The sequence below is a fragment of the Pseudophaeobacter sp. 1A16562 genome, from assembly GCF_041008785.1.
GTDB classification, from domain to species: domain Bacteria; phylum Pseudomonadota; class Alphaproteobacteria; order Rhodobacterales; family Rhodobacteraceae; genus Phycobacter; species Phycobacter gallaeciensis_A.
Window position 1 is genome coordinate 1 of the sequence record NZ_JAXGFT010000021.1, and the last position, 51798, is coordinate 51798.

General features: G+C 60.8%; 55 protein-coding genes and 2 tRNA genes. 42 read left to right on the forward strand and 15 right to left on the reverse strand.

Annotated features, from left to right (window positions below; translation table 11 throughout):
* Positions 1-170 precede the first annotated feature (170 nt).
* Positions 171-2339: a methyl-accepting chemotaxis protein gene (locus SM764_RS20695; RefSeq protein ID WP_369002647.1), complete on the reverse strand. Its 2169-nt coding sequence runs from the start codon at positions 2337-2339 to the stop codon at positions 171-173.
* 256 nt (positions 2340-2595) lie between these two features.
* On the opposite strand from SM764_RS20695, the gene SM764_RS20700 reads away from it, so the two are divergent.
* From SM764_RS20700 to rpmD, 12 genes are all read left to right on the forward strand, one after another.
* Positions 2596-3216, forward strand: coding sequence for a TIGR02466 family protein (locus SM764_RS20700; RefSeq protein ID WP_368948750.1), 621 nt, complete (start codon positions 2596-2598; stop codon positions 3214-3216).
* 423 nt (positions 3217-3639) lie between these two features.
* The gene (gene rpmC, locus SM764_RS20705) at positions 3640-3840 is read left to right on the forward strand and encodes a 50S ribosomal protein L29 (RefSeq protein WP_065271464.1); all 201 of its coding nucleotides are present in this window, start codon (positions 3640-3642) and stop codon (positions 3838-3840) included.
* 12 nt (positions 3841-3852) lie between these two features.
* On the forward strand, positions 3853-4083 hold the full coding sequence (gene rpsQ / locus SM764_RS20710; protein WP_008555996.1) for a 30S ribosomal protein S17: 231 nt from the start codon (positions 3853-3855) through the stop codon (positions 4081-4083).
* Positions 4084-4183: 100 nt separating this feature from the next.
* On the forward strand, positions 4184-4552 hold the full coding sequence (gene rplN / locus SM764_RS20715) for a 50S ribosomal protein L14 (protein WP_005621870.1): 369 nt from the start codon (positions 4184-4186) through the stop codon (positions 4550-4552).
* Between the two features lie 2 nt (positions 4553-4554).
* On the forward strand, positions 4555-4866 hold the full coding sequence (rplX, locus tag SM764_RS20720) for a 50S ribosomal protein L24 (protein ID WP_065271463.1): 312 nt from the start codon (positions 4555-4557) through the stop codon (positions 4864-4866).
* Positions 4859-5422 (forward strand): 50S ribosomal protein L5, encoded by a 564-nt coding sequence (gene rplE, locus SM764_RS20725; protein WP_369002648.1) that lies wholly within the window; start codon positions 4859-4861, stop codon positions 5420-5422. Before rplX ends, rplE begins: the two co-directional genes overlap by 8 nt.
* 18 nt (positions 5423-5440) lie before the next feature.
* Positions 5441-5746: a 30S ribosomal protein S14 gene (rpsN, locus tag SM764_RS20730; protein WP_065271461.1), complete on the forward strand. Its 306-nt coding sequence runs from the start codon at positions 5441-5443 to the stop codon at positions 5744-5746.
* Positions 5747-5759: 13 nt separating this feature from the next.
* Positions 5760-6152 (forward strand): 30S ribosomal protein S8, encoded by a 393-nt coding sequence (gene rpsH, locus SM764_RS20735; RefSeq protein WP_065271460.1) that lies wholly within the window; start codon positions 5760-5762, stop codon positions 6150-6152.
* 12 nt (positions 6153-6164) lie between these two features.
* Positions 6165-6698, forward strand: a complete 534-nt coding sequence (gene rplF / locus SM764_RS20740; RefSeq protein ID WP_065271459.1) for a 50S ribosomal protein L6 — start codon at positions 6165-6167, stop codon at positions 6696-6698.
* An 11-nt stretch (positions 6699-6709) separates the two neighbouring features.
* On the forward strand, positions 6710-7069 hold the full coding sequence (rplR, locus tag SM764_RS20745; protein ID WP_065271458.1) for a 50S ribosomal protein L18: 360 nt from the start codon (positions 6710-6712) through the stop codon (positions 7067-7069).
* A gap of 123 nt (positions 7070-7192) precedes the next feature.
* Positions 7193-7762 carry a 30S ribosomal protein S5 gene (gene rpsE, locus SM764_RS20750; RefSeq protein ID WP_065271457.1) on the forward strand — a complete coding sequence of 190 codons (570 nt, stop codon included), beginning with the start codon at positions 7193-7195 and terminating at the stop codon, positions 7760-7762.
* Between the two features lie 12 nt (positions 7763-7774).
* On the forward strand, positions 7775-7963 hold the full coding sequence (rpmD, locus tag SM764_RS20755) for a 50S ribosomal protein L30 (protein ID WP_065271456.1): 189 nt from the start codon (positions 7775-7777) through the stop codon (positions 7961-7963).
* 108 nt (positions 7964-8071) lie between these two features.
* Here rpmD and SM764_RS20760 read toward each other — a convergent pair whose 3' ends face one another.
* Complete coding sequence (locus tag SM764_RS20760; RefSeq protein ID WP_369002649.1) at positions 8072-9811, reverse strand: tetratricopeptide repeat-containing sulfotransferase family protein; 1740 nt, start codon at positions 9809-9811, stop codon at positions 8072-8074.
* 305 nt (positions 9812-10116) lie between these two features.
* On the opposite strand from SM764_RS20760, the gene SM764_RS20765 reads away from it, so the two are divergent.
* From SM764_RS20765 to SM764_RS20815, 11 genes are all read left to right on the forward strand, one after another.
* A complete protein-coding gene (locus SM764_RS20765; RefSeq protein ID WP_369002650.1) occupies positions 10117-10329 on the forward strand; it encodes a DUF1127 domain-containing protein in 213 nt (70 codons plus the stop codon).
* Between the two features lie 283 nt (positions 10330-10612).
* Positions 10613-11083, forward strand: a complete 471-nt coding sequence (gene rplO, locus SM764_RS20770) for a 50S ribosomal protein L15 (protein WP_065271453.1) — start codon at positions 10613-10615, stop codon at positions 11081-11083.
* Between the two features lie 109 nt (positions 11084-11192).
* Entirely contained in the window at positions 11193-12557 is a 1365-nt protein-coding gene (gene secY, locus SM764_RS20775) for a preprotein translocase subunit SecY (RefSeq protein ID WP_065271452.1), read from the forward strand.
* A complete protein-coding gene (locus tag SM764_RS20780) occupies positions 12554-13195 on the forward strand; it encodes an adenylate kinase (RefSeq protein ID WP_274830250.1) in 642 nt (213 codons plus the stop codon). The genes secY and SM764_RS20780 overlap by 4 nt, the downstream gene beginning before the upstream one ends.
* A gap of 109 nt (positions 13196-13304) precedes the next feature.
* Entirely contained in the window at positions 13305-13703 is a 399-nt protein-coding gene (locus SM764_RS20785) for a hypothetical protein (protein WP_369002651.1), read from the forward strand.
* Between the two features lie 266 nt (positions 13704-13969).
* A complete protein-coding gene (rpsM, locus tag SM764_RS20790; RefSeq protein ID WP_065271449.1) occupies positions 13970-14338 on the forward strand; it encodes a 30S ribosomal protein S13 in 369 nt (122 codons plus the stop codon).
* A gap of 15 nt (positions 14339-14353) precedes the next feature.
* On the forward strand, positions 14354-14743 hold the full coding sequence (gene rpsK, locus SM764_RS20795) for a 30S ribosomal protein S11 (protein WP_065271448.1): 390 nt from the start codon (positions 14354-14356) through the stop codon (positions 14741-14743).
* A 115-nt stretch (positions 14744-14858) separates the two neighbouring features.
* Positions 14859-15875: a DNA-directed RNA polymerase subunit alpha gene (locus SM764_RS20800; RefSeq protein WP_369002652.1), complete on the forward strand. Its 1017-nt coding sequence runs from the start codon at positions 14859-14861 to the stop codon at positions 15873-15875.
* A 139-nt stretch (positions 15876-16014) separates the two neighbouring features.
* Positions 16015-16440 carry a 50S ribosomal protein L17 gene (gene rplQ, locus SM764_RS20805; RefSeq protein WP_065271446.1) on the forward strand — a complete coding sequence of 142 codons (426 nt, stop codon included), beginning with the start codon at positions 16015-16017 and terminating at the stop codon, positions 16438-16440.
* Positions 16441-16617: 177 nt separating this feature from the next.
* Entirely contained in the window at positions 16618-18009 is a 1392-nt protein-coding gene (locus SM764_RS20810; RefSeq protein WP_369002653.1) for a trypsin-like peptidase domain-containing protein, read from the forward strand.
* Positions 18010-18012: 3 nt separating this feature from the next.
* Entirely contained in the window at positions 18013-19329 is a 1317-nt protein-coding gene (locus tag SM764_RS20815) for a replication-associated recombination protein A (RefSeq protein WP_274830246.1), read from the forward strand.
* Between the two features lie 21 nt (positions 19330-19350).
* Here the strand turns inward: SM764_RS20815 and SM764_RS20820 are convergent, their stop codons facing one another.
* The gene (locus SM764_RS20820) at positions 19351-20721 is read right to left on the reverse strand and encodes a multicopper oxidase family protein (protein ID WP_369002654.1); all 1371 of its coding nucleotides are present in this window, start codon (positions 20719-20721) and stop codon (positions 19351-19353) included.
* A gap of 153 nt (positions 20722-20874) precedes the next feature.
* Between SM764_RS20820 and crcB the strand changes: the two genes are divergently transcribed.
* The 8 genes from crcB (at position 20875) to SM764_RS20860 (ending at position 28383) form a co-directional block, all read left to right on the forward strand.
* A complete protein-coding gene (gene crcB / locus SM764_RS20825) occupies positions 20875-21255 on the forward strand; it encodes a fluoride efflux transporter CrcB (protein WP_065271442.1) in 381 nt (126 codons plus the stop codon).
* The gene (locus SM764_RS20830) at positions 21252-22298 is read left to right on the forward strand and encodes an RluA family pseudouridine synthase (protein WP_369002655.1); all 1047 of its coding nucleotides are present in this window, start codon (positions 21252-21254) and stop codon (positions 22296-22298) included. Before crcB ends, SM764_RS20830 begins: the two co-directional genes overlap by 4 nt.
* Positions 22295-22963 carry an HAD-IA family hydrolase gene (locus SM764_RS20835; RefSeq protein ID WP_369002656.1) on the forward strand — a complete coding sequence of 223 codons (669 nt, stop codon included), beginning with the start codon at positions 22295-22297 and terminating at the stop codon, positions 22961-22963. The genes SM764_RS20830 and SM764_RS20835 overlap by 4 nt, the downstream gene beginning before the upstream one ends.
* Before the next feature lie 4 nt (positions 22964-22967).
* The gene (locus SM764_RS20840; RefSeq protein WP_274834279.1) at positions 22968-23675 is read left to right on the forward strand and encodes an ATP12 family chaperone protein; all 708 of its coding nucleotides are present in this window, start codon (positions 22968-22970) and stop codon (positions 23673-23675) included.
* A 247-nt stretch (positions 23676-23922) separates the two neighbouring features.
* A complete protein-coding gene (locus SM764_RS20845) occupies positions 23923-24939 on the forward strand; it encodes an amino acid ABC transporter substrate-binding protein (protein ID WP_065273588.1) in 1017 nt (338 codons plus the stop codon).
* A 129-nt stretch (positions 24940-25068) separates the two neighbouring features.
* Positions 25069-26301, forward strand: coding sequence for an amino acid ABC transporter permease (locus tag SM764_RS20850; RefSeq protein ID WP_369002657.1), 1233 nt, complete (start codon positions 25069-25071; stop codon positions 26299-26301).
* Between the two features lie 3 nt (positions 26302-26304).
* A complete protein-coding gene (locus tag SM764_RS20855; protein ID WP_274834283.1) occupies positions 26305-27603 on the forward strand; it encodes an amino acid ABC transporter permease in 1299 nt (432 codons plus the stop codon).
* A 30-nt stretch (positions 27604-27633) separates the two neighbouring features.
* The gene (locus SM764_RS20860) at positions 27634-28383 is read left to right on the forward strand and encodes an amino acid ABC transporter ATP-binding protein (RefSeq protein ID WP_082996035.1); all 750 of its coding nucleotides are present in this window, start codon (positions 27634-27636) and stop codon (positions 28381-28383) included.
* A gap of 68 nt (positions 28384-28451) precedes the next feature.
* Here the strand turns inward: SM764_RS20860 and SM764_RS20865 are convergent, their stop codons facing one another.
* The 3 genes from SM764_RS20865 to argB form a co-directional block, all read right to left on the reverse strand.
* A complete protein-coding gene (locus SM764_RS20865; protein ID WP_369002658.1) occupies positions 28452-28949 on the reverse strand; it encodes a SixA phosphatase family protein in 498 nt (165 codons plus the stop codon).
* A complete protein-coding gene (locus SM764_RS20870) occupies positions 28946-29620 on the reverse strand; it encodes a ferredoxin (RefSeq protein WP_369002659.1) in 675 nt (224 codons plus the stop codon). The genes SM764_RS20865 and SM764_RS20870 overlap by 4 nt, the downstream gene beginning before the upstream one ends.
* A 111-nt stretch (positions 29621-29731) precedes the next feature.
* The gene (argB, locus tag SM764_RS20875; protein WP_065271433.1) at positions 29732-30592 is read right to left on the reverse strand and encodes an acetylglutamate kinase; all 861 of its coding nucleotides are present in this window, start codon (positions 30590-30592) and stop codon (positions 29732-29734) included.
* Positions 30593-30713: 121 nt separating this feature from the next.
* On the opposite strand from argB, the gene SM764_RS20880 reads away from it, so the two are divergent.
* Positions 30714-31442 (forward strand): SDR family NAD(P)-dependent oxidoreductase, encoded by a 729-nt coding sequence (locus SM764_RS20880; protein ID WP_065271432.1) that lies wholly within the window; start codon positions 30714-30716, stop codon positions 31440-31442.
* Between the two features lie 15 nt (positions 31443-31457).
* Here SM764_RS20880 and yihA read toward each other — a convergent pair whose 3' ends face one another.
* The 8 genes from yihA to rpmH all read right to left on the reverse strand — a co-directional run bounded on the left by yihA (position 31458) and on the right by rpmH (position 38310).
* A complete protein-coding gene (yihA, locus tag SM764_RS20885) occupies positions 31458-32108 on the reverse strand; it encodes a ribosome biogenesis GTP-binding protein YihA/YsxC (RefSeq protein ID WP_065271431.1) in 651 nt (216 codons plus the stop codon).
* Entirely contained in the window at positions 32108-32860 is a 753-nt protein-coding gene (locus tag SM764_RS20890; protein WP_369002660.1) for an MOSC domain-containing protein, read from the reverse strand. Before SM764_RS20890 ends, yihA begins: the two co-directional genes overlap by 1 nt.
* On the reverse strand, positions 32857-34668 hold the full coding sequence (yidC, locus tag SM764_RS20895) for a membrane protein insertase YidC (protein WP_368948764.1): 1812 nt from the start codon (positions 34666-34668) through the stop codon (positions 32857-32859). The genes SM764_RS20890 and yidC overlap by 4 nt, the downstream gene beginning before the upstream one ends.
* A 125-nt stretch (positions 34669-34793) precedes the next feature.
* Positions 34794-36338: a putative bifunctional diguanylate cyclase/phosphodiesterase gene (locus SM764_RS20900; protein ID WP_065273587.1), complete on the reverse strand. Its 1545-nt coding sequence runs from the start codon at positions 36336-36338 to the stop codon at positions 34794-34796.
* Positions 36339-36404: 66 nt separating this feature from the next.
* The gene (gene ttcA / locus SM764_RS20905) at positions 36405-37292 is read right to left on the reverse strand and encodes a tRNA 2-thiocytidine(32) synthetase TtcA (RefSeq protein ID WP_369002661.1); all 888 of its coding nucleotides are present in this window, start codon (positions 37290-37292) and stop codon (positions 36405-36407) included.
* A gap of 106 nt (positions 37293-37398) precedes the next feature.
* Entirely contained in the window at positions 37399-37665 is a 267-nt protein-coding gene (gene yidD / locus SM764_RS20910; RefSeq protein WP_368948770.1) for a membrane protein insertion efficiency factor YidD, read from the reverse strand.
* Positions 37666-37717: 52 nt separating this feature from the next.
* Positions 37718-38143, reverse strand: coding sequence for a ribonuclease P protein component (rnpA, locus tag SM764_RS20915; protein ID WP_065271426.1), 426 nt, complete (start codon positions 38141-38143; stop codon positions 37718-37720).
* 32 nt (positions 38144-38175) lie between these two features.
* Positions 38176-38310, reverse strand: coding sequence for a 50S ribosomal protein L34 (gene rpmH / locus SM764_RS20920; protein ID WP_008554144.1), 135 nt, complete (start codon positions 38308-38310; stop codon positions 38176-38178).
* 422 nt (positions 38311-38732) lie between these two features.
* Between rpmH and SM764_RS20925 the strand changes: the two genes are divergently transcribed.
* The 10 genes from SM764_RS20925 to SM764_RS20970 all read left to right on the forward strand — a co-directional run bounded on the left by SM764_RS20925 (position 38733) and on the right by SM764_RS20970 (position 50406).
* On the forward strand, positions 38733-39470 hold the full coding sequence (locus tag SM764_RS20925) for a TVP38/TMEM64 family protein (RefSeq protein WP_335645307.1): 738 nt from the start codon (positions 38733-38735) through the stop codon (positions 39468-39470).
* 2 nt (positions 39471-39472) lie between these two features.
* Positions 39473-40891, forward strand: coding sequence for a dihydrolipoyl dehydrogenase family protein (locus SM764_RS20930; RefSeq protein WP_369002662.1), 1419 nt, complete (start codon positions 39473-39475; stop codon positions 40889-40891).
* Positions 40892-40906: 15 nt separating this feature from the next.
* Positions 40907-42292 (forward strand): sensor histidine kinase, encoded by a 1386-nt coding sequence (locus SM764_RS20935; RefSeq protein ID WP_274836227.1) that lies wholly within the window; start codon positions 40907-40909, stop codon positions 42290-42292.
* A gap of 90 nt (positions 42293-42382) precedes the next feature.
* Positions 42383-42459 (forward strand) — tRNA-Arg (locus SM764_RS20940).
* Between the two features lie 90 nt (positions 42460-42549).
* Positions 42550-42626 (forward strand) — tRNA-Arg (locus tag SM764_RS20945).
* A gap of 219 nt (positions 42627-42845) precedes the next feature.
* Positions 42846-44285: a methyl-accepting chemotaxis protein gene (locus SM764_RS20950; RefSeq protein WP_420480635.1), complete on the forward strand. Its 1440-nt coding sequence runs from the start codon at positions 42846-42848 to the stop codon at positions 44283-44285.
* A gap of 167 nt (positions 44286-44452) precedes the next feature.
* Positions 44453-45205 carry a 5-oxoprolinase subunit B family protein gene (locus SM764_RS20955; RefSeq protein WP_274869320.1) on the forward strand — a complete coding sequence of 251 codons (753 nt, stop codon included), beginning with the start codon at positions 44453-44455 and terminating at the stop codon, positions 45203-45205.
* Positions 45202-46233, forward strand: coding sequence for a 5-oxoprolinase subunit C family protein (locus SM764_RS20960; RefSeq protein WP_368948766.1), 1032 nt, complete (start codon positions 45202-45204; stop codon positions 46231-46233). Before SM764_RS20955 ends, SM764_RS20960 begins: the two co-directional genes overlap by 4 nt.
* Entirely contained in the window at positions 46230-47003 is a 774-nt protein-coding gene (locus SM764_RS20965) for a LamB/YcsF family protein (RefSeq protein WP_369002663.1), read from the forward strand. The genes SM764_RS20960 and SM764_RS20965 overlap by 4 nt, the downstream gene beginning before the upstream one ends.
* A 190-nt stretch (positions 47004-47193) precedes the next feature.
* Positions 47194-50406: a 2Fe-2S iron-sulfur cluster-binding protein gene (locus tag SM764_RS20970; RefSeq protein ID WP_369002664.1), complete on the forward strand. Its 3213-nt coding sequence runs from the start codon at positions 47194-47196 to the stop codon at positions 50404-50406.
* A 35-nt stretch (positions 50407-50441) separates the two neighbouring features.
* Here the strand turns inward: SM764_RS20970 and SM764_RS20975 are convergent, their stop codons facing one another.
* Positions 50442-51287, reverse strand: coding sequence for a glycosyltransferase family 2 protein (locus SM764_RS20975; RefSeq protein ID WP_369002665.1), 846 nt, complete (start codon positions 51285-51287; stop codon positions 50442-50444).
* Between the last annotated feature and the right edge of the window lie 511 nt (positions 51288-51798).

The following is a 51798-nucleotide window of genomic DNA, read 5'->3' on the forward strand; positions in this document are numbered from 1 at the left end:
TTCTTTGATCATTCCGATGATCTGTGCTTCTGTAAAACGGCTCTTTCGCATCTGTTTGCTCCATCAAGAGGTTGAGCAAACTCTACATTAAAGTGCGGGAGATTTCGGGGGGCAGGTCACGTTTTGCGCGTCAAGGCGTCAAGCCGCAGGGCAGGACCAGAGCGTCCGGCCTATGCGGCCCAATCGTCTTGCTGCTGGGCGGCTGGGGCAGAGCCATGGTGCGCGGGGCTGCCTTTCAGGCGGAAGCCCGAGATCGCCTCGAACAGGCGGTGGGCCTCCTGTTGCAGCAGCTGACCTGCAGCGGATGTTTGCTCCAGCATTGCCGCGCTTTTTTGTGAATCCTTGTCGAGCGAGTCGACAGCGACATTGACTTCAGTCAGCCCGTTGGACTGTTCCACCGTATTGTCGGCAATCGTATTCATGCGCTCCACGACCTGGATGATGGTCTGCACGATCTTTGCAAGAGACTCGCCAGTCTCGTCGACCAGCTTCACGCCGACGGTGACCTCGCCCCGGCTGGTGTTGATCAGGTTGTTGATTTCCTGAGCGGCATCCGATGAGCGCTGTGCCAGCGCGCGGACTTCAGAGGCAACCACGGCAAAGCCGCGTCCGGCTTCTCCGGCGCGGGCGGCCTCGACCCCGGCGTTCAGCGCCAGCAGGTTGGTCTGGAAGGCGACATCGTCGATCATGTCGGTGATTTTGGAAATCGCATCCGAGGAGTCCTTGATCCGTTGCATGGCCGTGACGGTCTGCTCAGCGATCGAGCGGGTGCCCTCTGCATTGTTTTGCGCATTGTCGACCAAAGATTTGGCGTCCTGCGCGCTGGAGGCCGTGTCACGCACCGTGTCGCTGACGGTCTGCAGCGCGGCGGCGGTTTCTTCCAGCGCGGCGGCTGAGGTTTCGCCGCGCCGCGAGGCATCGTTCATGGCTGACGAAATCTCGTTGGCGGTGTTGTTCAGCATTTCACTGCTGCCGGTCAGTTGCCGGATCATGCCATCAAGGCTGTTGGTCAGGTGGTCAATCGCACCAGAGATTTCCCGGAACACGCCTTTTTGCCCCGGTTGCATCGCCTGGTTCAAGTCACCGGTTGCCAGACCGCCGATCACCTCTTGAACGTCCTTCAATCCCTTTTCGGCGACGGTGCCAATGGCGTTCACTCCGTTGCCCAGTTCTGCGAACATGCCGCTGCTACCAGCGGTATCGACCCGTTTGGAAAAGTCACCTTCGGCGCAGGCGTCGATGACGCCGGCGATGTCCTTGGTCATACGGTGCTTGATCTCTTCGTCCTTACGGAAGTCACCAACCGCCTCGGCGATTGCCGAGATTTCTCGGATAGGGGTCACGGGGAGTGCAGGGGTGAAATCGTTTTCCCGCATCTTTTTCAGAACCCTGTCAGTGCGTTTCAGGGGCCGGGAAATCCCGCGGGCCAGAAGCAGCGCGAGCACAATGAAAACAGCTGCGCCGCCCAGACCTGCGCGGGTCGAGTTACTGGCGGCCTGTTCGCTGATCGCGGCAGTGTCGGCAAGGATCTGACTCATGACGATACGGGACTCTTTGTGCAGGGCTTCGACCAAAGGTTCTGCAGCTGCATAGGTCTCTGACATCTGTTTCCGGAGATCCTGTTCTTTCAGGGTCTCATCAACATAGGCCGCAAAAGACGTCTGATAGGTGTCCATCAGATCCGATATCAACTGAAACTGCGCGCGATCCGCGTAATAGCTTTCGGGAAAGGCGTGGAGCTCATCGACACGTGCATTCAACCGATCCAGGTATTTCGGATCCTTGCGCATGATGAAGTCCTTCTCGTGGCGGCGCATCATCAGCATCTTGACCTGCATCTCGGGCTGTTCGAGGCCCTGCAACTCGGTCTCGACGTTCTTCACCGCAGTCCGCAGATTGCCCTGCAGTCCGTCGTTTTCATCAAGCCCCAGGCGCCGGTTGCTGTCCGCGAGACTTAGAAAGGCTGCCCCATAAGCGGCGATCGCGGTTTCCAGTTCAGGCAGCGTGACGGCAGTAGACCGCAGTTCGGGAACCTGCGCGATATTTTGCTTCAGGCCGTCAAAGGTCGACGCCAGTTGATCCATGATCGCGGCATGGCGCTCAGTGTACTTTTCGTCCTTCCGCAGTAGGAAATCCTTTTCAGCACGGCGGGCCGAAAGAAACTGCTGCTCCAGATCGACAAGAGACATGTCGACCGCTTCGATCTGCGCGGCCCGGACTTGCATGTCGTCGCGAACCTGATGGGTATAAAGAGAAATGCCCGCCAGGGTGAACATGATGCCGGCGGCCAGCACGATGATCGACAGGATGGCGAGATTGATGGATACTTTGAACTTCATGGTGGGGCACTCGGTAGATAGGGATGCTAGGTGACAACCGGAACTCAGGTCATACTGGGGCAGGGTAGCAGTGCCGCGCTAATATTGTGTTGCGCCCCAGTGGCGGTCTGGGCATGGCAGGCTTGCCAGAGTGTCATGGCTGGCCGTGCTGATATATGTCCCGATGTGGCGGACGTTGTCCGGAGTGGGTTCCATTGCGCGGGGTGCAGCCAATTGGGACTCGCAATAGTGCGCCGGGCGAGGATAAAAGGCAGCTATGGCACAGATCGACTCTCTCTTCGTTACCCGTCTCTACCGCGCTGCATTGTCCGAACACGAACCGAGCATCGACGCAGGCGAACTTGAAAACTCCTGCCTTGTCATCGCTGGTGATGATGAAGCCGGACAGGACTGGTGCGAGGAGAACGGCTATCCCGGCTATACCTCCTATGCCTCGCTGACGGATCTGCCCTGGCGGTTCCCGATCTTCGCCGATTTGGTGAGATCGCTGGATGCCCATGTGGCGGCTTTTGCTGAGGACCTGGAACTGGATCTGGATGATCGCGCGTTGGTGCTGGAGGATCTCTGGATCAACATTCTGCCCGAGGGCGGTACACACGCCAGCCATATCCACCCGCATTCGGTGATCTCCGGCACCACATATGTGTCGATGCCCGAAGGCGCTAGCGCCCTAAAGCTGGAAGACCCGCGCCACGCGATGATGATGGCCCACCCGCCACGCCGCAAGGACTGCCGCCAGGAGCTGAAGACCTTCGTCTACCAGTCCCCCAAGGTGGGCGATGTGCTGCTCTGGGAGAGCTTCATCCGCCACGAGGTGCCGCTGAACATGGCCGAGGAAGAGCGGATTTCGGTGAGCTTCAACTATAAGTGGGAGTGAGCGCCGTCTTGGAAATGATCTGGGGGATCATTTCAGGCGCGAACGGACGGAGTCCATTGCTTGCTTGGGATTTGCGCAACATGAGTGCAGTGCCTGACCCTGGGCGGGCGTGAAGCACCTCCCTGTCGGGAGGGTTGGGCGCGGCCCGGGCATCAGCCCGTTCCAGGCTGACTTTAAACGGCGTACTGAGTTGTGCGCATAGACTTGTGTGGTTCTCTGCCGCCCGTTTGGCACAAGCTGCATCTTTCCCTTGCCCCCAACCACCAACTCTCCTATATGAACCCATCACCGCGCTCAGTGATGAGTCGCGGTGATCCATTTTCTGTGCCCTGAACTCTTCGGGCGCGGGCTACATAACCCACCAGACGTAAGGGTGACCCATCAAAAGGGGCCCTCTGGTGCCAAGGAAAAGGAACAAAGGCGATGAACGCCAATGATCTGCGCGAAAAGACCGTGGATGAACTCCGCGATCTGCTTGCATCCATGAAAAAAGAGAGCTTCAACCTGCGCTTTCAGCAGGCAACCGGTCAGCTGGAGAACACCGCTGCAGTGCGCAACGCGCGCCGTAACGCAGCCCGTGTTAAAACCATCCTGAATGAAAAAGCCGCTGCGGCAGCTGAATAAGGAGCCTCTGAGATGCCCAAACGTATCCTGCAAGGCGTTGTGACCAGCGACGCAAACGCACAAACCGTTACCGTTTCCGTCGAGCGCCGCTTTACGCATCCGGTTCTGAAGAAAACCATCCGTAAGTCCAAGAAGTATCGGGCTCACGATGAAAAGAACGCTTTCAAGGTCGGCGACACCGTACGCATCATCGAATGCGCGCCGAAATCGAAAACGAAACGCTGGGAAGTTCTGGAAGCCTAAGAGCCTCACTTGAGGCTCCTGGCGACTAGGCTTTTTAGCACAGTCGAAACCCTGGGGGATCACAGCACGCATCGCTGCCCCAAAGGTCGGGAGAAACCACATGATCCAGATGCAAACAAATCTGGATGTTGCTGACAACTCCGGCGCTCGCCGAGTTCAGTGCATCAAGGTTCTGGGTGGTTCCAAGCGTAAATACGCATCCGTTGGCGACATCATCGTCGTCTCGGTCAAGGAAGCCATCCCGCGCGGTCGCGTAAAGAAAGGTGACGTCCGTAAGGCCGTCGTCGTACGTACCGCCAAAGAAGTCCGCCGCGAAGACGGTACCGCGATCCGTTTCGATCGCAACGCTGCCGTTATCCTGAACAACAACAACGAGCCGGTCGGTACCCGTATCTTTGGCCCGGTTGTTCGTGAGCTGCGCGCGAAGAACTTCATGAAAATCATCTCGCTTGCTCCGGAGGTGCTGTAATCATGGCTGCTAAACTCCGCAAAGGCGACAAGGTCGTCGTGCTGGCCGGTAAGGACAAGGGCAAAGAAGGCACCATCGCCTCCGTTGACCCCAAAGCCGGTAAAGCCGTTGTTGACGGCGTGAACATGGCGATCCGTCACACCCGTCAGTCCCAGACTGCACAGGGCGGCCGCCTGCCCAAGGCACTGCCGATCGACCTGTCGAACCTGGCTCTGCTGGACGCAAACGGCAAAGCAACCCGCGTTGGCTTCCGCATGGAAGGCGACAAGAAAGTGCGTTTTGCCAAGACCACGGGGGACGTGATCGATGCTTGATTCCGCTAACTACACCCCGCGTCTGAAGAATCTCTACAAGGACACCATCCGTGGCGCCCTGAAAGAGGAATTCGGCTACAAGAACGAGATGATGATCCCCAAGCTGGACAAGATCGTTCTGAACATCGGCTGTGGTCGTGCTGCCGTCAAAGACAGCAAGAAAGCCAAGTCGGCCCAGGCTGACCTGACCGCAATCGCGGGCCAGAAAGCTCTGACCACTGTGGCCAAGAACTCCATCGCCGGTTTCCGCGTTCGCGAAGGCATGCCGATGGGCGCCAAGGTGACCCTGCGCGGCGAACGGATGTACGAATTCCTGGACCGCCTGATCACCATCGCAATGCCTCGTATCCGTGACTTCCGCGGCGTATCGGGTAACTCGTTCGACGGTCGTGGCAACTACGCCATGGGCCTGAAAGAGCACATGGTGTTCCCGGAAATCGATTTCGATAAGATCGATGAGCCCTGGGGCATGGACATTGTGATTGCCACCACCGCGAAAACCGACGCGGAAGCAAAGGCGCTGTTGAAAGCTTTCAACATGCCCTTCAACAGCTAAGCGCGGGAAGGAAGAGACATGGCTAAGAAAAGCATGATCGAACGCGAAAAGAAGCGCGAGCGCCTGGTGGCACAATATGCCGCAAAGCGCGCCGAGCTGAAAGAAATCGCGAATGACGAAAACCGCCCGATGGAAGAGCGTTTCAAAGCGCGTCTGAAACTGGCGAAACTGCCGCGCAACTCGTCGGCAACTCGTCTGCACAATCGCTGCCAGCTGACCGGCCGTCCGCACGCTTACTATCGTAAGCTGAAGATCAGCCGTATCGCTCTGCGGGAACTGGGCTCGAACGGCCAGATCCCCGGCATGGTGAAATCGAGCTGGTAAGGGAGAGACAGATATGAACGATCCTATCGGCGATATGCTCACCCGTATCCGTAACTCTCAGCTGCGCGGTAAATCCACCGTCCTGACCCCGGCTTCCAAGCTGCGGGCATGGGTTCTGGATGTGCTGGCGGACGAGGGCTACATCCGCGGCTATGAGAAGACCACTGGTGAAAATGGCCACCCGGCTATTGAAATCAGCCTGAAATACTTCGATGGCGAACCTGTCATTCGTGAACTGAAGCGGGTTTCCAAACCCGGTCGTCGCGTTTACATGGGCGTCAATGACATCCCGTCGGTCCGTCAGGGCTTGGGCGTGTCGATTGTCTCCACCCCCAAGGGTGTGATGTCGGACGCAAACGCACGCGCAGCCAACGTCGGCGGCGAAGTGCTCTGCACCGTCTTCTAAGGAGGCTTACAGATGTCCCGTATTGGTAAAAAACCGGTCGCACTGCCCAGCGGCGTTTCCGCTTCGGTATCCGGCCAGACCGTAGAAGTGAAAGGCCCGAAAGGGACCCGTAGCTTCACCGCCACCGACGACGTCACCCTGTCCGTTGACGACAACGTTGTAATGGTCGAGCCGCGCGGCAAGTCCAAACGTGCCCGTCAGCAGTGGGGCATGTCCCGCACCATGGTCGCGAACCTCGTGACCGGCGTGACCACCGGCTTCAAAAAAGAGCTGGAGATCCAGGGTGTGGGTTACCGGGCGCAGGTTCAGGGCAACACCCTGAAACTGAACCTCGGCTACAGCCACGACGTCGACTTCGTTGCTCCGGAAGGTATCACCATTACCGCACCGAAGCAGACCGAAATCGTTGTGGAAGGTAACGACCAGCAGCAGGTGGGCGAAGTCGCGGCGAAAATCCGCGAATGGCGCCGTCCCGAGCCCTACAAAGGCAAAGGCATCCGCTACAAGGGTGAGTTTATCTTCCGCAAGGAAGGCAAGAAGAAGTAAGGACAAGCAAAATGGCAAACAGCAAACGTACCCTGTTTCTGAAGCGTCGCCTGCGCGTCCGGAACAAACTTCGCAAGGTCAACGCAGGCCGTGTACGCCTGTCCGTGCACCGCTCGAACAAGAACATCTCGGTTCAGCTGATCGACGATGTGCAGGGCAAGACCCTGGCAGCGGCCTCGACCCTGGAAAAAGATCTCGGCTTCGTTGGCAAGAACAACGTCGAAGCAGCCACCAAAGTGGGTTCGGTTATCGCCGAGCGCGCCAAGGCGGCAGGCGTCTCCGAGGCCTATTTCGATCGTGGCGGCTTCCTGTTCCACGGCAAGGTGAAGGCTCTGGCCGACGCTGCGCGTGAAGGTGGTCTGAAGATCTAAGACTTGCGGGCGGCGATTTCGCCGCCCCGATGATCCGGGAGGGAGCCTGCTTGGGGTCCCTCACCAGGATTGAGATAACCGGCGCCCCGCCTGTTGGACGCGCCAGTCAGAAAGGAATGCCTCATGGCAGAACGTGAAAACCGCCGTGGCCGTGGCCGCCGCGAAGAAGAAACACCGGAATTTGCAGATCGCCTGGTTGCGATCAACCGCGTGTCGAAAACCGTTAAAGGCGGTAAGCGCTTCGGCTTTGCCGCGCTCGTCGTCGTAGGCGATCAGAAAGGCCGCGTCGGCTTTGGCAAGGGTAAGGCGAAAGAAGTGCCCGAGGCCATCCGCAAGGCGACCGAGCAGGCCAAGCGTCAGATGATCCGTGTGCCGCTGAAAGAAGGTCGCACCCTGCACCACGACATGAACGGTCGTCACGGTGCTGGCAAGGTCGTCATGCGCACCGCTCCGGAAGGTACCGGTATCATCGCCGGTGGTCCGATGCGTGCCGTGTTCGAAATGCTGGGCGTCAAGGACGTTGTGTCCAAGTCGATCGGCTCGCAGAACCCCTACAACATGATCCGCGCAACCATCAACGGCCTGACCAAAGAGCAGAGCCCGCGTGCCGTTGCACAGCGTCGTGGCAAAAAGGTCGCCGACATCCTGCCCAAGCGGGACGAAGCACCGGCTGCCGAAGCCGCTGAAGCGTAAGGAGACGGACACATGGCTAAAACCATCGTTGTAAAGCAGATCGGCTCCCCGATCCGTCGCCCCGCCAAACAGCGTCAGACGCTGATCGGTCTGGGCCTCAACAAGATGCATAAAACCCGCGAGCTGGAAGATACCCCGGCCGTGCGTGGCATGATCAACAAGATTTCGCACATGGTCGAGATCGTTGAAGAAAAAGGCTAAGCCTTACCCGGCATAGTCTGACAAACGCCTCCGCATTGCGGGGGCGTTTTTCGTTTGAACGGTCGCTGCTGGGCTTTGCGAAAAGTGAAATGGCGCGGAGGCGTCAGGTCAGTCCGCGAGATCCGGCCACAGGCTCGTGTCTAGGGCCTCAAGGAATTCAGCCAGTTCATCGGCCTGCGCACGCCAACCGCCAATGGATCTTTGGTGTACCGGCTGGCGGATCTGAGAGGCGCTCATCGTTAGGGTCGGTGCGCTGCTACCTTCCGGCGCGGCCATTTCCGGTAACCATTCCAGCCTACAATAATCTGCAAGTGCGCGGCTGCCCGCCACCGGGTCTGCAACAAGATCTTCGTAGTCGACCGTCAGGATCTGATCCGGGAATACGGTTTGCCAGTGATGCATGAGGCGCGCATATAGGCCGACGCGCCACGCCAAGGCCGTCTGGTCGTAGGTGTAGGACAGGGCTGTCCCGGTGAAGTGCGATTTCCACATCGATAAGGCCACGTCGCGTGGGTCACGCCGTACGTGCACGATCTTGCAATGCGGATAGGCCGTTTTGAGAAACCCGATATAGCGGTAGTTTTCCGGCATCTTGTCGACATAGGCGCGCGTATCGTCAGGGCAGGGGGGCAGCCGCGCTGCATCTTTATTGGTAAAGATACGCGCCGCCTCGGCATCAAACGGAATGTCGCTGCTCACGAAATCCTGAACCAGAAACCCGGTTGCCGCGCGTTCGCCCAACGTTTCCACATTTGGCAGGCGGCTCAGCATTGCCTCGACCAGCGAGGTGCCGGAGCGGGGTAGGCCGAGGACATAGATGGGATATGGTCCGTCGGGTTTGTCGGTCGGAGAGGGAGTGATGTCCGGAAAGCGGCTCAGAATGCGCTCAGTCTGCCGGGTGTCCTCCTCTGCGTTATAGGGCATTTGTTTTGCAAGGATACCGTTTGCACGCTCGCGCGCCTTGGCGGCGGCCTGCCGATCGCCCATGGCATCTTCGATCCGGGACAAGGCAAACTGCAGTTCGGCAGCTTCGACCGAGCCTGAGCGGAGTTTGCCGAGCGCCTTTTGTGCGGGGCCGGCCAGGGTCTTCATCTCGTCCCTGTCGAGCAACAGCGACAATTGTTCAAACGCCTGTGTCTGCGCGGGCTGCAGGGCCAGGACAGCCCGGAATTGTTCTTTGGCCTCTTCGAACCGTCCGGCTTCGATGAATGAGGTTCCAAGCCGGAGCCGGGCACCAATGTGCTCGGGCGCGAGCTGAACGGCGCGTTCAACCATCTCGTGGCCTTCGGCGTGTCTGTTCTGGCGGGCCAGCGGGAGGCTGATATTGACGAGGGTCTCTACGTTGTTGGGATCGAGCGCTAGCGCCGCTTCGTAGGCCGCGATTGCATCCGTCTCTTCGCCGAGGTTGGCAAGGATCAGGCCGCGCAGATTTTGGGCAGGCGCAAATGACGGGCGCAAGGTCACCGCTTGATTGATCGCAACCTCTCCCGCGGTGAGATCGCCAAGGTGCACATGCGCCTGCGCCAGGAAAAAACAGGCGGTCGGGTCGCTGTCCCGCAGGGGTTCGACAATCTTGATAGCTTGCACGTGGCGCCCTGCCAGAATCAGGGTCTGTGCCAGATTGTGCCGCGCGTCGATAAAGCCCGGATCAATCTTCATCGCGCGTTGAAACTGTGCGATCGCCTCGGGCAGCTTGTTCATGGCCGAAAGACAGATGCCAGCGATGTTAAACGGATGTGGATCCCGCGGAGTCGTCTTTTGCAGGCGTTTTGCAATCTTCAGGGCCGGTTTGTAGGCGCCTGAGTTGAGATAAGAGGTAGCTATACCGAGGTCCCGACTCGCAATCATTCCGAAACCGCCTTGTTAAAAAACTGTTACAATTCGCTGCCCGCTATCACGATGCGCAAGCGTGAAGTGTGAAGCAGTTCACGTAACGCGGCGGATTTCTCGGGAGATTTGCGATTATCTGCACGTATGGGGGCAAAATCCCCACTATCGCCTGTTTTATAGCCATTCCGAAAACGCATAGCGGTCAAACGCTAGTGTCGGTTGTTAGGTCATGAAATGCGACCTATCTCCCCGGTGTCACAAAACAGACATGAACGACCAGCCGGGAAGGGATCCCGGTTTTGCCGAGATCAAGGACGACGACGATGGCCTATACAACTTCCGCTACCCAGACCTATTCCTTTGGCGCCCGCATCCGCGCCGCAGTTGTGAACTTCCGCACCACTCTGGCCCGCCGGTCCGAATACCGGCGCACCTATGCGGAACTGGAAAACCTGTCCAACCGCGAGCTGGCCGATATCGGCGTGCGCCGCTGCGATATCAGCAACATTGCCCGGCTGCACGCCTACGGTAACTGATCGGACACCATAGCCCGGCCTGACTTATTGCCTCCCCCGGACTGGCCGGGATCGAAAGACGCCTCTGCCCCGCGCAGGGGCGTTTTTAATTTGTCCGGCGTCGCCATGCGCGGGAAGCCTGGGGCGGACAGGGGGCTTCCGCGCCGGGAGGCAGGGCTTGATATCGCCCGGCACAGCGTCTATACGCCCCCGGTGGCAATCCAAGCCACAGAATCAACAATCAAGAAGAGCCGAGGTTGGCCCGCTTACGCTTCAGGGGTCACATCCGGCAAGGAGAAGCGATATGAAACTTCATGAACTGCGCGACAATCCCGGCGCCGCCAAGAAACGCACCCGTGTGGCCCGTGGCCCGGGTTCCGGCAAAGGTAAAATGGGTGGCCGTGGTATCAAAGGTCAGAAATCCCGTTCGGGTGTTTCGATCAATGGCTACGAAGGCGGCCAGATGCCCCTCTACCAGCGTCTGCCTAAGCGTGGCTTCACCAAGCCGAACCGCAAGACTTTCGCTGTTGTGAACCTGGGCCTGATCCAGAAGTTCATCGACGCGGGCAAGCTGGACGCGGCAACCATCACCGAAGATTCGCTGGTCGAATCGGGCCTGCTGCGCCGCAAAAAAGACGGTGTGCGGATCCTGGCCAAAGGCGATTTCTCGGCCAAATCCAACATCACCGTGACCGGCGCGTCCAAATCTGCCATCGCGGCAGTCGAAAAAGCGGGCGGCACCCTGACCGTGGCGACAGCAGCTGCTGCTGAGTAACGGCTTGTGAGCGGCGCCGATGCCGCTTACATAGGTCACAGTTTTTCCATACGCCGCCCGAGCCGGAAAACGGTTCCGGGCGGCGTTTTCGCAAAAAGAGACCCATTTCATGGTATCAGCAGCAGAACAAATGGCGGCGAACACCAGCTGGTCCGCGCTCGGCAAGGCCAAGGATCTGCGCAACCGCATCCTGTTCACCCTCGGCCTATTGATCGTCTACCGTCTTGGCACATTCATTCCGGTCCCGGGCATTGATGCCTCGGCACTGCGCGAATTTATGGAGTCGGCGGGGCAGGGCATCGGCGGCATGGTGTCGATGTTTACCGGCGGTGCGCTTGGACGGATGGGCATTTTTGCCCTCGGGATCATGCCTTACATCTCGGCATCGATCATCGTTCAGCTGCTCACCTCCATGGTTCCGGCGCTGGAACAGCTGAAAAAAGAAGGCGACCAGGGCCGCAAGAAGATCAACCAGTACACCCGTTACGGTACCGTCGCGCTGGCAACGGCGCAGGCCTATGGCCTCGCGGTCTCGCTGGAATCGGGCGATCTTGCGACCGATCCGGGTATGTACTTCCGTCTGGCCTGCATGATTACCCTGGTGGGCGGCACCATGTTCCTGATGTGGCTGGGCGAGCAGATCACCCAGCGGGGCATCGGTAACGGTATCTCTCTGATCATCTTTGTCGGCATCATCGCCGAGGTTCCCGCAGCCATCGCGCAGTTCTTTGCCTCCGGCCGCTCCGGCGCCATCAGCCCGGCGGTTCTGATCGGCGTGATCGTGATGGTTGTCGCGGTGATCATGTTCGTGGTGTTCATGGAACGCGCCCTGCGGAAGATCCACATTCAGTACCCCCGCCGTCAGGTGGGCATGAAGGTCTATGATGGCGGCTCGTCGCACCTGCCGGTCAAGGTGAACCCGGCGGGCGTGATCCCGGCGATCTTCGCCTCCTCGTTGCTGCTGCTGCCGACCACGATCTCTACCTTCTCGTCGGGTTCTGCCTCTGGTCCGGTAATGTCCTGGCTGCTGGCCAACTTCGGCCCCGGTCAGCCGCTCTACCTGCTGTTCTTCGTGTCGATGATCGTGTTCTTCGCGTATTTCTACACCTTCAACGTCTCCTTCAAACCTGATGAAGTGGCGACGAACCTGAAGAACCAGAACGGCTTTGTCCCCGGTATCCGTCCGGGTAAGAAGACCGCCGAGTACATCGAATACGTGGTGAACCGCGTTCTGGTTCTGGGCTCGGCCTATCTGGCGGCTGTCTGCCTGCTGCCGGAAATCCTGCGCGGTCAGTTCGCCATTCCGGTCTACTTCGGCGGCACCTCGGTTCTGATTGTTGTTTCGGTCACGATGGATACGATTCAGCAAGCGCAAAGCCATCTGCTGGCGCACCAGTACGAAGGTCTGATCGAGAAAAGCCAGCTGCGTGGCCGCAGCAAGAAACGCACAAAACGGGGGCCCGCTCGTCGATGAATATTATTCTTTTGGGCCCGCCGGGCGCGGGTAAGGGCACGCAGGCCCGTCATCTGGTCGAAACCCGGGGCATGGTACAGCTCAGCACTGGCGACATGCTGCGCGATGCGCAGGCCAGCGGCAGCGAGATGGGCAAGAAGGTAGCCGAGGTCATTGCCCGCGGTGAGCTGGTCACGGATGAGATCGTAATTGGTCTGATCCGCGAAAAGATCGCCGAAGGCGCCGAGGGTGGTTTCATCTTTGACGGCTTCCCGCGCACGCTGGGGCAGGCAGATGCCCTGACCGACCTGTTGGCCGAGATGGGGCAGAGCCTGGACGCCGTTGTTGAAATGGCGGTGGACGATGCAGCGCTGGTGGCGCGGATCACCGGGCGGTCGACCTGCGGCGATTGTGGTGAAGTCTACCATGATGAAACCAAACCCTGGCCCGCCGATGGCAAATGCGCCAACTGCGGCAGCAGCAACATCAAGCGGCGCGCGGACGACAATGAGGAAAGCCTCAAGACCCGTCTGATGGAATACTACAAGAAAACCTCGCCGCTGATCGGCTACTATTATGCCAAGGGCAAGCTGAACAAGATCGACGGTCTGGCATCCATCGACGAGGTTCAGGCCTCTATCGCCAAGGTCCTCGGCTGATCTGAAATGTCAGCGCAGAATAAAAAAAGAGCCGGGCATGTCCCGGCTCTTTTCGTTTTGGAAAGGCGAACAGGGGAGGGTGGGCGGATCTTGTAAAAGGACCTTGCCAATGACGACTCCCACCCGTTCCGTGATCACAGCCGGGGCTGCCCTATGTATGGCGATGACGTCCCCCGGATTTGCCGAACGTTATTTCGTCAATGATCCCGCCGCCTGCCCGACAAACGCGGAGGAGCAGGACCGGTTGATGGATTTTGCCAATGACGGTGGGCTGATCCTGGAGGAGGACGGTTTCAGCTCAATGGAGTATTTCTGCAGCTTCGAGCCGGATCTGCAGTATCATTGGGACGGCTATCAGGTCACGACCCATGTGGGGCATTGCCAGACGCCCGGGCCGGTTTTCATGCCAACCTTGTTTACCTTCGTGATGACCGAAGAAGCCCCGGGGGAGATCGCACTGTTTGACAGCAACGAATACACGACGCGGTTTTATTCCTGCACCGATTAACGTCGCCCGGGCAGGATGCAGGCGATGTGGAAGGATGTTGCCCCGGGGCCCATAAACTTTGACGTTTCCGCCGGGCGCCGGGTTGACGACATGCGGAATTCTCAATAGGGAAGCCCATCCCTCTTGGGAATCAATCCAGGCGGCCCGATTCCGTGCCGCGTGAGTACCTCGATACATTATCTGATGAAAAGCCTCTCGGGGCGTCATCAGGTGTTGTGAAAAAAGGTTCTGGAGTTACGGAACCGCAACGAAAAGGAAAGTGACACGTGGCACGTATTGCCGGCGTAAACATCCCGACTGCCAAACGGGTCCCCATCGCCCTCACCTATATCACCGGAATCGGCAACACTTCGGCGAAAGCCATTTGTGAAGCCGTTGGCATCGACGCAACCCGTCGCGTCAACGAGCTGTCCGACTCCGAAGTTCTGGCCATCCGTGAGCACATCGACGCAAACTACACCGTTGAAGGTGACCTGCGTCGCGAAGTGACCATGAACATCAAGCGTCTGATGGACCTGGGTAGCTACCGTGGCCTGCGCCACCGTCGTAACCTGCCCGTTCGCGGTCAGCGGACCCACACCAACGCTCGCACCCGCAAAGGCCCCGCAAAGGCCATCGCTGGTAAGAAGAAGTAAGGGAGGGTTTGATTAATGGCACGCGATAAATCCCGCACGAAGCGTAAAGAGCGCAAGAACATCGCCACCGGCGTTGCACATGTGAACTCTTCGTTCAACAACACCAAGATCCTGATCTCTGACGTTCAGGGCAACGCGATTTCCTGGTCCTCCGCTGGCACCATGGGCTTCAAGGGCTCCCGTAAGTCCACGCCCTATGCGGCGCAGATGGCTGCAGAAGATGCAGGCAAGAAAGCTCAGGATCACGGTGTTAAAACCCTCGAAGTCGAAGTTCAGGGCCCCGGTTCGGGTCGTGAATCCGCACTGCGCGCCCTGGCTGCAATCGGGTTCAACATCACCTCGATCCGTGACGTGACCCCGATCGCGCACAACGGCTGCCGCCCGCCAAAGCGCCGCCGCGTCTAATTATTTACGACTTTCGCTGGGGCCCCGCTTGATTTGTCGGGCCCCAGTACGTCATTTTAAACCTCGGGCGTCTGCACCTTCGGACATGGGGTACGGACAGGAATGGAGGGACTGCATGATCCATAAAAACTGGGCAGAGCTGATCAAGCCGACACAGCTTGACGTGAAGCCGGGCAATGACCCCGCACGGCAGGCAACCATCGTTGCAGAGCCGCTTGAGCGTGGTTTTGGTCTGACACTGGGCAACGCACTGCGTCGCGTCCTGATGAGCTCGCTGCAAGGCGCGGCCATCACCAGCGTTCAGATCGACAATGTTCTGCACGAATTCTCCAGCGTCGCTGGCGTTCGCGAAGATGTCACCGACATCATCCTGAACCTAAAAGGTGTGTCGCTGCGCATGGAAGTCGAAGGCCCCAAGCGCCTGTCGATCAATGCCAAAGGCCCCGCAGTTGTCACCGCTGGTGATATCTCGGAAAGCGCCGGTATCGACGTTCTGAACCGTGACCACGTGATCTGCCACCTCGACGATGGTGCGGACCTGTTCATGGAACTGACCGTCAACACCGGTAAAGGCTACGTTTCGGCAGAGAAGAACAAGCCGGAAGACGCACCCATCGGTCTGATCCCGATCGATGCGATCTACTCGCCGGTGAAAAAGGTCTCCTACGACGTTCAGCCGACCCGTGAAGGTCAGGTTCTGGATTATGACAAGCTGACCATGAAGGTTGAAACCGATGGTTCCGTTACGCCGGACGACGCCGTGGCCTATGCTGCGCGCATCCTGCAGGACCAACTGTCGATCTTCGTCAACTTCGACGAGCCGGAATCGGCTGGCCGCCAGGACGAGGACGATGGTCTCGAGTTCAACCCGCTTCTGCTGAAGAAAGTGGACGAGCTGGAACTGTCGGTGCGTTCGGCAAACTGCCTGAAGAACGACAACATCGTTTACATCGGCGATCTGATCCAGAAGACCGAAGCAGAGATGCTGCGTACGCCGAACTTCGGCCGCAAGTCGCTGAACGAGATCAAAGAAGTGCTGTCGGGCATGGGCCTGCATCTTGGCATGGATGTCGAGGACTGGCCGCCGGACAACATCGAAGATCTGGCCAAGAAATTCGAAGATTCGTTCTGAGAATAAGGGGAGGGCGCAAGTCCTCCCCAACTACAAATGCCCACGCTGGTGGGGACAATCAGGGCAAACCCGCCCCAAGGAGAGCAGCTGACACGCATCGGCTGACAGACAAAGCAAAACCTTTAGAAGGAACTAGAAAATGCGTCACGCACGTGGATATCGCCGCCTGAACCGCACCCATGAGCACCGCAAGGCTCTGTTTGCAAACATGGCTGGCTCGCTCATCGAGCATGAGCAGATCAAAACCACATTGCCCAAGGCAAAAGAACTGCGTCCGATCGTTGAAAAACTGATCACGCTGGCGAAAAAAGGCGACCTGCACTCCCGCCGGAACGCCGCCTCGCGTCTGAAGGAAGACCAGTATGTGTCGAAACTGTTCGACGTTCTGGGCCCGCGCTACAAGGATCGTCAGGGCGGTTACGTCCGTATCCTGAAAGCCGGCTTCCGTTATGGCGACATGGCGCCGATGGCGATCATCGAATTCGTTGACCGCGACGTAAATGCCAAGGGCGCTGCCGACAAGGCGCGCGTTGCCGAAGCCGAAGCGGCTGCCGACGACGAATAATAAATTACAGGCCACAACGGTCTGTCATTCTGGCCCCTGCAGCTGTGCCTGCAGGGGCTTTTTCATTTCCGTCCTCGCGTGCCGGTCCGGCAGGGGACCGCTCCTGTCTCGGATGCTGCGCTTGCATTCCGCTGCCAGCCTCCGCATATCCTGTTCTGACCGAGGAATGGAGGCGATATGATCCGCGCTGTTTTGACCGCTCTGATGCTGGCCCTGGCTCTGGGCACGCAGGCCCCTGCCGAAACGCGTGTGCCGCAGTCGCAGGCGGAAATTTCGCTGGGGTTTGCACCATTGGTGAAACAGGCGGCCCCGGCGGTGGTCAATATCTACGCCAAGATCGTGACCGAGGCGCCGCAGGCATCGCCTTTTGCGGGCGATCCCTTCTTTGACGATTTCTTCCGCAGTTTTTCCAACCCTCGCCCCCGGGTGCAGAACTCATTGGGGTCAGGGGTGATCCTTGCCGAGGATGGCATCGTGGTGTCCAATTATCATGTTGTCGGCATGGCGACGGAAATCCGCGTGGTGACCACGGACCGGCGCGAGTATGAGGCCCGCGTGGTCCTCGCAGATCAGGCCAGCGATCTGGCGATCCTGCGGCTTGAAGATGCAGAGGGCCTGCCGTTCCTCAATCTGCGCAACAGCGATCAGGTTGAGGTCGGCGAATTGGCCCTGGCCATCGGCAATCCCTTTGGTGTGGGGCAGACGGTCAGTAGCGGTATCATTTCGGGGCTGGCGCGCACGGGCACCGGCACCGGAGAAGGTTTCGGCTATTACATCCAGACCGACGCGCCGATCAATCCCGGCAACTCTGGTGGGGCGCTGATCGACGTGAATGGCGAGCTCATCGGGATCAACACACGGATCCTTAGCCGTTCGGGCGGATCCAACGGCATCGGCTTTGCCATTCCAGCCAATCTGGTTCGGGAGTTCCTGCATCAGGCCCGCGCGGGCGCGGAAAGCTTTCAGCGCCCCTGGGCAGGGATGACCGGGCAACCGGTGGATGCGGATCTGGCGGCCTCGCTGGGGATGCCACGCCCCGAAGGCATGCTGATCTCCGAACTCCACCCCGAAAGCCCCTTTGCCAAGGCGGGATTTGAAGTCGGCGATGTGGTGACCGAGGTCGACGGAGAGCCGGTAAATTCACCGTCCGAGATGGTGTTCCGCATGACCATTGCCGGTCTGGGCGGCAGTTCGGACGTGGCGCGCTGGCGCGGCGGTGAGAAAAAAGTGGTGCGGGTCGAGATGTACAGCGCCCCGGACAATCCTGCGGCCGACCCAGTGCAACTGGGCGAACGCAGCCCACTGCCCGGGCTGACGGTGGCGCGCATTAACCCGCGGCTCATCGTGGATTTGCAATTGCCGCTCTCGGCCGAAGGTGTGGTGATCGCCGATCCGGGGCCTTACGGTGCGCGGGCGGGGCTGCAGCGGGGCGATGTCCTGCTCGGGATCAACGGCGAAGCGGTCACGGCGCCGCAGGATGTGGTCGATCTGATGGGCCGCACGCAGGGCTGGCTGGTTCTCGACCTGTTGCGGCGCGGGCAGCGCGTCAGTCTGCGTTTCCGGCTCTGATCCATGGCAGATCTTTTTGACAGCGACGCACCACAGCCCACGGGCGGCGAAGAACCCAACAGGCCGCTGGCGGACCGTCTGCGCCCGCGCTCCCTGTCCGAGGTGATCGGCCAGCAGCAGGTGCTGGGACCGGAGGCACCACTGGGTGTCATGCTGGCATCGGGATCGCTGTCCTCATTGGTGTTCTGGGGGCCGCCGGGGGTGGGGAAGACCACCATCGCGCGGCTTCTGGCTAAGGAAACCGATCTGCATTTCGTGCAGATCTCGGCCATCTTCACTGGCGTACCGGATCTGAAGAAGGTGTTCGAGGCGGCCAAGCACAGGCGCGCCAATGGACAGGGCACGCTGCTGTTCGTTGATGAGATCCACCGTTTCAACAAGGCGCAGCAGGACGGGTTCCTGCCGCATATGGAGGATGGCACCATCCTTCTGGTCGGCGCCACCACCGAAAACCCGAGTTTCGAGCTGAATGCCGCTCTGTTGTCGCGCTCGCAGGTGCTGGTGCTGGAACGCCTGCCGCTGGCGGATCTGGAACTGCTGACCCAGCGCGCCGAGAAGGAACTCGGCCGGGCGCTGCCGCTGACCGGCGATGCGCGCGACGCGCTGCAGGAAATGGCGGATGGCGATGGGCGTGCGCTGCTCAATCTGATCGAACAGGTCTCTGCCTGGCGGGTTGAGGCGCCGCTCGGGCGCGAGGCGCTGGCGACCCGGCTGATGCGGCGGGCGGCGAAATACGACAAATCCGGCGAGGAGCATTACAACCTGATCTCGGCGCTGCACAAATCCGTGCGCGGCTCGGATCCCGATGCGGCGCTTTACTGGTATGCGCGCATGCTGGAGGGCGGCGAGGATCCGCGTTTTCTGGCCCGGCGGCTGACCCGGATGGCGGTCGAGGATATCGCGCTGGCGGACCCACAGGCGCAGGCTGTCTGTTTGCAAGCCTGGGAGACCTACGAACGGCTCGGTAGCCCGGAAGGGGAGCTGGCGCTGGCGCAGGCGGTGATCTATCTGGCACTCGCGCCAAAGACCAACGCGGGCTACATGGCCTACAAGGCCGCCCGACGGTTGGCCAAGGAAACGGGCAGCACGCCGCCACCGAAACATATCATGAATGCCCCGACTAAGCTGATGACCGAACAGGGCTATGGCGCGGGCTACCAGTATGATCATGATGCCGAGGATGGCTTTTCCGGGCAGAACTATTTCCCCGAAGGCGTCAAACGCCCGGTTCTCTATCAGCCCGTCGAGCGCGGGTTTGAACGGGAATTGAAACGGCGGACCGAGTTCTTTGCCAAGCTGCGGCTACAGCGGAACAGTTGACCGGGTGACGGGCGGATCAGGTCAGGCGGTGACCTCGACCCAGGTGCCCATGCCCGCCGCGTGATGCGATAGCATATGGCAATGCAGCAGCCATTTGCCGGGGTTGTGGGCGTTGAATGCGACGGTCCGCGTCTCCCCGCGCATCATCAACAGCGTATCGCGCAGGGGACCAAGCCCGCCGCCCGGCAGGACTTCGGCAAAATGCATGCCGTGCAGATGCATTGCATGGGGAAAGGCGGTGTCGTTGACCATGGTGAGTTTGACCGTCTCGCCAATGGACGCGCGTACAAGCGGGGCGTTCGGTCGGCCGACCACGCCATTCAGCGCCCAGAATTGACCCGCCTGCGCTAGCGAGCGCATGCCTTGCGTCTCTCCCTGCCACTCAGCGGCCCGCATGCCGCCCATGGCGCCGCCCTCCATGCGCAGGGTCGCACTGCGCGCATTGCCGAGGGTGATCGCATGGTCCGGGTTGGGTGGGAGCGGTGCGGGCATGTTGCGGGTGCTCTTGGTCCCGGCAGAGACCGGAAAGCTCGCCTGCGCGTAACCGCCATCGCGTTCGAACTGCACCAGAAAGGCATCCTCGCCCGCGTCGGCCGTCACATCGACGATCAGGTCGATCCGCTGCGCGGGTGCCAGCAGCAGTTGGTCGGGGATATCTTCCGGCGCTGTCAGAGGCATGCCGTCATAAGCCATGATCCAACCTGTCAGCCCCTGCAGCCCAAGGGCAAAGATCCGGGCATTGGCGCTGTTGATCAGCCGCAGGCGCAGCCGGTCGCCCTGCTGCACGGGGTAGCGCGCCTCGATCTGGCCGTTGGTCAGCATCACATTGCCCATGCGCCCGGCGTGGGACATGTCGTGGGGGTGGTCGAACACCGGGTCCACCGCCGCATCCTGCATGAGGCGGATGTCATCCAGTATCAGCACAAGATCCTGATCCACATCGGGGGCGTCGTGTTCGGCCACGATCAGTGGGCCCTGAATGCCGCGCTCCACCTGTTCGACCGACTGGGCGTGGGAATGGTACCAATAGGTCCCGGCATCGGGCAGGGCGAAATCATAGGTAAACTCTGCGCCCGGCGCGATGGGATCCTGCGTCAGCCCCGGTACGCCGTCCATGGCGTTTTCGATGCGGATGCCGTGCCAGTGCATCGAGGTTTCTTGCGGCAGCCCGTTGTTGACCTGAACCTTTAGCCGGTCCCCTTGCCTGGCCTGGAGGGCCGGTCCCGGCATGCTGCTGTTCACCCCCCAAAGATCTGTCTTGCCGTATTGCACGGGCGCGATCTGTTGCTGCAGGGGCGCCAGCACAAGCTGAACCTGCGCCGCGGCCCAGCCACTGCGGGGCAAAAGCGGCAGCGCGGCAAGGCTGGCGAGAAAGGAACGGCGAGATGGCATAAGGGTCTCCTCCCAGTGGATGGCTGACAAACTAAGGGGGCGTGCAGGTCTGACAAGACATCCACCCACTGGAAGGTTGGCATGAATTTTGCGCTTGGCCGCTTTGCGCGTTGAAAACTTGACATCCGTGGCCCACCGCGCGACAGACCGCGCATGTATCTCACCGTTCTATATGTCGCCCTTGGCGGCGCCCTTGGGGCCGCCTGCCGCTATCTGACCGGGCTTGGCGTGGTCCGACTGTTCGGCCATGGCGATTTTCCCTTGGCGATCATCACCGTCAACGTGATCGGTTCCTTCATCATGGGGGTCTTTGCTGTCACCGCCGCGCACAAGGGGCTGACCCATCTCAGCCCTTTTGTGATGACTGGCATGCTGGGCGGCTTCACGACCTTCTCGGCCTTCTCGCTTGAGACGGCGAATATGATCGAACGGGGTGCAATGGGTCAGGCGGCTCTCTATATTGTGCTGTCTGTGGGACTGTCTGTTGGCGGTCTGTTTTTGGGCCTGATGGCCGCCAGAGGAGTTTTCGCATGAGCGGCGTTCAGACAATCACCGTCACCGAAGAGGATGCGGACCAGCGCGTGGACCGCTGGCTGCGGCGCCTGTTCCCACATGTCAGCCAGGGCCGCATCGAGAAGATGTGCCGCAAGGGTGAGCTTCGCATTGACGGTGGCCGGGTCAAGGCCAGCACCCGTGTTGAGGCCGGGCAGTCCGTGCGCGTGCCGCCGCTGCCGTCGGCCGACCACCAGCCGATCACGCCGGAAAAGCGGCGGATCTCGGATGCGGATGCCAAGATGATCCGCGATTGCGTGATCTACAAAGACGATGATGTCATCGTGCTGAACAAGCCCCACGGGCTGGCAGTGCAGGGCGGCAGTGGCACCACCAAACACGTGGATGGCCTGTCCGAGGCTCTGCGCTTTGGCTATGATGAAAAGCCCCGACTGGTGCACCGGCTGGACAAGGATACCTCGGGTGTACTGGTTCTGGCGCGAACGCGGGCAGCCGCGCAGGCGCTGACCGCCGCCTTCCGCCATCGCAACACGCGCAAGATCTACTGGGCGCTGGTTGCCGGCGTTCCGACGCCGTACCTGGGCGAAATCAAGGCGGGTCTTGTAAAGGCGGGCGGTCATGGCCGCAGCGGCGAAGGCGAAAAGATGATCGCGGTGCATCCTTCCGAGATCGACAACACGCCGGGCGCCAAGCGGGCACATACCTTTTATGCCACGCTCTACCGGGTGGCGGGGCGCGCCTCCTGGGTGGCGATGGAGCCGGTCACGGGCCGTACCCACCAGCTACGCGCGCATATGGCCGAGATCGGCCACCCGATTGTCGGCGATGGCAAATACGGCGGCTCGGGTCAGGAAAACCTGGGCGACGGCTGGGGCGCGCAACTGGGCGGCATCATCAGCAAGAAACTGCACCTGCATTGCCGCCGGATGGCGTTTGAGCATCCGGTGACGAAAAAGCAGATCTCGGTTACCGCAGAGCTGCCCGAGCACATGAAACACAGCTGGGACACCTTTGGCTGGACCGAGGATCTGGCGGCGGAGGATCCGTTCGAGGGCCTCCTATGAGTACCCCGCTGCGGCTGGTACTGTTCGATGTGGATGGCACCCTTGCCGATAGTCAGGCAGCCATCACCAGCGCGATGAGCGCGGCCTTTGCGACGGTCGATTTGCCCGCACCTTCGCGCGATGCGGTCCTGTCGATCGTCGGGCTGTCGCTGCCGCAGGCTATGGCGCAGCTGGCGCCCGAGGCGGGAACAACGGCACAGGCTGCGTTGGTGGATGGCTACAAGCAGGCTTATATGTCGGCGCGCCAGGCTGCAGGGGCGGGGCACTCGCCGCTGTTTCCGGGCGCACGGGAGGCTTTGGACGCCCTGCACGCGGTGCCCGAATACCTGTTGGGTGTCGCGACCGGGAAATCACAGCGGGGCCTCGATGCGCTGATCGCGGCGCATGATCTGGACTGTTTCGTGACCCGGCAGGTGGCCGATCACCACCCGTCCAAACCGCATCCCTCGATGGTGCTGACGGCGCTCGCTGAAACCGGAGTGGACGCGCGCCATGCGGTGATGATCGGCGATACCAGCTTTGATATGGATATGGGCCGCGCGGCTGGGGTCACCACCATCGCGGTGGACTGGGGTTATCACCCGGCAGAGCGGCTGCAGGCAGACCATATGATCGGCAGTTTTACCGAGTTGGAACCGCTGCTAGAGAAGATCTGGAAGGCATAAGACAATGAGCGAATGGGCACCGAAACGATTCTGGAAAGCGACGGCAATCGCCGAGACGGATGACGGCTATACCGTCGAGCTGGACGGGCGCCGGGTCAAAACCCCGGCGAAGGCGCTGCTTGAAGTCCCCTCGCAGCAGATGGCCGAAGCCATCGCAGCGGAGTGGGACGCGCAGACCGAATCGGTCAATCCCGCCACCATGCCTTTTACCCGCTCGGCCAATGCTGCCATCGACAAGGTGACCCATCAGCACGCCGAAGTGGCTGATATGCTGGCTGAATATGGCGATTCCGATTTGCTGTGCTACCGGGCCGATAGCCCGAAGGAACTGGTCGCCCGTCAAGCCGAGGAATGGGATCCGGCGCTCGACTGGGCGCATGAGGCGCTGGGCGCACGCTTGCATCCGCGCAGCGGTGTTCTTCATCAGCCGCAGGATGCGGCCACTATTGCTGACCTGCGCGCCCGGGTGCATGGGATGACCCCATTTCAGCTCGCTGGGTTTCACGATCTCGTGGGGATGTCGGGGTCTCTGATCCTGGGCTTTGCTGCCGCTATGGACTGGCGCGACGCCGAGGAGATCTGGCAGTTGTCCCGGCTAGATGAACGCTGGCAGGAAGAGCAGTGGGGCGTCGATGAAGAGGCGCAAACCACAGCAGAACTGAAGCGTGATTCTTTTTTGCACGCTAAACGGTTCTACGATTTCTCGGGTTGAGACAGCCGCCGGGATAGGACGTGAGACAGGAAATATCACAGCGGGACGGTTGAGCGAAAAATTTTAACAATCGCCCCCCTGTTCGCTATGCGTCCATCGAATTTGGTGATCCAACCCTTGACGTTTGTTTATGAATCCGCCCAAACTTCCCTGTGATTTAGGTGTTTTCCCTAGATCCCGTCGTTCCGGTATGGCTAACGGCGGAAAAAAACCACCTGTACAGGTGGAACATCAGGAAGAGGTAAAAATGAACAAATCCGTATTTTTGGGCGCGCTGACCGTGGCCGGGATTGCAGCTGGTGCAGCTGCTGCCGGTACGCTGGACGATGTGAAAGCCCGCGGCAAACTGAACTGCGGCGTCACCACCGGTCTGGTCGGTTTTGCTGCTCCGAATGCGAATGGGGAATGGGAAGGTTTTGACGTCGCCGTCTGCCGCGCTGTTGCTGCGGCCACTCTGGGCGACTCGACCGCTGTTGAATTCGTGCCGACCACCGGCAAAACCCGCTTCACGGCTCTGGCCTCGGGTGAAATCGACATGCTGGCGCGTAACACCACCTGGACCTTTTCGCGCGACGTTGATCTGAAGTTCGAATTCACCGGCGTGAACTACTACGACGGTCAGGGCTTCATGGTTCCCAAGGACCTGGGTGTTTCCTCGGCGAAGGAACTGGACGGCGCAACCGTCTGCATCCAGACCGGTACCACCACCGAGCTGAACCTGGCGGACTTCTTCCGCTCGAACAACATCAGCTACGAGCCGGTTCCGATCGAAACCAACGCCGAAGCACAGCAGCAGTATCTGGCTGGCGCCTGTGACGTTTACACCACCGACGCATCCGGCCTGGCCGCGACCCGCGCAACCTTTGACGATCCGGCAGGCCACGTGCTGCTGCCCGAGATCATCTCCAAAGAGCCGCTCGGTCCGCTTGTCCGCCACGGCGACAACGAATGGGGCGACGTGGTCCGCTGGACCCTCAACGCTCTGATCACCGCCGAAGAGCTGGGCGTGACCTCGGCCAACCTGGCTGAAATGTCCGCAGGCACCAACAACCCCGAAATCAACCGTCTGCTGGGCACCGAAGGTACCCTGGGCGAGATGCTGGGTCTGTCGGCTGACTGGGCCAAGAACGCAATCGCCGCTGGCGGTAACTACGGTGAAGTCTTCGCCAAGAACATCGGTGAAGACACCCCGATCGGTCTGGCCCGTGGTCTGAACGCACAGTGGACCGAAGGTGGTCTGCTGTACTCGCCGCCGTTCCGGTAAGCACAAAACGGAGAGGGCGCAGGACATCCTGCGCCCTTTTCCTATCTGAAAAAAATGAGCTTCGGATTTCTGCGGAGCAGGGGAAAACCCTGCCGGGACACAGATCTGTAGCCTCGGGGATCTCTTTACATGTCAACTCTCTCTGACCCTCCACAGGACGGGTTCCGGCTGTCTATGTTGATCAACGATACCCGCTATCGTTCATTGACCTTTCAGGCGATTGCCGCGCTCCTGCTTGCACTTTCGATCTGGTATCTGGGGAATAACCTGATCCAGAACCTGCGCGCCGCGGGCCTCAACATCTCTTATGACTTTCTGGGCAATCCCGCCGGCTATGATATCAACCAGCGGCTTGTCGAATATGACAACCAGGACAGCCACGGGCGTGCCGCCCTTGTGGGCGTTCTGAATACGCTTCTGGTTGCTTTCCTTGCCTGCGTTACGGCGACGATTTTCGGCGTGATCGCCGGCGTTCTGCGCCTGTCCAACAACTGGCTCGTCTCCAAGCTGATGGCGATCTACGTCGAGATCTTCCGCAACATTCCGGTTCTGATCTGGATCATCATCATCTTTACGATCATGACCGCCGTATTGCCGGGACCGCGGGCCTTCCGCGGTGACAATCCGGATTCGACGATGCTGCTGGATCTCTTCGCCTTCACCAACCGGGGTGTCTACATTCCGATGCCGTGGTTCGAGAGCGGTCTGTTTGCTTCCACCGCCCTCAATTGGGTTCTGGTGCTGGCGGTTCTGATCGGCTCGCTGTTCGTCACCCGCCGGATCGAGACCTGGGCGACCGCGAAACAGGAAGCCACCGGCGTGCGCCCCAAGACGCTGCTGATGGTGCTGGGCGTCTGGCTGGTGCCATTCATCCTGCTGATGCTCATCATGGGGCTGACCTGGGAAGTTCCCGCACTCAAAGGGTTCAACTTCCAGGGCGGTATCAAGATCGGCGGTCCGCTGATCGCACTGTGGTTCGCACTTTCGATCTACACCGGTGCCTTTATCGCCGAGAACGTGCGGGCAGGGATCCAGGCGATCTCCAAGGGCCAGACCGAAGCGGCGGCCGCGCTGGGACTGCGGCCCGGACGCATCATGAACCTGGTGATTCTGCCTCAGGCGCTGCGGGTGATCATTCCGCCGCTGATTTCGCAGTATCTCAACATCACCAAGAACTCCTCGCTGGCGATCGCCGTGGGCTATGCGGATATCACCGCGACCCTGGGCGGCATTACCCTCAACCAGACCGGACGCGCGATCGAATGCGTGCTCCTGTTGATGCTGTTCTATCTCACGGCATCGCTGGTCATCTCGATGGTGATGAACATCTACAACGCCTCCGTGAAGCTGAAGGAGCGCTAAGCCATGAGTGACAAGACAACCCATCAGATTGCCTTTGTCGCCGAAGGCACCATTCCGCCCTCACCGCCGCCTGCCAGTCAGGCTGGCGTGGTCAGGTGGCTGCGGGAAAATCTGTTCTCCAGCATTCCCAACGGGATCCTGACCCTTGTGGCGCTGACCCTGATCTACATGATCCTGCAGAACACCGTGCCCTGGCTGGTGAATGGCGTGTGGACGACCAACTCGCTGAATGAGTGCCGCGAGGTTCTGGATGGCAAGGTCGGGGCCTGTTTCTCGGTTCTGACCGAACGCTGGCACCAGCTTCTTTACGGGTTCAAATACCCGGCAGAGTTCTACTGGCGCCCGAACCTGGCGCTGGTTCTGCTGCTGGTGGCGATTGCGCCAGTACTGTTCTTCGATTTGCCCCGTAAGATGCTGATCTTCACCGCGCTCTATCCCTTTATTGCCTTCTGGCTGATCTGGGGTGGCACAATCATGGCGCCGATCCTGGCCCTTCTGGGGTTCATCGTTGGCGGCGTGGTGTTCCAGATCTATGGACGGGGTTCCTTCGCCGCGGGCTTCTTTGGTGGCATTGCTGCAGCCCTGATCATCTGGTGGCTGGGCAGCTTGCTGATCCCCGAAGGGGCGTCGGACAATGCGATGCTGCCAGCGGTGCCTTCGCGTGACCTGGGTGGCTTCATGCTGAACCTGATGCTGGGTGTGACCTGCGTGTCGCTGTCCCTGCCGCTGGGCATTGCCCTGGCGCTGGGCCGTCAGTCTGACATGCCGCTGATCAAATGGATCTGCGTGGTCTTCATCGAGTTCGTGCGCGGTGTGCCGCTGATCACGCTGCTGTTCGTGGCGTCGGTGATGCTGGCCTATTTCTTCCCGCCTGATGCCACGGTGGACCTGTTCCTGCGTGTGGTCATCATGATCACCATGTTCTCCGCGGCCTATATCGCCGAGGTGATCCGTGGTGGTCTCGCGGCCCTGCCCAAAGGGCAGTATGAGGCGGCGGATTCGCTGGGGCTCGATTACCCGCAGGCAATGCGTCTGATCATCCTGCCGCAGGCGCTGAAGATCTCGATCCCGGGCATCGTCAACGTGGCCGTGGGCCTGTTCAAGGATACCACGCTGGTGTCGGTCATTTCGATGTTCGACCTGGTGGGCATGATCCGCGGACCGATCCTCGCTTCGACCGAATGGAATGGCGTCTACTGGGAGCTTCTGGGCTTCGCTGCCGCTCTGTTCTTTGTCGTCTGCTACGGCATCTCACAATACTCGCAATGGCTGGAACGCCGCCTTGCGACCGATCACCGATAAGGAGGCCAAGACATGACTGGCACTTCACAAATGCAGGTATCCGACAAAGTCGCGATCACCATTGATGGAATGAACAAGTGGTACGGCTCCTTTCACGTGCTGCGCGATATCAACCTGACGGTCTATGAGGGCGAACGGATCGTAATTTGCGGCCCGTCTGGCTCTGGTAAATCGACACTGATCCGCTGCATCAACGCGCTGGAAGAACACCAGCAGGGGTCGATCACCGTGGATGGCACGCTGCTGTCGTCGGATCTGAAGAACATCGACAAGATTCGGTCCGAGGTTGGCATGTGCTTTCAGCACTTCAACTTGTTCCCGCATCTGACCATTCTGGAAAACTGCACGCTGGCGCCGATCTGGGTTCGCAAGACGCCCAAGAAGGAAGCCGAAGAGCGGGCGATGCATTTCCTTGAAAAGGTCAAGATCCCCGATCAAGCCAACAAGTTCCCGGGCCAGCTGTCCGGTGGTCAGCAGCAGCGTGTGGCGATCGCGCGCTCCCTTTGCATGATGCCGCGCATCATGCTGTTCGATGAGCCGACCTCGGCGCTTGACCCCGAGATGATCAAAGAGGTGCTCGACACCATGATCGAACTGGCGGAAGAGGGCATGACCATGCTTTGCGTGACCCACGAGATGGGTTTTGCCCGTCAGGTGGCGAACCGGGTTATCTTCATGGATGCGGGTCAGATCGTTGAGCAGAATGAGCCGGAAGCCTTCTTCAACAACCCGCAAAGCGAACGTACCCAGCTCTTCCTGAGCCAGATCCTGGGTCACTGATCTTCCCGATCATTGCGCCAATAAGAAACCCGCCGGATATTCCGGCGGGTTTTTCTTATTGTGGGGGCTCAGGCGCCCAGAAGTTCGCGTGGCACGATGAAATCCACCACCTTGCCGCTGCCCCAGGTCAGATCGCTCCAGCGGTCGATGTCAAAGCGGGCGATCAGCGTGGCGCCGGTGGGGTAGTCGTCAAATCGCGAATGGTCTGGCGGATGGCTTACGATGGCATGGGCAAATGCGGCAATGCCCGGGTTGTGGCACAGGATCATGGTTCGCGGATGTTCGGCCTGTTTCAGAACCTCAAAGATGATCTCCGGGCTGGCGTGGAACAGCCGTTCGGTAAAGATAGTCGGTGCGAAGAGATCCATCAGCTGATAGGTTTCCCGCGTGCGCTGCGAAGAGGAAGAAAGCACCTGTCCCGGCAACTGATCGATGTCCCGCAGCCAGTCGCCCAATGCCTTGGCCGAGGCGCGGCCCCGTTTGTTCAGGGGGCGGGCATGGTCGCTGGGGGCGCTGGTGTCCCAGGCGGATTTAGCGTGGCGGGTCAGAATAAGTGTGCAGGTCATGTCTTGTGAAAATAGCTCATGTGATGGGCCGATTGCACCGGGTCGCGACCGGCCCCCTGGCTGAGGGGGCAGGCAAGCCGGGCAAGGCAGCCGTTTTCAAGGCAAGGAGCGCCCTCCGGGGTGTCCAGATGGCTGTGACAGCCGGTAACACCGTAGGGGCCACCCGCCACCAACGCCTGTACCGGGCAGGTGCTGAGGCAGGGTCTGGCCACGCAGCTGTCGCAGGGGGACTGCGCCAGAGGAGGCGGTGGTAGATCGATCTCCTGCTGCAAGTGAAGCGCTCCCCGGTACGAGATCATCATGCCAACCGTATCATGGACCAGCATGTGCGACGGGGATGTGAAAGCCCGCCCCGAGGCCAGCGCCCAGTTGATGAAGGGCGTATAGGGCGGCCCGCCAAAGGGGTAGTGGGCGGTGGCTCCGGTATCTGTCGCCAAGGCGTCGATGACCCGCTCAGACCAGCGGTCCAGCGGATCGTCCGCAGCATCTCTGAACTCCGGCGCGCCGGTGATGCGGGGCCAGCATTCCGGCCCCAGAAGGCCTAGGAGGACCAGGGTACCGCCCGACAGGCCCTGAACTGGGCTATGGCGCGGGTGTAGGGCGCCAAGCACAGCAAGGTCGCGGTGTTTGGCGGCGCGCTCGATCTCCTGATAGCTGGGTGCGGATGTCATAGGCTTCCCTGGGTGATGGTAGCCAAATGTAGCCTCTGGACCCGTGATCCCAAAGAAAAACCGCCCGGGGGAGGGGCGGTTTCAATACTGTCTTGATGTCACCCGTGCGGGTTAGGCCCGGATCATCGACCCGGCGCCATGATCGGTGAACAGCTCCAGCAGCACCGCATTCGGCACCCGTCCATCGACGATGGTGCAGGCCCGGACACCGTTTCGGACCGCTGACAGGGCGGTTTCCGTCTTCGGGATCATGCCGCCTGCGATGACGCCTGCCTTTGTCATTTCCTCGACATCAGCGGCCTTCAGCTCGGTAACCACTTCGCCGCTGGCGTTTTTCACGCCGGACACATCCGTCAGCAGCAGCAGGCGATCAGCGTTGAGGGATTCGGCAATCGCCCCGGCGGCGGTGTCGCCGTTGATGTTGAAAGTCTCGCCATTGCGGCCCGCGCCGATCGGAGCGATGACAGGAATGATGTCATTCTCGAACAGGTGGTGCAGCACCGCTGGATTCATTTCTACCGGTGTGCCGACGAATCCCAGATCCGGGTTGGTCTCTTCGCAGGTGATCAGATCCGCGTCCTTGCCTGACAGGCCAACACCCATACCGCCCTGTGCATTGATCGCCTGCACGATGCGTTTGTTGACCAGACCGGACAGGACCATTTCGACCACTTCCATCGTGGCCTTGTCGGTGACCCGCTTGCCGTTGACGAACTCGGATTTGATCTGAAGCTTGTCCAGCATTGCGTTGATCATTGGACCGCCGCCATGCACGATGACCGGGTTCACTCCGACCTGTCGCATCAGCACGATATCGCGGGCAAAGGTTTCCATGGCCTCGTCGCTGCCCATGGCGTGTCCGCCGAGCTTGATCACGACGATGGCACCGTCATAGCGCTGCATATAGGGCAGGGCGCTGGACAGTGTCTCGGCGGTTGCAATCCAATCGCGGTTCATATCTTGCTTCTTCATGGCTGGGTCCCTCTGGCAAGTGGTGTTACGCGGTTCTGCGCCCTGTGCCAAGTGCGCCGTTGCAGCGCGGTGCGGGAATGATAGGGTCAGGCCGTAGAGCCCTCAGACCGGAACCCACCCAATGAGCCAGAAGACCCTTTTGCTGACCGGAGCCAGCCGCGGCATTGGCCATGCCACCGTGCGGCATTTCAATGCCGAAGGCTGGCGGGTGATCACCTGTTCCCGCCACCCGTTTCCGCAGGAATGTCCCTGGGGCGGCGGAGAAGAGAATCACGTGCAACTGGACCTGTCGGACCCCTCGGACACCATTAATGCGGTTGGGGTCATTCAGGAGCGTCTGAACGGGCGGCTGGATGCACTGGTCAATAATGCGGGGATTTCCCCCAAAGGGCCGGATGGCGAACGGCTGAACACGCTCGACACTGATCTGATGACATGGGGCAAGGTGTTCCACGTCAATTTCTTTGCCTCGGTGGTGCTGGCGCGGGGGTTGAAGGATGAACTGGCAGCCGCCAAGGGCTCCGTGGTCAACGTGACCTCAATCGCGGGCAGCCGGGTGCATCCCTTCGCCGGGGCGGCCTATGCCACGTCAAAGGCTGCCTTGGCAGCACTGACGCGGGAGATGGCGCATGACTTCGGCCCGCTCGGCGTGCGGGTCAATGCCATCGCGCCGGGAGAGGTGGAAACGGCAATCCTGTCACCGGGGACCGAACATATCGTGGAAAAACTGCCGATGCAGCGTCTGGGCCAGCCCGAGGAAGTCGCCTCTGCGATCTACTTCCTCTGCTCTGAAGGTAGCTCCTATATCTCCGGGGCGGAGATCGAGGTGAACGGTGCCCAGCACGTCTGACGGGCGCCGAACGGCTTAATCAATACCAGAGATGATCGACCGCAGCGTGGCGATTCCCTCGCCCTTTTCCGAAGAGGTCATCACGATTTCAGGATAGGCTGCCGGGTGTTTGGACAGGGCGCTACGTACCTGCTCCATCACCTTGTCCAGATCCTTCGCCTTGACCTTGTCGGCCTTGGTCATCACGCATTGGAAGGTGACCGCAGCACTGTCCAGCAGCGCCATGATCTCGTCGTCGACCTTCTTGATGCCGTGGCGGCTGTCGATCAGCACAAAGGCACGGCGCAGGGTCTGACGCCCGCTGAGATAGCGTTTCAGCAGTTTCTGCCATTTTTCGACCACCGCTAGCGGCGCATTGGCATAGCCATAGCCCGGCAGGTCGACGAGGTAGAGATCGGGACCTTGTGTGAAATAGTTGATCTCTTGCGTGCGGCCCGGGGTGTTGGAGGCCCGCGCCAGCCCCTTGGTGCCGGTCAGCGCATTGATCAGGCTGGATTTGCCTACGTTGGAGCGGCCGGCAAAGCAGACCTCGACCCGGTCGGCTTCGGGCAGGCCCGACATGGCGACCACGCCTTTCAGGAATTCGGACTGGCCAGCAAAGAGTTTGCGGCCCTTTTCGGCGGTTGCCTCGTCCGGCGCTTCGGCCAGGGAAAATTGCATTTGCATCAGAGCACCTTTACCAGATCGCCAAGGCGGATAGTTCCGCCGCGCACGACCTCTGCATAGACTGTAAAATCCTGATGGCCAAAGGCACTGTTCAGGGTCTTCAGCGTTTCGGCATCGCGTTCGCCGGTGGCCGGGTTGGCGGTTGTCGCCATGCAGCGGCGGGTGCGTTCGCGCACCGCAAAGACCGCTTCCCCGATCTGCACCTCACGACCGAGCCATTCGTTTTCCACCCAGGGCGTGCCCAGATCGAACCAGATGTTGCTGCGCCAGCGTTGTGGCGACAGCTCATGACCGATCGCCGCCTCGACCGCGCGGTGCGAGGCAAGGTTGCACAGCGACACCGAGGGGAAATCGGTGTCTGTCATGCCACGCCCCGGTACCCCAACGATACGCGCCGAGGCGGCGCGCTCTGCGGGCATCAGCGGGGCCACCCAATCAAGAAACCGGGGCAGGTCCTCTGCGGCGTCGGGGGCGAAGGTCAGTTCGCCCCGGCTGGGATGGCGCAGCGTGACGTGGCCGGTGGCCTCGTCGTAGCTGGCATCAATCGCCATCAGTTGCGGCGCCTTGGCGCCACGGCTGAAATTGGAACAGGGCACCCATGCGCTGCCATCGGCGGTAGAGGCCTCATGCGCCACCGCCCAAACACGATCGCCGGGCATGGTCTGCCCGGCGGTCAGTGTTACCGTTTCCAGCGCTTCCCGGCCGTGTGATTTGACCGGGTGGCGCCAGATTTCTGTAACGGTGTCTGTCATTTGTCTTCCGTCTTGGGGGCGCGTTTCATGCTGGATTTGATATTGCCAAACACGTCCGGTTTATACCCGTGGCTGCGCATGATCAGATACTGCTGCGTAAAGGTGATGGTGTTGTTCGCAATCCAGTAAACCACCAGGCCCGAAGCAAAACCGCCAAGCATGAACATGAACACCCAAGGCATCCAGGCAAAGATCATCTTTTGCGTCGGATCGGTGGGCGCCGGATTCAGTTTCTGCTGCAGCCACATGGACACACCCAGAAGGATGGGCAGGATCCCGATGAACACGGTGGCAAAGATGGTTCCGGGCTCGGGGCCAGAGAACGGCAGCAGGCCGAAGAGGTTCATTAGCGAGGTGGGATCGGGCGCGCTGAGGTCCTGGAAGGGACCAAAGAAGGCTGCGTGCCGCAGTTCCAGCGTGACGAAGATCACCTTGTAGAGCGAGAAGAAGATCGGGATCTGGATCAGGATCGGCAAGCAGCCCGCAGCGGGGTTCACCTTTTCCTTCTTGTAGAGCTCCATCATTTCTTTCTGGAGCTTCTGACGGTCGTCGCCTGCGCGCTCTTTCAGCTTTTCCATCTGCGGCTGAAGTTCCTTCATCTTCGCCATCGAGGCATAGGATTTATATGCCAGCGGGAAGACCAGGATCTTGATGAAGATGGTGAGGCCGATAATGGACCAGCCCATGTTGCCGATCATCGCGTGCAGCCAGTGCAGGACGGCAAAGATCGGTTTGGTCAGGAAGAAGAACCAGCCCCAGTCGATGCTGTCGAGGAAGCCTTCGATGCCGTCTTTTTGATAGCCACGGATGGTCGCCCATTCCTTGGCGCCGGAAAACAGCATGGTGGTGACTTCGCTGCTTTCGCCATCGGCGAGGGTCGCGGTCGGCAGCACGACGTCGGTCTGGTAGATCTCGCGCCGCTCGTCGTATTTCGCGATCGAGCGGAAGCCCTGACCGGGTTCGGGAATCAGCGTGGACATCCAGTAGTGGTCGGTGAAGCCGAGCCAGCCGTTGGATTCGACCTGCTTGACCTCGGCGCGCGATCCATCACGCGGATCGGGGTCGAAATCGGCCATGTCGCCATAATCGATTTCCGCCAGCTCTCCGTCGGCCATGCCGACGACGCCTTCGTGCAGGATGAAGAAGTTTTTCAGATTCGCAGGTTCGCCGTGACGCGCCAGGGTGCCATAAGGGGCCAGGGCCACGGTGGCGCCGCTGGCGTTCTGAACCGATTGGGTGACCGAGAACAGATAATCCTCATCCACTGCGACGGTACGGGTAAAGGTCAGGCCCTTGCCGTTGTCCCAGGTCAGGGTCACCGGGCTGTCCGGTGTCAGAACCTGGCCTTCGTCCGCAGACCAGACGGTATTGGCGCCCGGAACATCGTCAAAGCTAAGCCCGGTGCCCGGTGCCCAGCCATAAAGCGCGTAAAAGGCATTGTCCTCGCCCACCGGGGACAGGACCCGCACGATGTCGGAGTCCTCTGCCAGCTCGACGTGGTAGTCTTTCAGCGCCAAATCATCGATCCGCCCACCCTGAAGCGAGATACTGCCCGCCAGGCGCGGGGTATCGATGGTCAGGCGCGGAGCGTCGGGGGCCTGGGCCTCTTCGCTGGGCTGGGTGCTGACCGCGGTATCAGGCTGGGCTGCGCCGGGCGCAGCTGCCGTGTCTCCCGCAGGAGCCGTTTCATTCGCCACGGTTTCCGGAGCAGGCTCCGGTTCCGGCGGCGGGAAAAAGCTGTACCACCCAAGGATCACCAGGAAACTGAGTGCTGTTGCGAGAATGAGATTCTTGTTCTGATCGTCCATTGGGGACCGCCACCTCGTGCATGGAATGACAGGGTGTGGTTCAACAGAGGTGGACCCCAAAGGTCAAGCGGAATCCGGGAAAACAGGGGCGGCATTCCGCCCCCGGCGCCGGGAAATCCAAAAAATCAGGGGTTTTGCCGTCCAATGGCCGGTGCGTCCTGCAGTTTGGACTGATGCGCGGTGATCCAGTCCAGAGTCTGGTCAAAGGGCATCGGGCGGCCGATGCCAAAGCCCTGAACATGGTCACAGCCCAGTTGCGACAGCAGCGCGTGCTCGCCCACGGTTTCGACGCCTTCGGCCAGGGTTTCCAGGTCCAGACGTTCGGCCATGGTCAGGATCGCAGCAATCAGTTTCTGCTGCTCCGGATCGCGGTCCGATTTCATCACGAAAGAACGGTCGATCTTGATCCGGGAGATATTGAAGCGCCGCACCGCCGAGATCGAGGCATGGCCGGTACCGAAATCATCCAGCTCAATCCGGCAGCCCATGGCGCTCAGCGCTGCGATATTACGGGTCACCACATCGTCGGGCTGGTCCGTCATGACGGTTTCCAGAATTTCGACCGACAGGCGGTCCGACGACAGGCCAAAGCGTTCCAGTTCCCAGCGGATATTGTCGGCAAGGCCGGGGTTGCGCAGCTCCTGGGTGGCAAAGTTCACCCCGACAGAGGGAACCTCCACACCAGCCGCGTCCCATGCCTTGATGGCGGTGAGAGAGTGGAACAGCATGACCTGGCTCAGCCGCTCCATCAGCCCGGCCTCTTCCAGCGCGGGTAGGAAAGTATGCGGCGGGATCAGGCCGCGGACCGGATGCATCCAGCGGGCCAGCGCCTCAAACCCGGACACGCGTCCGGTATCCGTTGAGATCTGGGGCTGGAACCAGGGCATGATCTGACCGGTTTCCAGCGCCTCGGCAACTTCGTCGCGCAGATTACAGCGCGCTTTGGTGCGGTGATAGATATCTGCGGAATAGACCCGGATGCCCGAGGGGCCATTTTGCTGCGCCTCGGCCAGCGCGGTGGCGGCGGCAGCGACCCAGTCGGAAGGTTTGGTGCCCGGCGCACGGCTGCGCAGGCAGAACCCGATGGAGCAGGAGATATAAACCGATGTGCCATCAAGCGAGATCGGTTCTTCGACCGAGGCCTGCATGCGGCCGGACAGCTGCACGCAGGATTCCAGGTCCAGCTGCAACACGGGTGTCAGGCAGATGCCGAATTTGCTGTCGCCGATCCGTGCCACGATATCCTTATTGCGCAGGGTGCTGGCGATGCGGTCGCCGCAACGCTGCATGATCTGATCGCCGGCTTCCTGACCGTAGCGATCCACCACGTTTTTGTAATCGTCGATTTCGATGATGTAGATGACCGAGCGCAGCCCGGTATCAGAGGTATCCTCGAACACGTCGCGCACACCCAGTTCGAACCCTTCGCGCAGCATCATGCCGGTGATGCTATCCCGGGGTGTGCCGCGATTACGTGAGCGGTCAAAGCCGCCAAGGGCCGCGAAGAGAATGGGAAGGCCGAGTGCCACCCAAAGCAGCGCAGCCTCGCCGCCAATCCAGAAGGTCGCCAGTGTCAGGGCAGGCAGAAACGCCAAGACAGGAGGCGTGAACAACGCAGGAGCGATCTTTCTCCGGATGTGCGTCAGCAGACCTGAATTGAGTTTTGGCATGAGCGGACCTTTCACCTTCTGCACAGGGGTGCATGCAAAGACTATGATCCGCTTCTGACTGCGGAGTTAACGCAATACGGGAATCTTGTCCAAATCTTCTGTTTCTGATGGGTTTTTCACGCTCAACCCTACAAAATCGAACAGTTTCGGGTCAAGAAGATGCGAAGGGCGTGCATTCATCAGGGCCCGGAACATAACCTGACGGCGCCCGGGGCTGTTTGATTCCCACTGATCCAGGATCTGTTTGACCTGCTGGCGTTGCAGGCCGTCCTGGCTTCCGCAAAGGTCGCAGGGGATGATCGGGTAGTTCATCGCCTTGGCAAATTTCTCGCAATCCGCCTCGGCCACATGGGCCAGGGGGCGGAACAGGAAGAGGTCGCCCTCTTCATTGACCAGCTTGGGCGGCATGGTGGCCAGTCGCCCGCCATGAAACAGGTTCATGAAGAACGTCTCAAGGATGTCATCGCGGTGGTGCCCCAGCACAACTGCGGAGCAGCCTTCCTCGCGCGCGATCCTATAAAGATTACCCCGGCGCAGGCGGGAGCAGAGGGCGCAATAGGTCCGCCCCTGTGGCACCTTGTCGACGACGATACTGTAGGTGTCCTGATATTCGATGCGATGCGGAACGCCCATCTTTTCAAGGAATTCCGGCAGAACCGTTGCCGGAAATCCGGGCTGGCCCTGATCCAGATTGCAAGCCAGAAGGTCAACCGGCAACAGCCCACGCCATTTCAGTTCATATAGAACCGCAAGCAGGGTGTAGCTGTCCTTGCCGCCGGACAGGCAGACCAGCCAGCGCGGCGTGGTGCCGCCCGTGCGTCGTTCCACCATGCCGTATTGATCAATCGCTTCGCGGGCATAGCGGACTATGCGTTTGCGCAGCTTCTTGAATTCGGTGGTGGAGGGCGCACCGGCAAAGAGCGGATGGATTTCGTCCAGATCATCATCAAGCATGACGGCCCCGTAGCCTGTCAAAACGGCTTTGCCAAGAAAAAAGCGGGGCACAAGATTTTGAGCCGAGAGTGCCTGTCGTGGGCACTGGGCGGGGAATAGCAGCCCCTTAACCCTGTGACCTGCTCTTTTGTTCGGCCTCGTGCTGTGGATCGCTGCCCGGGACCGGATCGTAGCCATCTCCGCCCAAGGGATGGCAGCGGCCGATTCGCCGCAGGGTCAGCCATGTTCCCTTTACCGCGCCGTGTTTTTCCAGCGATTCCAGCGCATAGGCCGAGCAGGTGGGTTGATACCGGCAGTTAAAACCGACCCAGGGACTGAAGATCAGCCGATAGGCGCGCACGGGCAGGGCAAGGATGCGGGCAAAGAAGGTCATGCTGATCAAGATAGGAAGCAGGTTGGGCCCGGGGAAGGCCCCGCAGACAGGATCAGCCGTGAATCTTCTTCAGGGCGTAGATCAGGTCGCGTTTCAGCTCTTCGAACGGGCGCTGGGCGGTTTCATTGGCTCGGCCAATGAGCACATAATCCCAGCCGGGGCGGCCGTGACTGGGCAGAATCATCCGAGCCACCTCGCGCAGTCGGCGTTTGGCCCGGTTGCGGGCAACGGCATTGCCGACCTTTTTTGAACAGGTGAAGCCAACGCGAATGCCGCCGGTATCCCGGCGGTTGCGACCCTGGACCATCATGCCCTTGCTGCCCTGACGACGCGCGCGCGCCGCCGCAAGAAACTCGCGGCGCTTGGTCAACACCTCGATCCCTTGCGGGGATTCGGCGCCGTCTGGACAAACGGAAACCGCCGAAGGCGTGTCCCGGTCGTCGGCAGAGCCGTCTTTGGGGGCCTTCGGCGGTGTCATACCGTCAACGCGGATCAAGCAGTGAGCGCGATTTATGCGCTCAGCTCTTTCCGGCCACGTGCGCGGCGTGCGTTCAGGATCTTGCGGCCTGCCTTGGTGGCCATGCGCGCACGGAAGCCGTGGCGGCGTTTGCGAACCAGGTTCGAAGGCTGATAGGTGCGTTTCATCGCTCCGGTCTCCACATTATATCTACGGGCAGGGCGCGGAATCGCCTCCCGGGGTCAAATCTCGAAGCCCGGTCATTAGAAGGGATCGGGCGGCAAGTCAAACCCATTGGCCGGTGTTTTCGCCGCTTTTCGTCCCCTCATGCAATATTTATGTCAAAATTCGGGGGGCTGCGGCGCTGTCGTGTCACGAAAACCGGTGGGATTGTTACAGAGCGCGCATGTGGGCCAGTGGATTTCTCACGAAAAATGTCCGGTGATCAAGCGCCCGTGAACTGCTATGCGTCAGGCTCGTGCCGGGGCCATATTGATCATAGAAAAATGCACCGGAGCAGCAAAAGGCGCCGGGGCAGGCGGATCAAGGGGGGAGGACCTCCCCGGGTGGCCGTGCCCTGCCGAACAGCCAAGACATGGGTGAGAGCAAGATGACAGACCTCAAAAAGCCGGGCATCGCGCGGCACCTGCCTTTGATTATCGTGGCTGTGGTCGCGGTGATCGGAGCCGTGACGCTGAAGGATTACCTTACCTTCGACACGCTTCGGGACAATCGGGAGGCGCTGTTGCAGTTCCGTGATGAGAATCTGATCGGCCTCGCGGCGGTTTTTGCGGCCGTTTACATCGTCATGGTCGTGTTTTCGCTGCCCGGCGCCGCTGTTGCTTCGGTGACCGGCGGGTTCCTGTTCGGCCTTGCCACCGGGACCACGCTCAATGTGGTCTCGGCCACCATCGGTGCAGCAGGCATCTTCCTGGCGGCGCGCTGGGGGCTGGGCGAAACGCTCTCGGCCCGCTTCGAAGCCGCCGAAGGACGCGTGCAAATGTTGAAACAGGCGCTGCGGGAAAACGAGATTGAGGTGCTCCTACTGTTACGCCTTGTTCCGGCGGTACCGTTTTTCGTGGCCAATCTGCTGCCCGCCATGGTCGGGGTGAAGTTCGGAAACTTCCTGTGGACGACGGCGGTGGGAATCATCCCCGGCGCCATTGTCTTTACCTGGATCGGTGTTGGTGTCGGCGCCGTGTTCGACCGAGGCGAGGATCCCGACCTGTCGCTCCTGTGGGAGCCGCATGTGATCGGCCCGATTCTGGGGCTCTGTGTGCTGGCGGCCATGCCAATCATCGTCAAATCGTTGCGCCGCAAGGGTGCAGGCAAAACGCCGGAGGCATGATCATGCAGCGTATTAAATGTGATCTGCTGGTCATCGGGGCCGGGTCAGGCGGCTTGTCTGTCGCGGCCGGGGCCAGCCAGATGGGCGCCGATGTGGTCCTTCTGGAGGGGCACAAGATGGGCGGCGATTGCCTCAACTACGGCTGCGTGCCCTCAAAGGCGCTGCTGGCCAGCGCCAAGGCGGCCTATGGCGCCGCGCATTCCGCGGCCTTCGGGGTGGCAGATCAGGTGCCGCAGGCGGATTACGCGGCGGCCAAGGACCATGTTCAGGATGTGATCGACACCATTGCACCGGTCGACAGTCAGGAGCGGTTCGAAGGGTTCGGGGTGCGGGTGATCCGTGCGCTCGGGCGGTTTATTTCTCCGCGCGAGGTGGAGGCGGGCGATCACGTCATCACCGCGCGGCGGATTGTCATCGCCACGGGATCGTCGCCGCTGGTGCCGCCAATCCCCGGGCTGGATCAGGTGCCTTACGAGACCAACGAGACCCTGTTTGATCTGCGCGAGCGCCCAGATCGTCTGCTGATCATCGGCGGTGGCCCCATCGGTCTTGAAATGGCGCAGGCGCATGTGCGTTTGGGCAGCAAGGTGACGGTGATCGAAGGTGACACCGCGCTGGCAAAGGATGATCCTGAGGCCGCAACCCTGGTGCTGGATCACTTGCGCGCCGAAGGCGTTGAGATTGCCGAACAGGCCCTGGCTAGTGAGATTCGCGGCGCGGCGGGGGCTGTTGAAGTTGAAGCGAAGGATGGCCGCATCTTCAAAGGTACGCATCTGTTGGTGGCGGTCGGGCGCAAGACCAATACGGAGCGGCTAAACCTGGACGTAGCGGGGATCGAGACCACACGCTCCGGGATCAAGGTCGATGACAGCCTGCGCACCACCAATCGCCGCGTCTATGCCATCGGTGACGTGGCCGGGGGGCTGCAGTTTACCCATGTGGCGGGATATCATGCCGGGGTGATCATCCGCTCTGTCTTGTTCGGGCTGCCGTCAAAGGCAAAGACCGCCCATATTCCCTGGGCCACCTATACGGACCCGGAACTGGCGCAGGTCGGCCTGACCGAAGCAGAGGCGCGGAAGAAACACGGCAGCAAGCTGGAGATCGCGCGGTTTGATTTCAGCCACAACGACCGCGCCCTTGCCGAGCGCAAGGCGAAGGGTTTCATCAAGGCGATGGTGGTCAAGGGTCGTCCGGTGGGGGTCACGATTGTCGGCCATCAGGCAGGCGAGTTGATCAACCTCTGGTCGCTTGTTCTGGCCAATAATATGAAGATGAGTCAGGTCGCGGCCATGGTCTCGCCCTATCCGACGATTGGTGAGGTTAACAAACGGGTCGCGGGGGCCTATTTCTCTCCTCGTCTATTTGATAATCCCAAGGTTGAACGCGTGGTCCGGTTCGTACAGCGCTGGATCCCCTAAGCCGGAAGGGGCGAAATGCTGAATACGCTGTCGGGCAGATTTCTGGTTCTGACCACGGTCTTTGTAATGCTGGCCGAGGTGCTGATCTTCGTGCCCTCCATTTCCCGGTTTCGGCTGGATTACCTGTCGGACCGTCTGGAGCGGGCGCAGCTCGCCTCGCTGGCGCTTCTGGCCGATGATATGCTGGATTCGGAGCTGGAGAAGGAGCTTCTGGCGAATGCCGGAGTCTTCAACGTGGTTCTGCGCCGGGACGAGATGCGCCAGTTGGTGCTGTCCTCGCCGATTCCGCAGCCGATTGAAGGCACCTTTGATCTGCGCATGGCCGGGCCGTTCACGCTCATTTCCGATGCGATGACGCGTATGGTGACGCCCGGAAACCGCATTATCCGGGTCATTGGCGCGCCGGTGCGAGATGCCGGGCTGCTGATCGAAATCACCATGGAGACAGCCCCCCTGCGGTCGGCGATGATCGATTATGGCGTTCGCATTCTGATCCTGTCGGCGGTGATCTCGGTCTTTACGGCGCTTTTGCTGTTCATGGCGGTGCGGGTGTTTCTGGTGCGCCCGATCAAGGGCGTGGTGGGCTATATGCAGCGCTATGCAGCCGCGCCCGAGGATGCGCGGGGAATCATCCAGCCAAACGCAGGCGTAACTGAGCTGCGCGAAGCCGAAGAGGCGCTGATGAAGCTGCAGACCGAGCTGACCCACGCGCTGAAGCAAAAAGAACGGCTGGCGCAGCTGGGCGGAGCGGTGGCCAAGGTCAGCCACGATCTGCGCAATATCCTGACCTCGGCGCAGCTGTTCACAGACCGAATCGAAACCAGCGAGGATCCACTGGTGCGCAGGCTGGCGCCCAAGCTGGTGAATTCCATCACAAGGGCCGTTTCGCTGTGCGAAGGCACGCTGGCCTTTGGCCGTGCCGAAGAACCCGCGCCAACATTTGCTTTCGTCTCCTTGCATGAGATCGCCTGCGATGTCGCCGAAAGCGAGACTCTGGCAGCCAGCGGTGGAGAGGTCGAGATCGTGGCCGCGGTCCCGGCCGGGCTGACCGTGCGGGCAGATCAGGAGCAGCTCTACCGGATCGTGATGAACCTGGTGCGCAACGCCCGCCAGGCCATTGCTGCGACCGGAAAGCCGGGGCAGGTCAAAATCACCGCCAGCGAAGAGGATGACGCCTGGACAATCCGGATCACCGATACCGGGCCGGGGCTGCCAAAAAAGGCGCAGGACAACCTGTTCACCCCGTTCCAGGGTGGCGCGCGCAAGGGGGGCAGTGGCCTTGGCCTTGCCATCGCGCAGGAATTGGCGCGGGGCCATGGCGGCGCCGTTTATATGCGTCAGACTGGCCCGGAGGGCACGGTTTTTGAGATCTGCCTGCCCAAGGGAGACGGCGCGTTTTAAGTCGCTCACGCGCCCGTGCGGGTGCGCTGAAACTAATTTCGTTTTTGGGGTTGCGCCTATCTGCGGGTCACATTAAACCCCGCCACCAGTGGACCGATAGCTCAGCTGGATAGAGTACTTGACTACGAATCAAGGGGTCGGGGGTTCGAATCCTCCTCGGTCCGCCACTACCTGAAACACTGAAAATGGTGTGGACGGCGCAGGTTAGACGAATGGTAAATCCGCATTCGTCTGGGAGCCTTAAATCCCGCAGCAGTGGACCGATAGCTCAGCTGGATAGAGTACTTGACTACGAATCAAGGGGTCGGGGGTTCGAATCCTCCTCGGTCCGCCACTGCTTCTCTTCTCCCCTTTACTTTGTTCCGGTGTCGATGAGGCGCCCTCTCGCAGTGGAGCGGGCATGCCGCATTTTCCCGTCGGCATCTATCCCGTCGAAGCGTGAGCTATTCTTTTGCACCGCGGATTTTCTGCAAGCGTTAAAGTTTAGATAGAGATTTCCGGATAGTTTGAGCTTTCAGTACACAACCAATCCAACTCATCGCGGAGCGCTGGAGTGTTTTTTAAAGGTAGGACGCGGGCAGCGCCCGAAAGATCGGAAATGGATCGCGTGCTCGTGGATATGATCGAGCGGACTCAGGCGGTTATCCAGTTCAAAGCTGACGGAACCATCATCTCTGCGAACGAGAATTTTCTTTCGTTGCTGGGATACCAGCTCGACGAGATTGTCGGCAAAAACCATGCGATGTTCGTGGATTCGAAATTTGCAGCAAGCGGGGACTATGCACAGTTCTGGACGGCGCTGCGAGCCGGGCGCAATATGTCGGATCAATATCCCCGGCTTGCCAAGGATGGGTCGGTGGTGTGGATCCAGGCGACCTATGCACCTGTGGTTGGTGCCGATGGTGTGACCGAAAAGGTCATCAAGGTTGCAACCGATGTCACCGCCCGCCGTCGTGCCCTGCAGGAGGTAGCCGCCGGACTTCAGGCGTTGAGCGAGGGCGATCTGCGTCAGCGGGTCAATGTGCGCAGCTCGGAAGACACGGTGGTAATCGCCAAAGCCTTCAATCGCTCCATGGAACAGCTGGAAAAGGCCGTTAACACGGTCAAGAATGTGTCCTTCGCGGTGGAGCAGACCGCATCCGAGATCAGTCAGTCGTCCACCGATCTGTCGCATCGCACCGAAAGCCAGGCAGCCACGCTGGAGCAGACGGCGGCGGCTTTGGAACAGCTGACATCGACCGTGCGCGCTGCTGCTGAAGGCGCGCGCAAGGTCGAGGAAATTGTTGGCAACACGCAGTCTGTCGCCGTGCAGAGCGAGCGGGTTGTATCCGATGCCATTGGCGCCATGTCCGCGATCGAAAACTCATCCGAGCGGATCGCCAAGATCATCACTGTGATTGACGAGATCGCCTTCCAGACCAACCTTCTGGCGCTGAACGCGGGGGTTGAGGCCGCCCGTGCCGGAGACGCAGGGCGTGGGTTTGCTGTTGTTGCTGCAGAGGTCCGGGCGCTGGCGCAAAGGTCGGCGACGGCGGCGGGTGAAATCAAACAACTGATCGACGAGAGCAAGGACAACGTCGGCACTGGCGTCGATCTGGTTGGCCGCAGCGGCGAGGAACTGAAGCGAATCGTCGATGCGGTGGGGACGATCTCCGGTCACATTTCCGAGATCGCCACCGGCGCTTCAGAGCAGTCCACCACTCTGGTCGAGATCAGTGCGGGCGTTTCGCAGCTGGATCAGGTGACCCAGCAGAACGCGGCCATGGTGGAGCAGACGACGGCCGCGACACAGATTCTGTCCAACGATGCGTCGCATCTGATGCAAGAGGTACAGTCCTTCAAGACGCGTCCGGATATCGGCATGGAAACCAAGGGTGAGAGCTCTGGGAAAGGCCCCTCGGCCAAGGCTTCCGCCCCCCGGCCGAGGCCCGCCGCGCCGGTTGCGGTCGGTAACGCTGCCACGGCTGAGGCTGTGCGCTGGGAAGATTTCTGAACCCTCTGATTGACACGCGCCGCCTTGTCTTGGCTGGCACGGAGATGTCTCCTGGCATGGGGGCGGGGGTGCCCTCGCGGGGGCCTGATCCCCGGCGACGTGTAAAACTGCTGTGTTGACACTCCCGCCCTGCGCCGCAACGTTTGCGCGCAAAACAGGGGGCATGGATGACTTCGCACGTAGCTTCGGATTTCCCAATGATCCGCACGGTCGGCCTGACAGGTATGCTGGTGACCTTTGCCGATGCATTGAGTGAGCCTTCGAACCGGGCGACACTTGCCTTTCGTCAGCGACTTGAGGCGCTGGGCCTTGATGGCGTGCTTGAAACCGCAACCTCGCTGGCCTCGGTCTATATCCGTTTCGATCCCGCGATCCTTGATCATCACAGGCTACAGGCCCGGCTTGAGGAAGAGCTGAGTACCCGGGATTGGTATCAGCAGGCGCTGCCGCCCGGGCGCAGGTTCTGGCGGGTCCCCACCGTCTATGGCACCGATCTGGCGCCGCAACTGGCAGAGGCCGCCGATGCTGCGGGGATGAGCGAGGCGCAGGCCATCGACAGTCTGGGATCGGCGCGGGTGCGGGTTCTGACCATCGGTTTTGCGCCGGGGCAGCCCTATCTGGGGCCGCTGGGACCTGAATGGGATCTTCCGCGCCAGACCGAGCTGACGCCGATGGTGCCGCGCGGTGCGCTGGTCTTGGCGATCCGTCAGTTCGTGTTGTTTTCTTCTGCCACACCGACGGGCTGGCGCCATGTCGGACAAACGGGTTTCATGATCTTCCGCCCCGAATCCGAAGCGCCCTTTGCGCTGCAGGCGGGCGATGAGTTGCAGTTCGAACCGGTCTCGCGCGCTGATTTCCTGAAACTGCGAGAGAGTGATGCAGCCATGGGCGGCGCCATCTCAAAGGAGATCACGGCATGAACGCGCTGAAGGTGCTGAAAATCGGCCCGGCGGCCTCGGTGCAGGACGGCGGGCGTCCGGGTCTACTGGATCAAGGTGTGTCGCGCGGCGGCGCTGCCGATGTGCTGGCGTTGGCTGAGGGCGCTGCCTTGCTGCGGCAGGATCCGGGGCTGGCCGCGCTGGAAATGGGCGGCATGGGCGGCACTTTCGAAGCAACAGCGCCCCTGCGCATTGCCCTGACCGGGGCACCGATGGCCGCGACGCTGGATGGGGCGGCGTTGGCGTGGAACGCCAGCCACCGGATCGAGGCTGGACAGCGGCTGGACATCGGCCCGGCCCAGCGCGGTGTTTATGGCTATCTGCACCTAGGGGGCGGTATCGATACGGATCCGGTGCTTGGCTCCCGGTCCGCCCATGTGGCGGCGGGGCTGGGCCGGGCAGTCGCGGTGGGGGATCTGTTGCCTGCCGGCCCGGATGCACCGGGCGAAACGGGGCTGACCCTTGCTGCGGAAGACCGGTTTCAGGGCGGCGAGCTACGCATCGTGGAGAGTTTCCAGAGCGCGTTGTTCCCACCCGATGTGCGCCACCGCTTCGCGGAGACAGAGTTCACTCGGGGCAGCCGGGCCAACCGGATGGGGGTTGAGATGCTGTCTGAAGGGGAGGGCTTTGCGGCTGCCGGGCAGCTCAACATCCTGTCCGAAGTGATCGTGCCCGGTGATGTGCAGATGACCGGCGACGGTAAACCCTTCGTGCTGCTGCGTGAGGCCCAGACCACTGGCGGATATCCCCGGATCGGGACAGTCCTGCCTTGCGATCTGCCCAAGGTGGCCCAGGCGCAGGCGGGCGCGTCGATAAGGTTCCGCTGGGTCTCGCTGGAGGAGGGGTTGCAGATTCAGGACGCATATGACCGGGCGCTGCGCGCCTTGCCGGGCGGTTGCCATCCTCTGCTGCGGGATCCCGCAGATATTCAGGACCTTCTGTCCTATCAACTTGTCAGCGGTGCGGTCTCTGCTTTGGCCGACCCCTTTGCCATTGGAGGCGATACATGAGCAAAACTGTCGATCTGAACGCGGATATGGGCGAAAGCTTTGGCCCGTGGAATATGGGCGATGATCAGGCGCTGCTGGACGTGGTGTCCTCTGCCAATATTGCCTGTGGGTTCCATGCCGGCGATCCGGATGTGATGGCGCGTACCATGGGGCTGGCCCGCGACAATGGCGTCGGAATCGGCGCGCACCCCGGTTTTCCGGATCTGCAGGGTTTTGGCCGCCGCCGGATGCATGTGCCGCATGAAACGCTGGCCAATCTGGTACGCTATCAGCTGGGTGCAGCGCGCGGCATGGCGGCGGCGCTGGGCACCGAAGTGCGGCACCTGAAACTGCACGGCGCCCTGTCCAACATGGCCTGCACCGACTACGATATGGCGCGGGCTTGCTATCAGGCGGCACTGGAGGTGGATCCGGACATCATCATCATGGTGCTTGCGGCCACAGCCATGGAGGACGTGGTCCGGGATCTGGGCTGCAACTGGTGCGGCGAGATTTTTGCCGACCGCGCCTATAACGACGACGGCACTTTGGTTGATCGTAGTCAGCCCGGTGCGGTGATCCATGATCCGGAACTGGCAGGACCGCGCATGCTGCAGATGGTCAAGGAAGGTGCGATCATCACCGAGAGCGGCAAGCGTATTCCAACCGCCATCGACACGATCTGCCTGCACGGGGATACGCCGACGGCGGTGTCTCTGGCCCGCGCAGTGCGCGCCAGCCTGACCGAAGGCGGGGTCGAAGTCCGCCGTTTTGACGGCCGCAAGGGCTGATCCGTCGCCTGGCCTCCGGCCTGATAAGAAGTGGAGAGCTGCGCCACTTGGCACGTCTCTCAATATTGTTTTTATAATATTCAGTGTCTTAGTTGTGTATGGTGCAAAATTGGATGTTGGCTGCTATCGATAGGTCTGCACCTGCGGTATAGACGGCGCAGCTTTTTCATTCACAGCAGGATCCGGTGTTATGGCGATGCGTTTCTTCTCTACCCGTGACCGGGCCGTTCATCTGGGGCCTTTCCCGCTTGAGCGGCTGGCGCGGGGGATGATGCCGGATCTCACTGCGGTGCCGCCGTTTCAGCCTCTGACCTTCAGCCGCCCGGATCTGCCGGGGTCGATCGTCAATGCCATGGGCGATTATCAGGCGATGATGGACGCCATCCGGGATGGGCTGGTCAACAAGGCGCAGGCAGGCTGCCCGGAGGATCCCCAGGTGCGGGCGGATCATATCAAGGCGTTTGGCTATTTTGCTGATGCGGCGATGGTCGGGATCGGGCCGGTGCCTCAGTCGGCGCATCTGCAGCAGCCCTATCGCAATCCGGATATCGACCGGCTGGCCCATGATCTGAAGACCAAGCAGACCAAGACGCTGGCTTCGGGCATTGATATGATCATGGCGGATCTGCGCGATGCCATGCAGGCGCCGCCCAGTGGGATCGGCGGGCATACCCGTGCGATCACCTTCCTGTACGAGATGCCGCGCGACCCGAAACCGGGTGAGGATGGCTGCGACTGGCTGCACGATGCGGAACATCACCGCGCCTGCCTGCGAGCCAGCGAGACCGCCGTGGTGCTGGCCAATTACATTCGCCTTCTGGGCTGGGACGCCAAGGCGCATACCGGCACTTCGGCAGATGTGGACCTGAACCAGCTTGCGGTGGCTGCTGGACTGGCAACGGTGAATGGCTCCCGTTTGCACAATCCCTATCTGGGGGATCGCTTTGGTCTTGCGGTGGTGACCACCGATTTCGATCTTGCGATGGATCGCCCGCTTGCGCCTGAAGACCAGCAGCCGGGGCTTTCTACCAAGGGGCCGAAATGGTGGCTGGGCGTTGGTTCGGAACGTTCGGCGCTGAATGGCGATCCCTTCGCGGCGCGGGATTTCAAGGATGGGCCGCATCCCTTTGAAACCCTGAAGCGGGTCGAGACGCCGACCACCTATATCGACGAGGCGCGCGTGGCCCGCGTTCCCAAACGCGCCGACATGTTTGCCCGCAGCCAGTTCGGCGACATGGGCAAGGCAAATCAGAAGGCCGCGACCGGTGGGCTTTATGCGCGCAAGGCGGCGCCATCGATGGCGCAGCGGCGGATGCTGGGGGCCTTTGTCCTGTTGCAGGATGGTGAACCCGCGCAGGGACCGCGCCCCACGGATACAGAGCGCAACGCAGCCAACGTAAAGGCCGCCAGTTATTGGCTGGGGATCGACGCGGTCGGCATCAGCCGCTGCCCCGACTGGACCTGGTACAGCCATGACGCCACCGGCGCGCCCATAGTGCCTGACCACGATCAGGCCATCAGCATGATCGTCGATCAGGGCTTTGACACCACCGAGGGCACCTCGGGTGATGACTGGATCGCGGTGGCGCAATCCATGCGGGCCTATCTGCGGTTTTCCCTGCTGGGCGGGGTGATCGCGCGGCAGATCCGCAACCTTGGCTACAAGGCCAAGGCACACACCGTGATGGATGGCGAAGTCCTGCAACCGCCGCTTTTGCTGCTGTCGGGGCTGGGGGAAGTCAGCCGCATTGGCGAGGTGATTCTGAATCCCTTCCTTGGCCCGCGCCTGAAATCCGGGGTGGTGACCACCGATATGCCGCTGGCGCATGACAAGCCGATCGACTTTGGCCTGCAGTCCTTTTGCGAGAGCTGCAACAAATGCGCCCGCGAATGCCCCTCGGGGGCGATCACGGCCGGACCCAAGCTGATGTTCAACGGCTATGAGATCTGGAAAAGCGACAGCCAGAAATGCACCACATATCGGATCACCACGCCGGGCGGCGCCATGTGCGGGCGCTGCATGAAGACCTGCCCGTGGAATCTTGAGGGGATCTTTGCCGAAAAACCCTTTCGCTGGGCCGCGATGAAGCTGCCCAAGGCGGCGCCTGCGCTGGCGAAACTGGACGATGCGCTGGGCAATGGTGAGATGAATCAGGCCAAGAAATGGTGGTGGGATCTGGAGCTGGAAGAGGACGGTGGCTATCGCCCGACTCGTCACCCGGTCAATGCCCGCGGTCTGCAAAAGGATCTCGATCTGAAATACGAGGATCAGACTCTTGCGGTCTATCCCGCGCCGCTGGCGCCGCACCCCTGGCCCTATCCGTTCCCGATGGACCGGGAGGCCGGGATCGAGGCCTATCAGGCGATGGTCACGGCCGAAGAATATCAATCCCGCCGGGCGCGCGGGGAAACCGGGGCCTGGGATCACATCTATTCCAACGACGCGGATAGTCCCGTGCTGCAGGTGATCGTCTCCAAGGTCGAAGAGATGAGCGCCGATGTCACCAAGTATGAATTCCGCAGCCCCGATGGCAGCGACCTGCCGGAATGGACCGCCGGAGCGCATCTCGACATCGTCGTGGCGCCGGAATTCTTGCGGCAGTACTCCATGTCGGGCGATCCTGCCGACCGGTCAAAGTATCAGATCGGTGTCCTGCGCGAGGATGCTGGGCGGGGCGGCTCTGAACTGCTGCACCGGATCTTTACCGAAGGGCGCCGGATCTTTATTTCAAAGCCGATCAACCATTTCCCGTTGGAGGAGGGCGCTGCGAAGTCCTTCCTGATGGGCGGCGGCATCGGCGTCACCCCGATGATCGCCATGGCGCATCGTCTGCATGCGCTTGGTCGCCCGTTTGAACTGCATTACTCCATAAGTGACCGCGTAGCGGCGGGCTATCTGCCCGATCTCGCGCAGGTGCCTTGGGCGGATTGCGTTCATGTGCATGTCTCGAAGGAAGGCACCCGCGCCGATCTTGATCAGGTTCTGGCGGGCTATCAGGCAGGGTATCACGTCTACACCTGCGGCCCGGATCGCTACATGCAGGGGGTGCTTGAGGCCGCCGAGCGCCAGGGCTTTCCCGAGGAGGCGCGGCATCTGGAGTATTTCTCGGTCCCCGAGGTGCCCGAGTATGAAAACCACCCCTTCACACTGCGCCTGCGCAAGTCTGGGCGGGATCTGCACGTCCCGGCGGACAAAAGCGCGACCGATGTGCTGGCAGAGGCCGGGATCGGCGTCGATGTGAAATGTGCCGACGGGATCTGTGGGGTCTGCAAATGTGACCTCCTTTCCGGAGAGGTCGAGCACCGGGATTTCGTCTTGTCCAAGGCGCAGCGCAAAGGCGCGGTCATCCTGTGCCAATCGCGCGCAGCACAAAAGGACGGCACCATCGAGGTCGACCTGTAAGGGAAAGAGCGAAAGGGCAGGGCTAGCCTCTGCCCTTAGTCTCCGCGGGGCGGAAACCAATCCGGCAGACGCACCCGGCTGTCAAATCGCAGGCTCTTGCTGCGCAGGACCGAGATCCCCTCGTCCCGCACCGGCGATTGCAACGCGTCCCAGGCCGCTGCCTCTGCTTTCTCCCAGGGCGACAGTGGCAGATCGGCAAGGGCCGCGAATTGCGCTGCCATTTCCTGATGTGCTTGCTTCCAGGCCTTGCCGGGCGTCCCGCTGCCTACTGCGCCTGCAACTTCGGTTCGGATGTCGGCCATCTCGGTCGCCGCCTGCCGGTTGGCGAACTTCAGATGCGCAAGATAGACGCCGCGTGGCATGCAATAAGGAAACTCCGCCAGCCGCCTTGGCCGCACCTGTACCCCGTGGCGCCTCAGGTCATGCGGCTGACGCACGGCCCAGGCCTTGCTGTAATGCCCGGAGAACACACCTTGATAGAGAGGCGAGCCGGATGCCTCATCTGGTGCAAAGACATTCACCCCAAGGGCAAAGATGGCGCTGGCCTCTTGTGCGGCCAGCATCTTCGGCAGAGAGCACCAGAGTTGCGGGTCGACGCAGATCAGTTCATCCGCATCGGTCCGGATCACCCAGTCGTAGATCTCCAGTAGGCCGCGCTGAATTCCGTTCAGAAGACGCCCGCGCCAATGATCGAACCCCTGCAACCGGTCCCGAGGGATCGTGATGACCGATGCCGCCGGGCAAATCTCCTGCACCACCGGGTCCGGCCCATGGGCGACGACAAAGAGATTCTCAGCCCCCAGGGAGCCGGAATAATGCCGGTACCACTGGCGCAAAGCCCAGTAGTCCTTGTGCACCATGGTGATTGCAGCTGCTTTCATGCCTGCACTATGCGCATTCGGTCCCGCTTGGCCAAGTGGATCCTCACGCGACGCCGCAGAGGCAACTGCGGCGGTAGGGGAGGGGGGGCATATCCTCCGACGTCGCCGCCAGACTGCAGACGATGGTCCGTTGGTTGTTAGCAGAGCCGCCACCGCGGAGGATTCGACTGTTTTGTGACGGATATCAGTCCGAGTCGCTGCCGCGAGTCGCGGGTGTCTTGTGGTCTCATTGTGGTATTCGTCTAGATGTGGGGTTTTGTCGCGAGTGAGTCTTTCCACGCGTCCTTCTGCTGGGCGGGCATGGGGCGGCTCCTGGCAGTTTTTTGGCGCGATGGCTTCACTTAAGCCATTGTATTTGTGTGTTATTCCATCTTTCTTCCTGAAAAGTGTGTTTTTGTTGATTTTGGGGTTGCGGGTATTTGGAGTTGGGACTAGAACCCCCTTCACCGGCGGCGCTGAGGCGCTACGGGGCGCGGCGGAGACGCAGCTGACGGATCGGAAAGACGGTTGA

Excerpts from the sequence above, each read along its gene's own strand:
- SM764_RS20695 (WP_369002647.1), bottom strand. The coding sequence starts at position 2,339 with ATGAAGTTCAAAGTATCCATCAATCTCGCCATCCTGTCGATCATCGTG.
- SM764_RS20700 (WP_368948750.1), top strand. The coding sequence starts at position 2,596 with ATGGCACAGATCGACTCTCTCTTCGTTACCCGTCTCTACCGCGCTGCA.
- rpmC (WP_065271464.1), top strand. The coding sequence starts at position 3,640 with ATGAACGCCAATGATCTGCGCGAAAAGACCGTGGATGAACTCCGCGAT.
- rpsQ (WP_008555996.1), top strand. The coding sequence starts at position 3,853 with ATGCCCAAACGTATCCTGCAAGGCGTTGTGACCAGCGACGCAAACGCA.
- rplN (WP_005621870.1), top strand. The coding sequence starts at position 4,184 with ATGATCCAGATGCAAACAAATCTGGATGTTGCTGACAACTCCGGCGCT.
- rplX (WP_065271463.1), top strand. The coding sequence starts at position 4,555 with ATGGCTGCTAAACTCCGCAAAGGCGACAAGGTCGTCGTGCTGGCCGGT.
- rplE (WP_369002648.1), top strand. The coding sequence starts at position 4,859 with ATGCTTGATTCCGCTAACTACACCCCGCGTCTGAAGAATCTCTACAAG.
- rpsN (WP_065271461.1), top strand. The coding sequence starts at position 5,441 with ATGGCTAAGAAAAGCATGATCGAACGCGAAAAGAAGCGCGAGCGCCTG.
- rpsH (WP_065271460.1), top strand. The coding sequence starts at position 5,760 with ATGAACGATCCTATCGGCGATATGCTCACCCGTATCCGTAACTCTCAG.
- rplF (WP_065271459.1), top strand. The coding sequence starts at position 6,165 with ATGTCCCGTATTGGTAAAAAACCGGTCGCACTGCCCAGCGGCGTTTCC.
- rplR (WP_065271458.1), top strand. The coding sequence starts at position 6,710 with ATGGCAAACAGCAAACGTACCCTGTTTCTGAAGCGTCGCCTGCGCGTC.
- rpsE (WP_065271457.1), top strand. The coding sequence starts at position 7,193 with ATGGCAGAACGTGAAAACCGCCGTGGCCGTGGCCGCCGCGAAGAAGAA.
- rpmD (WP_065271456.1), top strand. The coding sequence starts at position 7,775 with ATGGCTAAAACCATCGTTGTAAAGCAGATCGGCTCCCCGATCCGTCGC.
- SM764_RS20760 (WP_369002649.1), bottom strand. The coding sequence starts at position 9,811 with ATGATTGCGAGTCGGGACCTCGGTATAGCTACCTCTTATCTCAACTCA.
- SM764_RS20765 (WP_369002650.1), top strand. The coding sequence starts at position 10,117 with ATGGCCTATACAACTTCCGCTACCCAGACCTATTCCTTTGGCGCCCGC.
- rplO (WP_065271453.1), top strand. The coding sequence starts at position 10,613 with ATGAAACTTCATGAACTGCGCGACAATCCCGGCGCCGCCAAGAAACGC.
- secY (WP_065271452.1), top strand. The coding sequence starts at position 11,193 with ATGGTATCAGCAGCAGAACAAATGGCGGCGAACACCAGCTGGTCCGCG.
- SM764_RS20780 (WP_274830250.1), top strand. The coding sequence starts at position 12,554 with ATGAATATTATTCTTTTGGGCCCGCCGGGCGCGGGTAAGGGCACGCAG.
- SM764_RS20785 (WP_369002651.1), top strand. The coding sequence starts at position 13,305 with ATGACGACTCCCACCCGTTCCGTGATCACAGCCGGGGCTGCCCTATGT.
- rpsK (WP_065271448.1), top strand. The coding sequence starts at position 14,354 with ATGGCACGCGATAAATCCCGCACGAAGCGTAAAGAGCGCAAGAACATC.
- SM764_RS20800 (WP_369002652.1), top strand. The coding sequence starts at position 14,859 with ATGATCCATAAAAACTGGGCAGAGCTGATCAAGCCGACACAGCTTGAC.
- rplQ (WP_065271446.1), top strand. The coding sequence starts at position 16,015 with ATGCGTCACGCACGTGGATATCGCCGCCTGAACCGCACCCATGAGCAC.
- SM764_RS20810 (WP_369002653.1), top strand. The coding sequence starts at position 16,618 with ATGATCCGCGCTGTTTTGACCGCTCTGATGCTGGCCCTGGCTCTGGGC.
- SM764_RS20815 (WP_274830246.1), top strand. The coding sequence starts at position 18,013 with ATGGCAGATCTTTTTGACAGCGACGCACCACAGCCCACGGGCGGCGAA.
- SM764_RS20820 (WP_369002654.1), bottom strand. The coding sequence starts at position 20,721 with ATGCCATCTCGCCGTTCCTTTCTCGCCAGCCTTGCCGCGCTGCCGCTT.
- crcB (WP_065271442.1), top strand. The coding sequence starts at position 20,875 with ATGTATCTCACCGTTCTATATGTCGCCCTTGGCGGCGCCCTTGGGGCC.
- SM764_RS20830 (WP_369002655.1), top strand. The coding sequence starts at position 21,252 with ATGAGCGGCGTTCAGACAATCACCGTCACCGAAGAGGATGCGGACCAG.
- SM764_RS20835 (WP_369002656.1), top strand. The coding sequence starts at position 22,295 with ATGAGTACCCCGCTGCGGCTGGTACTGTTCGATGTGGATGGCACCCTT.
- SM764_RS20840 (WP_274834279.1), top strand. The coding sequence starts at position 22,968 with ATGAGCGAATGGGCACCGAAACGATTCTGGAAAGCGACGGCAATCGCC.
- SM764_RS20845 (WP_065273588.1), top strand. The coding sequence starts at position 23,923 with ATGAACAAATCCGTATTTTTGGGCGCGCTGACCGTGGCCGGGATTGCA.
- SM764_RS20850 (WP_369002657.1), top strand. The coding sequence starts at position 25,069 with ATGTCAACTCTCTCTGACCCTCCACAGGACGGGTTCCGGCTGTCTATG.
- SM764_RS20855 (WP_274834283.1), top strand. The coding sequence starts at position 26,305 with ATGAGTGACAAGACAACCCATCAGATTGCCTTTGTCGCCGAAGGCACC.
- SM764_RS20860 (WP_082996035.1), top strand. The coding sequence starts at position 27,634 with ATGCAGGTATCCGACAAAGTCGCGATCACCATTGATGGAATGAACAAG.
- SM764_RS20865 (WP_369002658.1), bottom strand. The coding sequence starts at position 28,949 with ATGACCTGCACACTTATTCTGACCCGCCACGCTAAATCCGCCTGGGAC.
- SM764_RS20870 (WP_369002659.1), bottom strand. The coding sequence starts at position 29,620 with ATGACATCCGCACCCAGCTATCAGGAGATCGAGCGCGCCGCCAAACAC.
- argB (WP_065271433.1), bottom strand. The coding sequence starts at position 30,592 with ATGAAGAAGCAAGATATGAACCGCGATTGGATTGCAACCGCCGAGACA.
- SM764_RS20880 (WP_065271432.1), top strand. The coding sequence starts at position 30,714 with ATGAGCCAGAAGACCCTTTTGCTGACCGGAGCCAGCCGCGGCATTGGC.
- yihA (WP_065271431.1), bottom strand. The coding sequence starts at position 32,108 with ATGCAAATGCAATTTTCCCTGGCCGAAGCGCCGGACGAGGCAACCGCC.
- SM764_RS20890 (WP_369002660.1), bottom strand. The coding sequence starts at position 32,860 with ATGACAGACACCGTTACAGAAATCTGGCGCCACCCGGTCAAATCACAC.
- yidC (WP_368948764.1), bottom strand. The coding sequence starts at position 34,668 with ATGGACGATCAGAACAAGAATCTCATTCTCGCAACAGCACTCAGTTTC.
- SM764_RS20900 (WP_065273587.1), bottom strand. The coding sequence starts at position 36,338 with ATGCCAAAACTCAATTCAGGTCTGCTGACGCACATCCGGAGAAAGATC.
- ttcA (WP_369002661.1), bottom strand. The coding sequence starts at position 37,292 with ATGCTTGATGATGATCTGGACGAAATCCATCCGCTCTTTGCCGGTGCG.
- yidD (WP_368948770.1), bottom strand. The coding sequence starts at position 37,665 with ATGACCTTCTTTGCCCGCATCCTTGCCCTGCCCGTGCGCGCCTATCGG.
- rnpA (WP_065271426.1), bottom strand. The coding sequence starts at position 38,143 with ATGACACCGCCGAAGGCCCCCAAAGACGGCTCTGCCGACGACCGGGAC.
- rpmH (WP_008554144.1), bottom strand. The coding sequence starts at position 38,310 with ATGAAACGCACCTATCAGCCTTCGAACCTGGTTCGCAAACGCCGCCAC.
- SM764_RS20925 (WP_335645307.1), top strand. The coding sequence starts at position 38,733 with ATGACAGACCTCAAAAAGCCGGGCATCGCGCGGCACCTGCCTTTGATT.
- SM764_RS20930 (WP_369002662.1), top strand. The coding sequence starts at position 39,473 with ATGCAGCGTATTAAATGTGATCTGCTGGTCATCGGGGCCGGGTCAGGC.
- SM764_RS20935 (WP_274836227.1), top strand. The coding sequence starts at position 40,907 with ATGCTGAATACGCTGTCGGGCAGATTTCTGGTTCTGACCACGGTCTTT.
- SM764_RS20955 (WP_274869320.1), top strand. The coding sequence starts at position 44,453 with ATGACTTCGCACGTAGCTTCGGATTTCCCAATGATCCGCACGGTCGGC.
- SM764_RS20960 (WP_368948766.1), top strand. The coding sequence starts at position 45,202 with ATGAACGCGCTGAAGGTGCTGAAAATCGGCCCGGCGGCCTCGGTGCAG.
- SM764_RS20965 (WP_369002663.1), top strand. The coding sequence starts at position 46,230 with ATGAGCAAAACTGTCGATCTGAACGCGGATATGGGCGAAAGCTTTGGC.
- SM764_RS20970 (WP_369002664.1), top strand. The coding sequence starts at position 47,194 with ATGGCGATGCGTTTCTTCTCTACCCGTGACCGGGCCGTTCATCTGGGG.
- SM764_RS20975 (WP_369002665.1), bottom strand. The coding sequence starts at position 51,287 with ATGAAAGCAGCTGCAATCACCATGGTGCACAAGGACTACTGGGCTTTG.